At 63.3% G+C, this 56,967-nt stretch carries 54 protein-coding genes and 1 tRNA gene (2 of these 55 only partly in view); 29 read left to right on the top strand and 26 right to left on the bottom strand.

Annotation, left to right across the window (positions count from 1 at the left end; genetic code table 11):
- Positions 1–916: the 5' portion of a threonine aldolase family protein gene (locus tag GRI89_RS13745; RefSeq protein ID WP_159796713.1), read on the bottom strand. It extends 80 nt beyond the left edge of the window; 916 of the gene's 996 nt are visible here — the first part of the coding sequence; it begins with the start codon at positions 914–916; the stop codon falls past the left edge of the window.
- Between the two features lie 53 nt (positions 917–969).
- Here GRI89_RS13745 and GRI89_RS13740 point away from each other — a divergent pair, with 53 nt between their 5' ends.
- Complete coding sequence (locus GRI89_RS13740) at positions 970–1,272, top strand: GNAT family N-acetyltransferase (protein WP_159796710.1); 303 nt, start codon at positions 970–972, stop codon at positions 1,270–1,272.
- Positions 1,273–1,275: 3 nt separating this feature from the next.
- On the opposite strand, the gene GRI89_RS13735 is transcribed toward GRI89_RS13740, so the two are convergent.
- The 3 genes from GRI89_RS13735 to GRI89_RS13725 form a co-directional block, all read right to left on the bottom strand.
- Positions 1,276–2,826 (bottom strand): PH domain-containing protein, encoded by a 1,551-nt coding sequence (locus GRI89_RS13735; protein ID WP_328598264.1) that lies wholly within the window; start codon positions 2,824–2,826, stop codon positions 1,276–1,278.
- Positions 2,823–3,308 carry a PH domain-containing protein gene (locus tag GRI89_RS13730; RefSeq protein ID WP_159796707.1) on the bottom strand — a complete coding sequence of 162 codons (486 nt, stop codon included), beginning with the start codon at positions 3,306–3,308 and terminating at the stop codon, positions 2,823–2,825. The genes GRI89_RS13735 and GRI89_RS13730 overlap by 4 nt, the downstream gene beginning before the upstream one ends.
- A gap of 118 nt (positions 3,309–3,426) precedes the next feature.
- Positions 3,427–3,501: transfer RNA gene (locus tag GRI89_RS13725), tRNA-Thr, on the bottom strand.
- A gap of 78 nt (positions 3,502–3,579) precedes the next feature.
- Here GRI89_RS13725 and GRI89_RS17835 point away from each other — a divergent pair.
- The 9 genes from GRI89_RS17835 to GRI89_RS13685 all read left to right on the top strand — a co-directional run bounded on the left by GRI89_RS17835 (position 3,580) and on the right by GRI89_RS13685 (position 11,494).
- Positions 3,580–3,744 (top strand): hypothetical protein, encoded by a 165-nt coding sequence (locus tag GRI89_RS17835; RefSeq protein WP_201290933.1) that lies wholly within the window; start codon positions 3,580–3,582, stop codon positions 3,742–3,744.
- 40 nt (positions 3,745–3,784) lie between these two features.
- Complete coding sequence (gpmA, locus tag GRI89_RS13720) at positions 3,785–4,471, top strand: 2,3-diphosphoglycerate-dependent phosphoglycerate mutase (protein WP_159796704.1); 687 nt, start codon at positions 3,785–3,787, stop codon at positions 4,469–4,471.
- Position 4,472: 1 nt separating this feature from the next.
- A complete protein-coding gene (purE, locus tag GRI89_RS13715) occupies positions 4,473–4,955 on the top strand; it encodes a 5-(carboxyamino)imidazole ribonucleotide mutase (protein WP_159796701.1) in 483 nt (160 codons plus the stop codon).
- Positions 4,955–6,010: a 5-(carboxyamino)imidazole ribonucleotide synthase gene (locus tag GRI89_RS13710; protein WP_159796698.1), complete on the top strand. Its 1,056-nt coding sequence runs from the start codon at positions 4,955–4,957 to the stop codon at positions 6,008–6,010. The genes purE and GRI89_RS13710 overlap by 1 nt, the downstream gene beginning before the upstream one ends.
- A complete protein-coding gene (locus GRI89_RS13705) occupies positions 6,007–6,492 on the top strand; it encodes a dihydrofolate reductase (RefSeq protein WP_159796695.1) in 486 nt (161 codons plus the stop codon). Before GRI89_RS13710 ends, GRI89_RS13705 begins: the two co-directional genes overlap by 4 nt.
- Entirely contained in the window at positions 6,489–7,412 is a 924-nt protein-coding gene (locus tag GRI89_RS13700; RefSeq protein ID WP_159796692.1) for a bifunctional riboflavin kinase/FAD synthetase, read from the top strand. Before GRI89_RS13705 ends, GRI89_RS13700 begins: the two co-directional genes overlap by 4 nt.
- 178 nt (positions 7,413–7,590) lie before the next feature.
- Positions 7,591–10,527, top strand: a complete 2,937-nt coding sequence (gene ileS, locus GRI89_RS13695) for an isoleucine--tRNA ligase (RefSeq protein ID WP_159796689.1) — start codon at positions 7,591–7,593, stop codon at positions 10,525–10,527.
- A complete protein-coding gene (gene lspA / locus GRI89_RS13690) occupies positions 10,524–11,072 on the top strand; it encodes a signal peptidase II (protein ID WP_159796686.1) in 549 nt (182 codons plus the stop codon). Before ileS ends, lspA begins: the two co-directional genes overlap by 4 nt.
- On the top strand, positions 11,072–11,494 hold the full coding sequence (locus GRI89_RS13685; RefSeq protein WP_159796683.1) for a DUF3035 domain-containing protein: 423 nt from the start codon (positions 11,072–11,074) through the stop codon (positions 11,492–11,494). Before lspA ends, GRI89_RS13685 begins: the two co-directional genes overlap by 1 nt.
- 332 nt (positions 11,495–11,826) lie before the next feature.
- On the opposite strand, the gene GRI89_RS13680 is transcribed toward GRI89_RS13685, so the two are convergent.
- The gene (locus tag GRI89_RS13680) at positions 11,827–13,122 is read right to left on the bottom strand and encodes a hemolysin family protein (RefSeq protein ID WP_159796680.1); all 1,296 of its coding nucleotides are present in this window, start codon (positions 13,120–13,122) and stop codon (positions 11,827–11,829) included.
- A gap of 158 nt (positions 13,123–13,280) precedes the next feature.
- Between GRI89_RS13680 and GRI89_RS13675 the strand changes: the two genes are divergently transcribed.
- Positions 13,281–13,967, top strand: coding sequence for an OmpA family protein (locus tag GRI89_RS13675; RefSeq protein WP_159796677.1), 687 nt, complete (start codon positions 13,281–13,283; stop codon positions 13,965–13,967).
- 52 nt (positions 13,968–14,019) lie between these two features.
- Here GRI89_RS13675 and GRI89_RS13670 read toward each other — a convergent pair whose 3' ends face one another.
- On the bottom strand, positions 14,020–14,808 hold the full coding sequence (locus GRI89_RS13670; protein WP_328598263.1) for a 3'(2'),5'-bisphosphate nucleotidase CysQ: 789 nt from the start codon (positions 14,806–14,808) through the stop codon (positions 14,020–14,022).
- Positions 14,809–14,913: 105 nt separating this feature from the next.
- Between GRI89_RS13670 and sucC the strand changes: the two genes are divergently transcribed.
- Positions 14,914–16,113, top strand: a complete 1,200-nt coding sequence (gene sucC / locus GRI89_RS13665) for an ADP-forming succinate--CoA ligase subunit beta (RefSeq protein WP_159796674.1) — start codon at positions 14,914–14,916, stop codon at positions 16,111–16,113.
- Positions 16,114–16,215: 102 nt separating this feature from the next.
- A complete protein-coding gene (locus GRI89_RS13660) occupies positions 16,216–17,136 on the top strand; it encodes a hypothetical protein (RefSeq protein WP_159796671.1) in 921 nt (306 codons plus the stop codon).
- Here GRI89_RS13660 and GRI89_RS13655 read toward each other — a convergent pair.
- From GRI89_RS13655 to GRI89_RS13625, 7 genes are all read right to left on the bottom strand, one after another.
- Entirely contained in the window at positions 17,133–17,660 is a 528-nt protein-coding gene (locus GRI89_RS13655; protein WP_328598262.1) for a GNAT family N-acetyltransferase, read from the bottom strand. The two genes, GRI89_RS13660 and GRI89_RS13655, sit on opposite strands and share 4 nt — an antisense overlap.
- A complete protein-coding gene (locus tag GRI89_RS13650; RefSeq protein WP_159796836.1) occupies positions 17,657–18,868 on the bottom strand; it encodes a DUF445 domain-containing protein in 1,212 nt (403 codons plus the stop codon). Before GRI89_RS13650 ends, GRI89_RS13655 begins: the two co-directional genes overlap by 4 nt.
- A 79-nt stretch (positions 18,869–18,947) precedes the next feature.
- Entirely contained in the window at positions 18,948–22,454 is a 3,507-nt protein-coding gene (locus GRI89_RS13645; RefSeq protein ID WP_159796668.1) for an efflux RND transporter permease subunit, read from the bottom strand.
- 12 nt (positions 22,455–22,466) lie between these two features.
- Positions 22,467–23,648, bottom strand: coding sequence for an efflux RND transporter periplasmic adaptor subunit (locus GRI89_RS13640; protein WP_159796665.1), 1,182 nt, complete (start codon positions 23,646–23,648; stop codon positions 22,467–22,469).
- 236 nt (positions 23,649–23,884) lie between these two features.
- Positions 23,885–24,151 (bottom strand): GlsB/YeaQ/YmgE family stress response membrane protein, encoded by a 267-nt coding sequence (locus GRI89_RS13635; protein ID WP_159796662.1) that lies wholly within the window; start codon positions 24,149–24,151, stop codon positions 23,885–23,887.
- A gap of 134 nt (positions 24,152–24,285) precedes the next feature.
- Positions 24,286–24,585, bottom strand: a complete 300-nt coding sequence (sciP, locus tag GRI89_RS13630; RefSeq protein ID WP_159796833.1) for a CtrA inhibitor SciP — start codon at positions 24,583–24,585, stop codon at positions 24,286–24,288.
- Positions 24,585–24,923 carry a hypothetical protein gene (locus GRI89_RS13625; protein ID WP_159796659.1) on the bottom strand — a complete coding sequence of 113 codons (339 nt, stop codon included), beginning with the start codon at positions 24,921–24,923 and terminating at the stop codon, positions 24,585–24,587. Before GRI89_RS13625 ends, sciP begins: the two co-directional genes overlap by 1 nt.
- A gap of 89 nt (positions 24,924–25,012) precedes the next feature.
- Between GRI89_RS13625 and mnmA the strand changes: the two genes are divergently transcribed.
- Positions 25,013–26,185 (top strand): tRNA 2-thiouridine(34) synthase MnmA, encoded by a 1,173-nt coding sequence (gene mnmA, locus GRI89_RS13620; RefSeq protein WP_328598261.1) that lies wholly within the window; start codon positions 25,013–25,015, stop codon positions 26,183–26,185.
- On the opposite strand, the gene GRI89_RS13615 is transcribed toward mnmA, so the two are convergent.
- Complete coding sequence (locus GRI89_RS13615) at positions 26,152–26,499, bottom strand: hypothetical protein (protein WP_235913364.1); 348 nt, start codon at positions 26,497–26,499, stop codon at positions 26,152–26,154. The genes mnmA and GRI89_RS13615 overlap by 34 nt on opposite strands.
- Before the next feature lie 32 nt (positions 26,500–26,531).
- Between GRI89_RS13615 and GRI89_RS13610 the strand changes: the two genes are divergently transcribed.
- Positions 26,532–27,665, top strand: a complete 1,134-nt coding sequence (locus GRI89_RS13610; RefSeq protein ID WP_159796653.1) for a serine hydrolase domain-containing protein — start codon at positions 26,532–26,534, stop codon at positions 27,663–27,665.
- On the opposite strand, the gene GRI89_RS13605 is transcribed toward GRI89_RS13610, so the two are convergent.
- From GRI89_RS13605 to pdxH, 3 genes are read right to left on the bottom strand one after another with little or no spacing between them, the layout of a single operon-like run.
- Positions 27,647–28,441 carry a PhzF family phenazine biosynthesis protein gene (locus GRI89_RS13605; protein WP_328598260.1) on the bottom strand — a complete coding sequence of 265 codons (795 nt, stop codon included), beginning with the start codon at positions 28,439–28,441 and terminating at the stop codon, positions 27,647–27,649. The two genes, GRI89_RS13610 and GRI89_RS13605, sit on opposite strands and share 19 nt — an antisense overlap.
- The gene (locus GRI89_RS13600; protein WP_159796650.1) at positions 28,438–29,379 is read right to left on the bottom strand and encodes a cation diffusion facilitator family transporter; all 942 of its coding nucleotides are present in this window, start codon (positions 29,377–29,379) and stop codon (positions 28,438–28,440) included. The genes GRI89_RS13605 and GRI89_RS13600 overlap by 4 nt, the downstream gene beginning before the upstream one ends.
- A 25-nt stretch (positions 29,380–29,404) precedes the next feature.
- Positions 29,405–30,010, bottom strand: coding sequence for a pyridoxamine 5'-phosphate oxidase (pdxH, locus tag GRI89_RS13595; protein WP_159796648.1), 606 nt, complete (start codon positions 30,008–30,010; stop codon positions 29,405–29,407).
- A gap of 78 nt (positions 30,011–30,088) precedes the next feature.
- Here pdxH and GRI89_RS13590 point away from each other — a divergent pair, with 78 nt between their 5' ends.
- From GRI89_RS13590 to GRI89_RS13545, 10 genes are all read left to right on the top strand, one after another.
- Positions 30,089–31,081 carry a DnaJ C-terminal domain-containing protein gene (locus GRI89_RS13590; RefSeq protein WP_159796646.1) on the top strand — a complete coding sequence of 331 codons (993 nt, stop codon included), beginning with the start codon at positions 30,089–30,091 and terminating at the stop codon, positions 31,079–31,081.
- Positions 31,082–31,155: 74 nt separating this feature from the next.
- On the top strand, positions 31,156–32,199 hold the full coding sequence (locus GRI89_RS13585) for a YihY/virulence factor BrkB family protein (protein ID WP_159796644.1): 1,044 nt from the start codon (positions 31,156–31,158) through the stop codon (positions 32,197–32,199).
- Positions 32,196–32,999: an enoyl-ACP reductase FabI gene (fabI, locus tag GRI89_RS13580; RefSeq protein ID WP_159796642.1), complete on the top strand. Its 804-nt coding sequence runs from the start codon at positions 32,196–32,198 to the stop codon at positions 32,997–32,999. Before GRI89_RS13585 ends, fabI begins: the two co-directional genes overlap by 4 nt.
- A 100-nt stretch (positions 33,000–33,099) precedes the next feature.
- Complete coding sequence (locus GRI89_RS13575; RefSeq protein ID WP_159796640.1) at positions 33,100–35,004, top strand: polysaccharide biosynthesis protein; 1,905 nt, start codon at positions 33,100–33,102, stop codon at positions 35,002–35,004.
- A gap of 26 nt (positions 35,005–35,030) precedes the next feature.
- The gene (locus GRI89_RS13570) at positions 35,031–36,470 is read left to right on the top strand and encodes an O-antigen ligase family protein (protein ID WP_235913362.1); all 1,440 of its coding nucleotides are present in this window, start codon (positions 35,031–35,033) and stop codon (positions 36,468–36,470) included.
- 130 nt (positions 36,471–36,600) lie between these two features.
- Positions 36,601–37,311, top strand: coding sequence for a polysaccharide biosynthesis/export family protein (locus GRI89_RS13565; RefSeq protein ID WP_159796636.1), 711 nt, complete (start codon positions 36,601–36,603; stop codon positions 37,309–37,311).
- A gap of 40 nt (positions 37,312–37,351) precedes the next feature.
- Positions 37,352–39,535 (top strand): GumC family protein, encoded by a 2,184-nt coding sequence (locus GRI89_RS13560; protein WP_159796634.1) that lies wholly within the window; start codon positions 37,352–37,354, stop codon positions 39,533–39,535.
- A gap of 2 nt (positions 39,536–39,537) precedes the next feature.
- Positions 39,538–40,755: a hypothetical protein gene (locus GRI89_RS13555; RefSeq protein WP_159796632.1), complete on the top strand. Its 1,218-nt coding sequence runs from the start codon at positions 39,538–39,540 to the stop codon at positions 40,753–40,755.
- Positions 40,756–40,765: 10 nt separating this feature from the next.
- Positions 40,766–41,353 carry a sugar transferase gene (locus GRI89_RS13550; protein ID WP_159796620.1) on the top strand — a complete coding sequence of 196 codons (588 nt, stop codon included), beginning with the start codon at positions 40,766–40,768 and terminating at the stop codon, positions 41,351–41,353.
- Positions 41,354–41,436: 83 nt separating this feature from the next.
- Entirely contained in the window at positions 41,437–42,093 is a 657-nt protein-coding gene (locus tag GRI89_RS13545; RefSeq protein WP_159796617.1) for an acetyltransferase, read from the top strand.
- On the opposite strand, the gene GRI89_RS13540 is transcribed toward GRI89_RS13545, so the two are convergent.
- Positions 42,090–43,253, bottom strand: coding sequence for a DegT/DnrJ/EryC1/StrS family aminotransferase (locus tag GRI89_RS13540; protein ID WP_235913361.1), 1,164 nt, complete (start codon positions 43,251–43,253; stop codon positions 42,090–42,092). The genes GRI89_RS13545 and GRI89_RS13540 overlap by 4 nt on opposite strands.
- A 120-nt stretch (positions 43,254–43,373) precedes the next feature.
- Between GRI89_RS13540 and GRI89_RS13535 the strand changes: the two genes are divergently transcribed.
- Together GRI89_RS13535 and GRI89_RS13530 are read left to right on the top strand one after the other, a co-directional pair.
- Positions 43,374–44,486, top strand: coding sequence for a glycosyltransferase family 4 protein (locus GRI89_RS13535; protein WP_159796611.1), 1,113 nt, complete (start codon positions 43,374–43,376; stop codon positions 44,484–44,486).
- A gap of 21 nt (positions 44,487–44,507) precedes the next feature.
- Positions 44,508–45,785, top strand: coding sequence for a nucleotide sugar dehydrogenase (locus tag GRI89_RS13530; protein WP_159796608.1), 1,278 nt, complete (start codon positions 44,508–44,510; stop codon positions 45,783–45,785).
- Here GRI89_RS13530 and murJ read toward each other — a convergent pair.
- Genes murJ through GRI89_RS13495 form a run of 7 tightly spaced genes read right to left on the bottom strand, consistent with a single transcriptional unit; the run spans position 45,727 to position 53,576 of the window.
- Positions 45,727–47,328: a murein biosynthesis integral membrane protein MurJ gene (gene murJ / locus GRI89_RS13525; RefSeq protein WP_159796605.1), complete on the bottom strand. Its 1,602-nt coding sequence runs from the start codon at positions 47,326–47,328 to the stop codon at positions 45,727–45,729. The genes GRI89_RS13530 and murJ overlap by 59 nt on opposite strands.
- Positions 47,325–48,638: a hypothetical protein gene (locus GRI89_RS13520; protein WP_159796602.1), complete on the bottom strand. Its 1,314-nt coding sequence runs from the start codon at positions 48,636–48,638 to the stop codon at positions 47,325–47,327. Before GRI89_RS13520 ends, murJ begins: the two co-directional genes overlap by 4 nt.
- Positions 48,635–49,177 carry an acyltransferase gene (locus tag GRI89_RS13515; RefSeq protein ID WP_201290931.1) on the bottom strand — a complete coding sequence of 181 codons (543 nt, stop codon included), beginning with the start codon at positions 49,175–49,177 and terminating at the stop codon, positions 48,635–48,637. Before GRI89_RS13515 ends, GRI89_RS13520 begins: the two co-directional genes overlap by 4 nt.
- A gap of 55 nt (positions 49,178–49,232) precedes the next feature.
- Positions 49,233–50,504 carry a glycosyltransferase gene (locus GRI89_RS13510; RefSeq protein ID WP_159796599.1) on the bottom strand — a complete coding sequence of 424 codons (1,272 nt, stop codon included), beginning with the start codon at positions 50,502–50,504 and terminating at the stop codon, positions 49,233–49,235.
- Entirely contained in the window at positions 50,491–51,639 is a 1,149-nt protein-coding gene (gene wecB, locus GRI89_RS13505; protein ID WP_159796596.1) for a non-hydrolyzing UDP-N-acetylglucosamine 2-epimerase, read from the bottom strand. Before wecB ends, GRI89_RS13510 begins: the two co-directional genes overlap by 14 nt.
- A 6-nt stretch (positions 51,640–51,645) precedes the next feature.
- Positions 51,646–52,530 carry a dTDP-4-dehydrorhamnose reductase family protein gene (locus GRI89_RS13500; RefSeq protein WP_328598267.1) on the bottom strand — a complete coding sequence of 295 codons (885 nt, stop codon included), beginning with the start codon at positions 52,528–52,530 and terminating at the stop codon, positions 51,646–51,648.
- Between the two features lie 14 nt (positions 52,531–52,544).
- Positions 52,545–53,576, bottom strand: coding sequence for a polysaccharide biosynthesis protein (locus GRI89_RS13495; protein ID WP_159796590.1), 1,032 nt, complete (start codon positions 53,574–53,576; stop codon positions 52,545–52,547).
- A 188-nt stretch (positions 53,577–53,764) separates the two neighbouring features.
- On the opposite strand from GRI89_RS13495, the gene GRI89_RS13490 reads away from it, so the two are divergent.
- The gene (locus tag GRI89_RS13490) at positions 53,765–54,778 is read left to right on the top strand and encodes an NAD-dependent epimerase/dehydratase family protein (RefSeq protein WP_159796587.1); all 1,014 of its coding nucleotides are present in this window, start codon (positions 53,765–53,767) and stop codon (positions 54,776–54,778) included.
- A 70-nt stretch (positions 54,779–54,848) separates the two neighbouring features.
- Positions 54,849–56,159, top strand: coding sequence for a UDP-glucose dehydrogenase family protein (locus GRI89_RS13485; protein ID WP_159796584.1), 1,311 nt, complete (start codon positions 54,849–54,851; stop codon positions 56,157–56,159).
- Between the two features lie 3 nt (positions 56,160–56,162).
- Here the strand turns inward: GRI89_RS13485 and wecC are convergent, their stop codons facing one another.
- Positions 56,163–56,967: the 3' portion of a UDP-N-acetyl-D-mannosamine dehydrogenase gene (wecC, locus tag GRI89_RS13480; protein WP_159796581.1), read on the bottom strand. The gene runs 500 nt beyond the window's last position; 805 of the gene's 1,305 nt are visible here — the last part of the coding sequence; its start codon lies beyond the right edge, outside the window; its stop codon occupies positions 56,163–56,165.

Genomic DNA, 56,967 nt, shown 5'->3' with positions numbered 1-56,967 from the left:
CTGGCCCCCAGTCGTAGAAGCCGAAGCCCTGACGGCGCAGCGCCTCGCGCTCGGCTGCTGTGCAACGCACGAAAACTTCGTTCGCCTCGACCGGATGGAGCAGCCGCCCCGCAGCCCCGTCACCGATGGCCCGTGCAGCGGCATTGGCGGCCTCGGCACTGTGCAGCCAGGTATCGCCTTCAAGCATCGCCATGATCTGTGCGGCGAGGAAGCGGCCCTTGCTCTGCAGGTGCCCGGCACGCTTGCGGCGATAGCGCACCACATCAGCGACGGTGGGATCGAAGAATACGATTGCTTCGGCGTTCATCGCCCCGTTCTTGACGAAGCCGAAGCTCAGCGCGTCGACCGGTCCGGCACATTCAGCAGGTGGTCGGCCAAGGTGGATCACGGCGTTGGCGAAGCGGGCGCCATCCATATGCAGCTTGAGGCCGCGCTCGCCGGCGAGGACGTCGATCTTCGCCAGCTCACCGGGAGTGTAGCAACAGCCGTATTCGCTCGCCTGTGTGATCGAGATGGCATGCGGCTGGACCTGGTGGACGTCTGGCCTGATGGCATCGAGTACCTCAGCAATGCTCCCCGCCGTCAGCTTGGCGTGATCGCCCTCGGCCAGGAGCAGTTTGGCGCCGTGCAGGTAGAAGCCCGGCGCGCCGCATTCGTCCATCTCGATATGCGCTTCGCGGTGGCACACTACCCCGCCATGCGGAGGGACGAAGGCGGAGAGGGCGAGGCAGTTGGCCGCCGTGCCGGTTGCAACCCACAGCACCGCAACCTCCCGCCCGAAAACCTGTGCGAAGCGGTCGTCGAGCTCGGCGGAAATGCGGTCGCTATCGTAGGGCGAATCAGCTTCGTCGGCGGCCCGCATCGCGGCCCAGACATTCGGATGGACGCTTGCCGCGTTGTCGGACAGGAACTGCATGCGGAACGCAATGGCCGCGCGGCCCGTTCGATTCAAGAAGGAGTCTGGCGACGATGCCCAGTATTGCTGTCAGACGCGAAGGCGATGCCCATCGCGGAGCCTACAAGGCCGTGGTTCCCGGCGGCGGGCGCGATGCCGAACTGACCTGGACCGCGCGCGGCGAGGCCCGCATCGCCAACCACACCTATGTCCCTCCAGACCTCCGCGGCCGGGGCATTGCAACGGCCCTGGTCGAAGCGCTGATCGCCGACGCCCGAGCCGAAGGATTCAAGATTGATCCGCAATGCAGTTACGTGGCCGCTGCCTTCCGACGCCATCCTGAATGGGCAGACCTGCTTGCCGAGCTGCCTTCCTGAGCCTCAGCGAGGGAGGGCGGAGAAATCGACCGCCGCAGCGCTGTCGATAACGGCCTGGCGAATTCCGCAAGCCTCTTCGAGCGGCACACCATGCATTTCGAGCGTGCCGCCGGCGAGACCGAATTTGATGCCGGCATAGCCGCGGTGCCGCGCGATCGGCCCTTGCACAATCTCGACCGACTGGATCTTCACCTGCGAGGCGATGTCCAGCCGTGGTGCGAGCCAGCCGTGTTGTACGAACAACTGTGGCCCGTCGAGCGCATGGCGAGTGTGGCGCCAGACAAACCAATGGCGGACCGCCAGCACGAAGCCAAGCAGGGCCAGGCCGATCGCGGTCGCTGAGGTCGAAACAGCATTCCCGCCGCTGAGCAGCAAAGCGATCCCGGCTGCGGCGGTCGCAGGCACCCCGAATGCGACGATCGACCGGATAACCGAGTCGATACGATACCGCCGGCTGGCGCGATGCCATGCCACGCCGTTGTCCGGCAGTTCGAAGCCCGCTGCCTCGACGACAGGAGCAATCTCATCCATCTGCGCAAATGGTACAACCGCGTGGTTGGCCGCCTTCGCATCCTGCGCCAGGCTGACAAAACTCAATCCATGCCAGCCGAACCGGCGTCGAAGCGCACCGGTGGCGATCTTGAGTGCCTGGACCCGGTGGACCGGCATGACCACGTCGGTCCGGGTGAACAGCCCACGGCGACGGCGGAAGCCCTTGGCTGTGCGCTCCAGCGTGAAGCCGTATTCTCGGGCAAAGGTCCGCGCGACGCCGGTCAGGACACCAGCCCCGGCAACTGCAAGAAACCCGAAAACCACTGCCAGGACCGCCCCAAACCGCCCGGTCGCGCCGAGCCAATCGAAGTCGTGGCGATGGCTGGTGGCGAACTCCGCCCAGCGCTCCCAGTTCCACGGGTCGAACGGCAGCAGGAAATCGAACTGCTGCGCGGCACCGAGTAGGACGGCGAAGATCACCAGCGAGAACTCGAACAGGCCGAAGGTCATTACACGCCGGTTATCCATCGCGAACAGGACAGGCGCCGCCGATCCGTCAGGAACTACACCCTCGGGAGCGACTTCCGGCGTTACGTCCAGGCTCTTGCGCTCCTTCACCAGTTCGCGCAGCCGGTCGGCTTCCTCGAGCGAGAGATAGGTCAGCGACAGTTCGTCCTTTCCTCCCGCCCCGGTCTCGAACTTGACCTCGGCCAGCCCGAAGAGGCGCGGCAGCAGTTTCTGCTCGAGGCCGACATCCTGGATGCGGTCGTAGGGAACGGCACGAGCATGGCGGCTGAGCAGCCCCCGTTCGACACGGATGCTGTCGTGCCCGGTGGTGTAGGTCAGGTGGCGCCACTTGAGCCAGGCCACGCCCATGCTGATCGACAGGAGCGCCGCCATCGCCGGCAGCAGCACGATCAGCCCCATGCCGATCGCCCCAGTCCCCACGAGCCCGGCGAAAGCCGGCAGGCCGCCGCGCAGCATGGCGGTGAGCGCCATGACCACGAATCCGCGTGGGTCCGTCCGTTTGGGCTCGTCGGCGGGGAGAAGCGCTTCGTTCACTGCGCCGCGCTGGCGATCTTTTCGCGAATCGCCTCGCGCATCGCCAGGGCCTCCTGCTCGCCGAGGCCGGGAAGGATGATCGAGGAATTGTGTGTGCCGGCAGTATGCAACACGAGCGTCGATAGGCCGTAATAACGTTCGATCGGCCCGCGGCTCACGTCGATGTGCTGGACGCGGCTGAACGGGACTACAGTGTCCGAACGGAACAGGATTCCGCGCACCACGCGCAGGCGGTCGGCGGCAATCTGGAAGCCGCGAGCGTAATGACGCCGGATTGGCATCCACACCACCAGCCAGGCGAGCAGGGCAAGTATCGGGACGATCACCGCGCCGGTCGGCAGCACGCCGACAACTTCCAACACAAACGCGGCAACGGCGAACGGCAAGGCGAATATCGCAGCCTGCAGGCGCAGGACCTTGACGTGATTGGGGTGCAGCGGCGTCAGCTCGCTCCCCGCGCGAACCTTGGATACCTCGTCCATAGGTGTCTTATATAAATAGTACGCCGCGCCGGGCAAGACACCTCCGCCCTCAAGTAGCTGCAAGCGATATGGGGAAACTCACGCCCTCAACCAGCGAAGCGGTAGGACGAAAAGGAACTGGTGCTGCTGGGGAGGATTGAACTCCCGGCCTCACCCTTACCAAGGGTGCGCTCTACCACTGAGCTACAGCAGCACTCGTCCGGAAGCCGCGCGCCTTAGCCGTGCCCGCGCTCTTGTCAAGCGCGCCGCGCTGCGGCAACCGCACCGCACGATGACCGAGCCCCGGGATAAGTCAACGCGCGAAGAGCGGCTGGCCGCCAAGCTCAGGGAAAACCTGCGCCGCCGCAAGGCCCAGTCGCGCGCATTGGATTCGCGCGCGCTCGACTCGCGTGACGACGGCGAAGACGGCCTTTCCAAAGAGGCCCGCGATAGCTAGGGCGTAGCGCTCCCTGATTTACGCCTGAGGAGCGATTTCCTTGCCGACCCTGATTCTCGTGCGCCACGGCCAGAGCCAGTGGAACCTGGAGAACCGTTTCACCGGCTGGTGGGACGTCGACCTGACCGAGAAGGGCGTCGCAGAAGCGACCGCGGCGGGCGAACTGCTGGCGAAGAAGGGCGTGCTACCGACCGTCGCCTTCACCAGCGTACAGACCCGCGCGATCAAGACGCTGCACCTCGCGCTCGAGGCCTGCGGGCGGCTGTGGATTCCCGAAACAAAGGACTGGCGGCTCAACGAGCGCCACTACGGCGGGCTCACCGGCCTCAACAAGGCCGAGACCGCCGAGAAGCACGGCGAGGAACAGGTCAAGATCTGGCGCCGCAGCTTCGACACCCCGCCGCCGCCGCTCGATGCCGGCAGCGAGTTCGATCTCGGCGCGGATGCGCGTTACGCGGGTATCCCGATCCCCAACACGGAAAGTCTCAAGCTCACCATCGAGCGGGTTCTGCCCTATTGGGAGAGCGATATACTGCCCGTGTTGGCGAGCGGCGAGACGGTAATGATTTCGGCCCACGGCAATTCGCTGCGCGCGCTGGTCAAGCACCTCTCGGGCATTGCCGATGCGGACATTACGGAGCTGGAGATTCCCACCGGCGAACCGATCGTCTACCAGTTCGACGACAGCATGACGCCGGGTGAACGGCGCTACCTGAAGGACACCTGAAATGGGCGCACAGGTCGCAATCGTAATGGGCAGCCAGTCCGACTGGCCGACGATGGAATGCGCCGCCAAGGTGCTCGACGATCTCGGCGTCGCCTACGAGGCGCGCATCGTCTCAGCCCACCGCACGCCGGATCGGATGTACGAATTCGGCAAGGGCGCGGCGGGCGAAGGCTTCAAGGTCGTGATTGCCGGTGCGGGCGGCGCGGCGCACTTGCCCGGCATGCTCAGCGCGCTAACCCACCTGCCGGTGCTCGGGGTACCGGTGCAGTCCAGGGCGCTGAGCGGCATGGATAGCCTGCTCTCGATCGTGCAGATGCCCGCGGGCGTGCCCACCGGCACGCTGGCCATCGGCGAGGCCGGGGCGACCAATGCCGGGCTGCTCGCCGCCGCGATCCTCGCACTCGGCGATCCGGCCTTGTCGCAGCGATTGCAGGACTGGCGCGCGGCGCGCACGGCATCGGTCGGCGAGGTGCCGCAAGGCTGATGATTCCGGCGGGAGGCACGATTGGTATCCTTGGCGGCGGCCAGCTTGGCCGCATGCTGGCGATGGCTGCCGCCCAGATCGGCTACAAGTGCCACGCCTACGATCCCAACGCCGACAGCGGCGCGGCCGACGTTTGCGCGGACTTCACCTGCGCCCCGTGGTCCGACCGCAACGCCATGACCCGCTTCGCCGGGCAGTGCGACGTCGTCACCTACGAGTTCGAGAACGTCCCCGTCGGCCCGCTCGCCACCATCCCGCCGGAAAAGCTGTTCCCTTCGGCTCGCGCGCTCGAAGTGGCGCAGGACCGGCTGCACGAGAAAGCCTTCGCCGAAGCCCAGGGCGGGCGCACCGCTCCCTATGCACAAGTCGATTCGATGGACGACCTTATCGCCGCGGTCGGCCGCCTCGGCACGCCCGGTATCCTCAAGACCCGCCGCGACGGCTACGACGGCAAGGGCCAGTGGCGGATCGAGAGCGCGCGCGAGGCCGAGGGGCTACGGCTCCCATCGGCGGGGCTGGTCTACGAGGGCTTCGTTCGTTTCGCCGCCGAATTCTCGGTCATCCTGGTGCGCGGTCGGGACGGCGAGGTGCGCTTCTGGGACAGCGCGCAGAACGTCCACAAGGACGGCATCCTCGCCACCTCCACGTTGCCTCCGGAACCGGTGATCGCCGCACAGGTCCCCGCCGCCCGTGAGCTGGCCGCGAAGATCGCCTCGGCACTCGGCTATGTCGGCGTGCTGAGCTGCGAGTTCTTCGCCACGGAAAACGGTCCTGTTTTCAACGAGATGGCACCCAGAGTCCACAACTCAGGCCACTGGACCATCGAGGGTGCGGTTACCTCGCAGTTCGAGAACCACGTGCGGGCGATCTGCGGGTTGCCGCTCGGAGATACTTCGCTGGTATTGCCCAATGTCGAGATGACCAATCTTGTCGGTCACGACATTGAAAAAGCAAATGAAATTCTTGCGGCGCCCGGACTGCACCTGCACCTCTACGGCAAGGGCGAGGCGCGGGCGGGGCGCAAGATGGGGCATGTTACCCGGGTCTGGGCATGAGCACGCGCGAGATCGTGTTCGTCGTGGCCCGCGCGGACGACGGGACAATTGCCCTCAACGGCCAGGTCCCGTGGAGAATTCGCGAGGATTTACAGCGGTTTGTCGCCCACACTAGGGGCACGCCCATGATCATGGGCCGCAAGACTTTCGACAGCCTTCCCAAGCTCCTGCCCGGCCGCCGCCACATCGTGCTGACCCGCGATACCGCCTGGTCGGCCGAGGGAGCGGAGGTCGCGCACAGTGTCGATGAAGCGCTCGATCTGGCCGGAAACGGCAATGTTTCGGTGATCGGCGGCGTCGAAATCTTCGACCTGTTCGAACCGCACGCCACGCGCTTCGAATTGACCGAGGTTCACGAGGACACCGGCGGCGACCTGTTCATGGACTACCCCGGCGAGAGCTGGACCGAAGTCGCCCGCGAAGAGCGCGAGGCCGACGGCACCTGGCCCGCGCACAGCTTCGTCACCTTGCACCGCCGATGATCCGCCTCGACCATCGCCAGCCGGTTCCGGCGGACCTGCGCGGCGCGGTCGTCGCGCTGGGCAATTTCGATGGCTTCCATCTCGGCCACCAGGCAGTGGTTCGCGAGGCGGTCGAGTGGGCGAAATCCGAAGGCCGCCCGGCGATCGTCGCCACCTTCGACCCGCACCCGGTGCGCCACTTCGCCCCGCACGTCCCGCCATTCCGCCTGACCACCCTCGACCAGCGGCAGGAGCTGTTCGCCGCCGCCGGGGCCGACGCCATGCTGGTGTTCCATTTCGACGACGCGCTGGCGGGCACGACCGCGGAAGACTTCGTGACGAAACTGCTCGGCGATCACATCGGCGCGGCGGGCGTGGTGACGGGCGAGGACTTCACCTTCGGCAAGGGCCGCGGCGGCAACATCGCGGTGCTGCGCGAAGTCGGCGCGGGCCTCGGCATCGGCGTGCGCGCGCTCGGCCCGGTGATGGACGGCGGCCGCGTCGTTTCGTCCAGCCGCATCCGCGACGCGCTCAAGGCCGGCGACTGCGCCGAGGCCACCCGCCTGCTGACCCGCCCCTTCGCCATCCGCGCCCCGGTGATCCACGGCGACAAGCGCGGCCGCGAGATCGGCTACCCTACCGCCAACATGGAACTCGGCACCTACCTGCGCCCGCGCTTCGGGATCTACGCAGTGACCGGCCGCCTCCCCGACGGCACCGAACTCAAGGGCGCGGCCAACGTCGGCGTGCGCCCGAGTTTCGATCCGCCGAAGGAGCTGCTCGAACCCTATTTCTTCGACTTTGCCGGCGACCTCTACGGGCAGGAGATCGAGGTGGCCTTCCACCACTTCCTGCGCCCGGAGATGAAGTTCGATGCGCTTGAACCACTCAAGGCGCAGATGGCCGAGGATTGCGAACGGGCCAGGAACCTTTTTGCCTAGGTCCTTCGAGACGGCCGCTCAGCCTTCGGCTTCGACAAGTCTCCTCAGGATGAGCGGGCTCGCCGGTTTTTCGCTCATCCTGAGGAGGGACTGAGCATGTCGAAGGCCCGTCTCGAAGGACCAGCAGGACAAAAACCGTTTTCCTACACGGCCCGATTTTTGTAGCGGGCCATCCGAAATGTCAGAACAACGCGACTACCGCCCGACGGTCTTCCTGCCGAAGACCGACTTCCCGATGAAGGCCGGCCTCCCCGAGAAGGAGCCGGGCATTGCCGCGCGCTGGGAGTCCGAGGGGATTTACAAGCAGGTCCGCGCTGCCCGCGCCAGGCGCGAGAAGTTCGTGCTGCACGACGGCCCGCCCTACGCCAACGGCGACATGCACATCGGCCACGCACTCAACCACGTGCTCAAGGACATGGTGGTGCGCACGCAGACCCTGCTCGGCAAGGATGCGCCCTACGTGCCCGGGTGGGACTGTCACGGCCTCCCGATCGAGTGGAAGGTCGAGGAGCAGTACCGCAAGAAGAAGCTCAACAAGGACGAGGTCCCGGCGAAGGAATTCCGCGCCGAATGCCGCGCCTATGCCCAGCACTGGGTCGATACCCAGCGCGAGCAGCTGAAGCGCCTCGGCATCGGCGGCGACTGGGACAATCCCTACCTGACGATGCAGTTCGAGAGCGAGGCGACGATCGTCTCGGAACTGCTCAAGTTCGCCGAGAGCGGCCAGCTCTACCGCGGCGCCAAGCCGGTGATGTGGAGCCCGGTCGAGAAGACCGCGCTGGCGGAAGCCGAGGTCGAATACGAGGACATCGTCTCGACCCAGGTCGACGTGGCGTTCGAGATCGTGGAGAGCCCCTTCTTCGCAGAGTGGGTTGGGGCCTATGCCGTCATTTGGACAACCACTCCGTGGACGATTCCTGTAAATCAGGCGCTCGCCTATGGGCCTGGAATCACTTACCGCTTGCTCGAAGTCATTGACAACAAGCTCGCAGTTCGACCTGAAGTCTCGCACCTCATGGGCAAACGCTTCTTGGTCGCGATGGATCTGGAAGACTCATTTCTGGCGAGGCTCGGACTTTCCAGGGATACGGTGACGACTCCGGGTGTCTACACGGCGCCCCAAGGATTTGAGGGCGTCAAGGCCCGCCACCCGATGCACCACCTCGGCGGGTTCTACGCCGAGCCGCGGCCGTTCCTCCCCGGCGACTTCGTCACCACCGAGAGCGGCACGGGCCTCGTCCACATGGCGCCCGACCATGGCGAGGACGACTTCGACCTGTGCAAGGCGCACGGCATCAACCCGGTCTTCGCGGTCGAGGGCGACGGGAAGTATCGCGCGGACTGGGCCTGGCTCGGCGGGCAGGGCTCGGTCATCAACCCCAAGTTCAACGCGCCTGACGGTCCGATATGTTCGGACCTGCGCGAGGCGGGCGCTCTCCTCAGCGCGTCCACAGATTATCAACACAGCTATCCCCACTCGTGGCGCTCGAAGGCCAAGGTGATCTTCCGCTGCACGCCGCAGTGGTTCGTGCCGATGGACAAGCCGATCCTCGAGCATATCGACAACCCGCGCGAGCAGCGCTGGGAGAACGAGGGCGGAGCGCAGGAACCCCGCGAGACGCTGCGCCAGCTCGCGCTCGAAGCCATCGAGCAGACCCGCTTCGTCCCGGCCAAGGGCCGCAACCGCATCGGCAGCATGGTCGAGGGGCGGCCCGACTGGGTGCTCAGCCGCCAGCGCGCCTGGGGCGTGCCGATCACGCTGTTCGTGGACCGCAAGACCGGCGAGTATCTCGTCGACAAGGAGGTCAACGCACGCATCGTCGCCGCGGTGCGCGCGCAGGGCGTCGATGCCTGGGACGAGGAGAGCGCGCAGGCGCTGCTCGGCAACGAATACGACCTCGCCGACTACGAGCGGGTCACTGACATCCTCGACGTGTGGTTCGATTCGGGTTCGACCCATGCCTTCGTGCTCGAAAGCGGCCGCTGGCCCGAGCTGAAGTGGCCCGCCGACCTCTACCTCGAAGGCTCCGACCAGCATCGCGGCTGGTTCCAGTCCTCGCTGCTCGAAAGCTGCGGCACCCGCGGCCGCGCGCCCTACGAGGCGGTGCTGACCCACGGCTTCACCATGGCGGGCGACGGCCGCAAGATGTCGAAGAGCCTCGGCAACACGGTCGATCCGATCAAGGTGATGGAGCAGTACGGCGCCGACATCATCCGCCTCTGGGCGCTGAGCGTCGATTACACCGAGGATCACCGGATCAGCGACGAGATCCTCAAGGGCGTCGCCGACCAGTACCGCAAGCTGCGCAACACCTTCCGCTACCTGCTCGGCGCGCTCGACGGGTTTTCGGAAGCCGAGCGGCTGGACGTGGCCGAAATGCCCGAGCTGGAGCGCTACGTCCTCGCGCTGCTCGCCGATCTCGACGCGACGCTGCGGCAGGCGGTGGCCGACTTCGACTTCAACACCTACGTCCGCGCGCTGATCGATTTCTGCAACGAGGACCTGTCGGCCTTCTACTTCGATATCCGCAAGGACAGCCTCTACTGCGATGCGCCCGACAGTACGAAGCGCCGCGCCTGCCGCACGGTCTTCGACACGCTGTTCCACGCGCTGGTCCGCTACGCCGCCCCGGTGCTGGTGTTCACCAGCGAAGAGGTGTGGGGCACGCGCTTCCCGGATGCGGGCAGCGTGCATCTGCTGGAGTGGCCGGGACTTCCAGACTCTCGTCATTCCCGCGAAGGCGGGAATCCAGGCGCGACGCCGGAGCTGGATCCCCGCCTTCGCGGGGATGACGATGAATGGAGCCGTTTGCGGACCCTGCGCGAACAGGTCACCGAGGCGATCGAGCCGCTGCGGCGCGAGAAGGTCGTGCGCTCGGGCCTCGAGGCGAGCGTTACGGTGCCGGCCTACGCCGTCCCGGCGGGCTTTTCCGACGAGGCGCTTGCGGAACTGTTCATCAGCGGTCCGGTATCGCGTGGTAGTGCGCTCTCCGTGACCCGCACCGACAACCACAAGTGCGGCCGCTGCTGGCGGCTGCTGCCCGAAGTGACCGAGGACGGTGCGCTCTGCGCGCGCTGCGACGAGGTCGTCGCAAGCATGGACGCCGCCGTATGACCCCGATCGTCAAGCGCCGCCTCGCCGGCTTCGCCATTGCCCTCGCGGTGTTCGCCCTCGACCAGTGGGTGAAGTGGTTCGTCGTCAAGCATTTCCACCTCGGAAGCGTCGGCGACAGCGTCGATCTGCTGCCGTTCTTCGCCCTGACCCGAACGCACAACTACGGCGTCTCGCTGGGCATGTTCACCGCGCATTCGACCGAAATGCAGCTCGCGCTGATCGGCATTACCGGGGCGATCGCGCTGGGCGTTGCGGTGTGGATCCTGCGCGAGCGCAAGATGGGCGACATCGTCGCGCTGTCGCTCGTGCTGGGCGGCGCGCTTGGCAACATCCTCGACCGCCTGACCAACAACTACGTGCTCGACTATGCCGACCTGCACTTCGGCGAGATTCGCCCCTTCCTGATCTTCAACGTCGCCGACGCGGCGATCACGATCGGGGTGTTGATAGTGCTTGCCCGCTCGCTGTTCATGCGCGAGAAACCCGCCCACGAGCAGAGCCCACCCGAGACTGAGACGGCGCCGGACGCCGCGGAGACCAATTGATGCGCATTTCCCCCCGTTTCGCCCTGATCGCCGGCCCGGTCACTGGTCTGGCCGCGCTGCTTTCCGGCTGCGGGGGCGGCGGCATTCTCGGTCGCGACCGGCCCGACGAATTCGCCGTGCAGCGCCAGGCTCCGCTGGTCATCCCGCCCGATTTCGCGCTGGTCCCGCCGCAACCGGGCGCCCCGCGTCCGGCCGAAGGCACCGCCTCGCAGCAGGCGCTCGAAGCCCTGTTCGGCGGGAGTGCCCCGCGCAGCGCGGTGGAAACCAGCGCGATCGATCGCGCCGGCGAATCCGCCCCCGGCATCCGCTCGTCGGTCGGCGACCCGACCACCTTCACCGTCGACAAGGGCACCACGACCCAATCGATCATCGGCGCGCCCGAGGGTGACGGCCAAGCGGCTTCGGCTGTCATCCCTTCCTGATTTTTGTTTCATGCCCGCCCATCCGGGCGGGCGTCCTCGCGGCCAATCCCTCCGTCCTGCGGACTGCGGGGCCGCTGCGGGCGCGCGTTCGCGCTAGGGCTGCCGCGGCCAGGAACAGGGAATAGCCCTCCAAATATGTGATAGAACGGCTCCCGAGCAGGGAGCCGCAAGGGCGCTTGGCTCAAGTAGCCGTCAGGCGATAGCCAGACGGAGGCGGCCGCCCGCAGGTGCCCCGCAGTGGAGCGAAGCGGAACGTAGGGAACAGCACCGAGGACGCACCCGCGGATGCGGGTGCATGAGACAAAAGGTTCGCCCGGATGCGAGCGTCTCCGCTAACTTTCCTCGCTGACCAACAATTTATCGATCTTGCGCCCGTCGAGATCCACGACCTCGAACCGCCACCCCTGGTCGTGGAAGTGCTCGCCCACTTCGGGCAAGCGCTTGAGCATGAACAGCACGTAGCCCGCAGCGGTGGCGAATTCGCGCGCCTGCGGGAGGTCGATGCCGAGCCGTTCGGCCAGAGCGTCGGCGCTCATCGCTCCCGCGACCAGCAGCGAACCGTCCTCGCGCTCGACCAGTTCGGGCTCGTCACCCTCGTCCTGGTGGCTCGCGAAGTTGCCGGCCATGGCGTTGAGCAGGTCGGCCGGGGTGACGATGCCGTCGAGGTGGCCGTATTCGTCGTGGACCATGGCCATGCCCAGGCCCGACGACTGCAGGATGCGCAACGCGTCCATCGCGTCGAGCTGGTCGGGAACCACCTCGGCCTTGCGCACCAGCCGGTCGAGGTAGACCGGGCGGCCGGCGACCAGTTCGGCGAGCACTTCGCGCACCTTTACCACGCCGACCACCTTGTCGACCGATCCGTCGGCGACCGGCAGCATCGAGTGCGGCGAGGCGGCGATCGTCTCCGAAATCTCCTTGCTGTCGGCATGGAGGTCGAGCCAGTCGATCTGGGTGCGCGGGGTCATCAGCTCGCGCACGGTGCGGTCGGTCAGGCGCATGATGCCCGAGAGGATCGCCCGCTCGCCCTCCTCGATCACGCCCGAGCGGGTCGCTTCGGCGAAGATCATGTGAATCTCCTCCGCGCTGAGCCCGTGTTCGCCGCGGTGGCGCACCCCGATCAGGCGCATGATCATGCTCGACGAGGTGTCGAGCAGCCACACGACCGGCGCAGCGGCGCGCGCCATCAGCGCCATCGGCGGGGCCATGACCAGCGCGATCGGCAGGGCCTTCCTGAGCGCCAGCTGCTTGGGCACCAGTTCGCCCACGACGAGGCTGAAATAGGTCGTCAGCGCGATGACGAGGGCGAAGCCGGCGGTTTGCGCGGTGTCGGGCTCGAGGCCGAGCAGTTCGAGCCGCTCGCCCATCGGTGCCCCGAGCGTGGCCCCGGAAAAGGCGCCGGCGATGATCCCGATCAGCGTGATGCCGACCTGGACCGTCGAGAGGAACTTGCCGGGATCGCCGGCCAGCGCGAGGACCGTACGGGCCGAGCGGCTGCCCTTGTCGGCCAACACCTTGAGCCGTGCGGTCCGCGCGGAAACGATCGCCAGTTCCGACATTGCGAAGATGCCGTTGAGGAGGATGAGACCGGCAAGTATTGCCAGATCGAACCAGGGGAAGGGTGCCATTGCCGAGAGGGCGCTAGCAGATTTGTTTGCCGACGCGAAGCACCGCTGAGGAACGCGTTTCGAGTCCCAGCGTTTTGCCCACCGTACCCGGCGCACACGATTTTCGGGAAGCGTGCGCTGTTCTCTGTGTTTTCTCCACCAGGAAGGATGCCAATACCATGCAGATCAAACGCATTCTCATTGCCGGCGCCGCCTCTGTCGCGCTGCTCGGAACTTCCGCCTGCGTCACCGACCCCAACACCGGCGAGCAGAAGATCTCGCGCACCGCGATCGGCGGCATCGGCGGCGCCCTCGGTGGCTACCTGCTGGGCGGCCTGATCGGCGGCAAGACCGCGCGCATCGCCGGCGCGGTCGCCGGCGGCGCGATCGGCGGCTACGTCGGCTACAACATGGACAAGCAGATCAAGGAGCTGAAGGAAAACACCGCCGGCAGCGGCGTCGACGTCACCGAAGTGGACAACGGCAACGCCTTCCTCGTCAACCTGCCCGACGTCACCTTCCCGACCGGAAGCTCGTCGATCAGCGCCTCGTTCCAGGCGACGCTCGACCAGGTCGCCGCGAACCTCGTGCAATATCCCAACAGCCTCGTCGACGTTTACGGCCACACCGACACCGTCGGCTCGTCGTCGTCCAACCAGGCGCTGTCCGAACGGCGCGCGCAGTCGGTCGCCAACTACCTGACCAGCCGCGGCGTCGCCGCGAGCCGCATCCGCTGGCAGGGCTTCGGCGAGACCCAGCTAAAGGTCCAGACCGGCGACAACGTCAACGAACCGCTCAACCGCCGCGTCGAAATCAAGGTGATCCCGTTCACCGAGGCCGAAGCGAAGGCCGCTGCAGGTCAGTAAATCCCGCCTCCGCAACAATCAGGGCCGGTCCCCTCTGCGGGGCCGGCCCGCATCATTTCCCGGTTCGGGAGAACTCCGCCGCCCGCTCCGCCAGCCGCTCAACCGCTGCGGCATGGATCGCCGGGGCGCTGACCAGCAGCCCGAAAGCACGCGGATCGCGCTTGTTGTAGGCGAGCTTGTGACCGAAAGCGTCGGACACCGCAGCGCCCGCCTCGCGCGCGATCAGCGCCGCGGCGGCAACATCCCACTCGTACCCCCAGCGCAGCGTCGCCACGAGATCCGCCGCGCCCGACGCGACCATCGCCACGCGCAGGGCGATCGAGTTGGGCTTGGTGACCATCATCAGGTCCTTGTCGGGGCCCGGCAGGTGATCGGCGGGGACGCGCGCGCCCGGCAGTTCGCGCCGGGTGCTCGCCTGCAGCCGCCTGCCGTTGCACGATGCGCCCTGCCCCGCCGTCGCGGTCCACGATTCGCCCCGCGCCGGGGCTTCGAGCAGGCCGATCAGCGGCCGTCCTTCGCTGACCAGCGCCACCGAAACCGCCCAGCCGCTGCGCCCGCGGATGAAATCGCGCGTGCCGTCGATCGGGTCGACCAACCAGCACAGGCCCTTTTCCAGCCGTTCCGGATGATCGACGGTTTCCTCGCTCAGCCAGCCGGCGGCGGGCAGCAGCACGCGCAGTTCGCGCTTCAGGAAGGCGTCGACCTCGATATCGGCGGCGCAGACCGGGCTTCCCGGGCTCTTTTCCCACGATTCGAGGGCATGTCCCGCCCCCGGCCATTGCCGCATGGCGATACGCCCGGCCTCGCGGCAAATTTCCTCCAATCGCGCCCGATCTATCACCCTTGCGCTGTGAAGCGCTGCGGCGGTCTTTTCAAGCGCGGCAATCCATGCTTAGGCGCGCCCGCGGATTCTCCTCCCCCATAGACGTCAGGACAGACCCCCTCGATGAACATCCACGAATACCAGGCCAAGGACCTGCTCGCGAAGTTCGGCATCGCGGTGCCGACCGGTTACCCGGCGATGAGCGTCGAGGAAGCAGTCGAGGCCGCTGGCAAGCTGCCCGGGCCGCTCTACGTGGTGAAGGCGCAGATCCACGCCGGCGGACGCGGCAAGGGCAAGTTCAAGGAACTCCGCCCCGACGCCAAGGGCGGCGTGCGGCTCGCCAAGAGCGTCGCCGACGTCGAGACGGACGCGAAAGAGATGCTCGGCAATACCCTCGTGACGGTGCAGACCGGCGAGGCGGGCAAGCAGGTCAACCGGCTCTACGTCACCGACGGGGTCGACATCGCGCACGAATACTACCTCGCGCTGCTCGTTGACCGGGCCAGCGGGCGCATTGCCATGGTCGTCTCGACCGAAGGCGGGATGAGCATCGAGGACGTGGCGCACGAGACGCCCGAAAAGATCACCACCATCACCATCGACCCGGCGACGGGCTTCATGCCGCACCACGGCCGCTCGGTGGCCTTCGCGCTCAAGCTCAAGGGCGAAACCGCCAAGGACGCGCAGAAGCTGGCGAAGAAGCTCTACGAGGCCTTCGTCGCGCTCGACTGCTCGATGCTCGAGATCAACCCGCTGGTCGAGACCACCGGCGGCGGTCTGCTGGTGCTCGACACCAAGATGAGCTTCGATTCGAACGCGCTGTTCCGCCACAAGGACGTCGAGGCGATGCGCGACGAGACTGAAGAAGACCCGATGGAAATCGAGGCCTCGAAGTACGACCTCGCCTACATCAAGCTCGACGGCGACATCGGCTGCATGGTCAACGGCGCGGGCCTCGCCATGGCGACGATGGACATCATCAAGCTCAACGGCGCCTTCCCGGCCAACTTCCTCGATGTCGGTGGCGGCGCTTCGAAGGAGAAGGTCTCGGCAGCCTTCAAGATCATCCTTTCCGACCCGGCGGTGAAAGGCATCCTCGTCAACATCTTCGGCGGTATCATGCGCTGCGACACGATCGCCGAGGGCATCGTCGCGGCGGCCAAGGAAGTCGAGCTCGACGTGCCGCTGGTGGTCCGTCTCGAAGGCACCAACGTCCAGCAGGGCAAGGACATCCTCGCCCACTCCGGCCTCGCCATCATCCCGGCGGACGACCTCGGCGATGCCGCCCGAAAGATCGTGTCCGAGGTCAAGCAGGCGGCCTGAGAACCGAGCCGCGTCAAAACGCGACCGTTTGCGACACAGTCACAGCTTGACCCGGCGCGCGCGGGCAATAGTCTCGCGCGCCGGGTAGAGGGAGATTTGCGCATGGGTTTCGGGCGCATTGCAACAGGTTCGATGATTTCGGCGGCACTGCTGGCGACCGCTCCGGCGGCATCCGCCGGCGAGACGCTGGTGTTCAAGCCGACGGGCCAGTGGGCGCTCGACTACGGCGACGACTATTGCCGCCTGTCGCGCAATTTCAGCGACGGCACCAATGAGATGGCGGTGGCATTCGAACGCATCCAGCCGGGGCCGACGATGCGCCTCATCCTGGTGGGCAAGGGCATGCGCACTTACCGCAGCGCCGACGAGCTGGGCTGGGACTTCACGCCCGCCACGAGCGGACGCAAGGCGCGTTTTACCCGCGCCGAAATGGTCGGCGGCAACGACTACTTCAACCTCGGTCCGGTGACGATCGCGGCCTTGGCGCCGCCGGCGCCCGGAGCGCCGCCGATGCCGCCCGCATACGACCGCAGCGAGGAGAAGGCGGCCGCCAAGCCGCTGACCGGCATCCTGCTTTCCAGCGGACTGGTCGATCCCGTCGAGATTGACACCGGCTCGCTCGGAGACGCGGTGGGCGCCTTGCAGGCCTGCGCCGACGACCTCGCCAAGACCTGGGGTCTCGACCCGGCGCGAATGGGCAAGGGCTCGACCCCGGCAATTCCCGACGGCGGGGGTGTCGGCTGGCTGCCGCAAGGCACGGTGCCCTTCACCGAATTCAGCAAGCTGGCTGGCGGCTCGAATCAGATCCGCCTGATGGTCGACGAGTCGGGCAAGGCAACCGAGTGCAAGCTTCACTGGGCGACGCTCGACACGGCGGTGAACGAGAAAATCTGCTCGATCCTGATGGACAAGGCGCACTTCGCACCGGCCAAGGATCCCGACGGCAAGGCGATGGCCGGAATGTGGATCGGCAGCCCGATGTTCCTCGGCCCAGCTTTTCCCGGCGGCGGGCGCGGACGCTAGGGCAGCCGCTCGAACAGCTGCACCGGCTCACCGTCGGCCGGCATTTCGGCCATGCGCGTCGGCACGAAGCCGAACTTTTCCGCCATGCGCAGCGAGGGCGGGTTGTCGGGCGAGACAATGCAGACGATGCGCCGAGGCCCGTGTTCGGCATCGAACCAATTGAGCACGGCGGTCATCGCTTCGCTGGCATAACCCTTGCCGACATGGTCGTGGGCCATGATCCATCCGGCCTCTGGATTCATGTCGAAGTCCTCGCCAAGCCCGCGGTTGCTGTGGAACACGCCGACGTTGCCGATCACCCTATCCTGCCCGCGCTCGCGGACGAGGAAGTTGCCGTAGCCGTGGAGGTACCAGCCGCCGGCATTGCGGTGGAAACGGGCGTAGTGGTCGACCCAGCTGAGCGGCGGCCCGAGGTGGGTCGCGGTCTCGGGATGCGTCACGACGTCGTAGACCGCGCGCATGTCCTCGAAGCGCGGTTTCCATAGCTCGAGCCGCTCGGTCGTCAGCAAGGGGCCTTCGCTCACACGAACTCCGAAATGAAGTGGATGATCACGCCGACGAGGCCGCCCACCAGAGTGCCGTTGAGGCGGATGAACTGAAGGTCGCGGCTGACCGCGCCTTCGATCCGGGCGGTTACCGTCTTGGCATCCCATCGGCGCACCGTTTCCGAGACGAGCTGGACGATTTGCCCGCCGTAGCGCGTGGCGACGCCTACCGCGGTGCGGCGCGCGAAGCGGTTGACCTGGTCCTGCAGCGCCGGATCGTCGCGCAGGGCTCGGCCGAGCTCGCCGATCATGCCGGAGAGCTGCCCGCCGAGCGCGCCCTCACCGGGATTGCGCGCCGAGCCGATGAGCGAGAGACGCAGGCGTTCCCACACCCCCATCCACCAGGCCGCCAGCGCCGGGTTGGCGAGCAGGTCGTTCTTCATCCCCTCGACCTTCGCGCGTATTTCCTCGTCGTGCTGCAGGTCCCGGGCGAGCGTTTCGAGCCCTTCCTCGATCTTGTTGCGCAAGGGATGGTCGGGATCGACCAGCACTTCGGCGAGCAGGCGGTAGAGTCCATCGATCACCGAATTGGCGAGCCGTTCGTCGAGGCCGGTCCAGCGGACTACCGAATTCGCCTTCTCGTGGATGATCTGGCGGACCATGTCCTCGTTATCCTCGAGCGTCAGCCCGGCCCAGCGGATCAGCGAATCGAGCAGCGGCAGGTGACGCTTGTCGGCGATCGCCCCGGACAGCATCTGCCCGAGCAGCGGCGAGACCTCGAGCTTTTCGAGCTGGTGCAGGAGCCCGGCGCGGACCTGCCCGCCGAGCCGTTCGGGATCGAGCGATTCGAGCACTTCGGCGAGGATGCCGCCGGCGCCGCTGCGTATGCGCGAGCCCTCGCCCTGCTTTGGACGAGAGAGGAATTCGCCCGCCGCCTTGGCCAGGTTCATTGCCCGCATGCGCCGGGCGACGACGACGGGCGTGAGGAAGTTGCTCCGCAGGAAGTTCGCCATGGTGTCGGCGATGCGGTCCTTGTTCTCCGGGATGATGGCAGTGTGCGGGATCGGCAGGCCGAGTGGGTGGCGGAAAAGCGCGGTGACCGCGAACCAGTCGGCCAGTCCACCCACCATCGCCGCTTCGGCGAAGGCCATGACGTAGCCCCAGGCCGGGTGTGTTTCGAGCATCGCCCTGGCCAGCGCGAACAGCCCCGCCATCGACACCAGCAAGCCCGTAGCGACGCGCCGCATGGTCCGCGCGCGGTCAGGAGGAAGCGCAGGTTTGCTCACAGCGGGATGGCTGCCCGCCTTGGCCGTGCCGGTCAAGCCGTCACTCAGCCGGAAGCGCTCCACGGTTCGGCGCCTCGCTGTCGGTTCGGTCGTCTCCCGGCTTGTAGGTCAGGATCCGGTCGCGCAGCCACGGTCCGAGTCGCTTCTCGAGCCCGTCGGCGAGGCTGAAGCCGGCCGGGACGATGAGAAGAGTCAGCAGCGTCGACAGCACCAGGCCGCCGATCACGACCGTGCCCATCGGCGCGCGCCAGGCCGAATCGCCAGACAACGACAAGGCGGTGGGAATCATGCCCGCAGTCATCGCGACCGTCGTCATCACGATCGGCTGGGCGCGCTTGTGCCCGGCCTCGATAATCGCGTCGCGCTTGCCCTTGCCGGCTGCCATCTCCTCGATCGCGAAGTCAATCAGCAGGATCGAGTTCTTGGCGACGATGCCGAACAGCATGAGGATGCCGATGAACACCGGCAGCGAAATCGGCTGGCCGAGCAGCAGCAGGAAAATCAGGCCTCCGAGCGGGGCGAGGAACAGCGAGCCCATGTTGACCAGCGGGGAAACCAGCCGGCGGTAGAGCAGCACGAGGACCGAGAACACCAGCAACACGGCGGCAAGCAGCGCCACGCCGAAGTTGTCGATCATTTCAGCTTGCCACTCGTCCTCGCCGACCGGCGCGTTGGAAACGCCGGAGGGAAGATTGCGCATGATCGGGAGGCGGTTGATCGCCGACTTGACGTCGCCGCTTGCCGCGTCGGGCGCGATATCGGCAGAGACGAATACGCGGCGGTTCTGGTTGTAGCGCTGGATGCTCGTCGGTCCCTGGCCGAAGCTGATGTCTGCGACGCGTTCGAGCGGCACCGATCCACCGTTCGAGGTCGGCACGGGCAGGTTGCGGATAACCGAGAAATCGCGCCGCTCGCTCTCACCCAGCCGGACGCGGATAGGAACCTGGCGGTCGGACAGCGAGAACTTGGCGGCATTCTGGTCGATGTCGCCAAGGGTCGCGATGCGGATCGCCTGGCTCAGCGCCTGCGTGCTGACGCCGAGGCTCTGTGCGAGGTCCTCCCGCGGTTTCACGATGAGTTCGGGCCGCTGCAGGTCGAGTTCCACGCGCGGGGCAACGGCGCCGCGCACGCCCTTCATCTGCTCTACAAGCGTGTTGGCCGCCGCATCGAGCTTGGTAGGGTCGGAACCCGACAGCATGATCGAAACGCCGCGACCGGTGCCGCCGCCGCCGCCCTGCTGGTTCTGGAAGCTGATCCGCGCGTCGGGGATCTGCTGCAGGACCGGGGTCATTTCTTCTTCGAACTTCTTGCTCGTACGATTGCGGTCCGGCTTGAGCACGAGGCGCACGGCGCCGCTTCCCTCGTTGACGATCCCAAGTGCGAGTTCGACCTCCTGCTCCTGCCGCATCCGCGTGGCGATCTGTTCGATCACCTCCTCGGTCTGCCCGAGCGTCGTACCAGGGACCATCGACACGCGGATCATCGAGAAATCGCTGTCGTTGTTGGGGAAGAACTGCGTCGGTATCGAAAGCAGCATCAGCACGGTCAGGCCCAGCGAGAACATCCCGACGAACATCATCCAGACCCGGTGATCGCCGCGGAAGCGCGCTGCATACCGGCCGTTGCGATAGGCATAGGCCTCCGCGAAATGCCGGCCGAGCATGTGCGAGGCCATAAGCATCAACACCGACATGAGCTTTGCCGCCAACCAGCCCAGGACCATCGACACGGCAAGTCCAACCAGCAAGGCGACCAGGGTAAGCAGCCCGGCGATCGGCGCCGCGACGGCATCGGGCAGGAACGAGAGCATATCGAGCCAGAAGCGCGATTCAGCCAGCGATCCCGCTACGAAATTGAGGCCATAGACCCCCGCCGCGAACCCGGCCACGGCCGTCGCCGCCACCACGATGCGCAAGATGATCGCCACGGGGAAATGCCACCAGTCGGACGCGATGGGCGTGAGACGGGCGCGCAAGGCTTCCGCCTTGCTGGTATCGAGCGACCACTTGAGCACGCCCATGTAGCGGTCCATCCAAGCGCCTTCGCCGTGCGACTGGTGACCCTTTGCCTTCAGGAAATAGGCGGCGACCATGGGCGTAATCATGCGCGCCACGAGAAGGCTCATCAGCACCGAGACGACCACGGTCAGGCCAAAGTTCTTGAAGAACTGGCCAGCAACCCCTGGCATCAGGCCGACTGGCAGGAACACGGCAACAATGGAGAACGTGGTCGCCACCACCGCCAGGCCGATTTCGTCCGCCGCGTCGATCGACGCCTGGTACGCGCTCTTGCCCATTCGCATGTGTCTGACGATGTTCTCGATCTCGACGATCGCGTCGTCCACCAAGACGCCGGCGACCAACCCCAGCGCCAGCAAAGACATCGTGTTGAGCGAGAATCCGAACCAGGTTTCGAGGAACCAGAAAGTCGGGATGGCCGAGAGCGGAATGGCCAGCGCGGCGATAATCGTGGCACGCCAGTCGCGCAGGAACAGGAACACCACCACGACGGCGAGGACGGCACCTTCGATCATCGCCGCCATCGAACTTTCGTACTGGGCCTTGGTGTAGTCGACTTCGGTAAACAGGCGCGTGAAGGTGATGCCGGGGTTTTCCGCCTCGAGCTGCTTCAGTTTCTCGACCACCCCGTCATAGACGGTCACGTCGGATTCGCCCCGCGCGCGTGTGACCGAGAAGGTCACGACCTGCTTGCCGTTCAGCTTGGCCAGGCTGGTCAGTTCGCCATAACTGTCGCGCACCGAGGCGATGTCGGCCAGCTTGACGGTCCGCCCTCCGCCGATCGACACGAGGGTCTGCGAAAGCTCGTAAGCGGAAGAAGCGTTGCCGAGGACACGGACCGACTGGCGAGAACCGGCGATTTCTGCCCGCCCGCCCGCAGCATTTACGTTAAGCGAGCGCAGCGTCTGGTTGACCTGGCTGGCGGTCACCCCGAGCGACTGCATCTTGGCCGGATCGAGAATGACCAGGATTTCGCGATCGACGCCGCCGTTGCGATTGACCTCGGCCAGCCCCTCGACGGTCAGCAGTCTCTTGGTCACCGTATCGTCGATGAACCATGAAAGCTGCTCGATCGTCATGTCCTGCGCGGCGACGCCGAAGTAGACGATGGGCTGCGAACTGGTGCGCTGCTTCGAGACGCGCGGCTCGAGAATTCCGTCGGGCAATTCACCGCGTATCTGGTCGACGGCGGCCTTCACCTCGTTCACCGAAGTATCGATGTCTGTGCCCAGCTCGAATTCGACCTGGGTGTTCGAACTGCCTTCCGAGGCAGTCGAGGAGATGTTGTTCACTCCGTCGAGCGTCTGCACCGCCGCTTCGACCCGTTGGGTAATCTGGTTCTCGATCTCGCTCGGCGCGGCGCCGGGCTGCGAGATGTTGACGTTTACCACCGGGAATTCGATGTCCGGACGGTCGTTTACGTCCATCTGGTTGAACGAGAACAGTCCGGCGAGCACGAGGCCGGCGAACACGACGAGCGGGACGATCGGATTCCGGATCGACCACGCGGAGATGTTGCGGAAGTTCATCGGCTTGCCGCCTCAGTTCTTGACGGCGGTTGGCTTAACCGTCTCGCCTTCGGTCAGGAAACCGCCGGCGCGGGCGACGATCTTCTCGTCGCCGGTGATGCCTTCGACCACGGCGATCCCGCGTGCGGTCACCTCCCCGGTCTTGATCGCGCGGCGGACCACCTTGTTGTCCTTGTCGACGATGAAGACATAGGCGCCCTTGGCATCCGACATGATCGCGCTTTCCGGCAGCATCGGCGCGACGATGGTGCCGCTTTTGATGACCGTCGTGGCGAATCCGCCCGGGTGGAGTTCCGGAGCGTAGGCGAGCGCAATCCGCGCCGTACCCTGGCGCGTCTGAAGGTCGATAACCGGAGCCTTCTGCCAGATCTGACCAGTGAACGACTTGCCAGTGCCTGCCGGGGTCACCTGGGCGGGCGAACCTACCGAAACGACGGCGAGATCGCTTTCGCCAAGGTTGGCGAGCAGCTCCATCTCCCCGCCCTTGGCGATCGAGAACAGCACACCCGATCCGGAGTTGACCGTCTGGCCCGGCTCGACATTACGTTCGAGCAGCAGGCCGGCCGCCGGGGCGACGATGTTGAGCTGGGCGTTGCGGGCCTGGCGTTCGCCAAGCGAAGCTTCGGCGACACGCACACGAGCGATGGCCGCATTGCGCGTCGCCGTCAGGCGGTCGATGTCGGCCTTCGAAATGAAACCGCGTTCGACAAGCTGGAGCGCGCGATCGAGATTGGACTGCGCCAATTCGGCGTCTGCCTTCGCGACCTGGAGCTGCGCGGCCTGGCCGGCGGTCTGCTGGACCTGGACCGAGCGGTCGATCACTGCGAGCACCTGACCCGCGCTCACCCATTGACCGGCATCGACAGGCACGGAAATGACCCGGCCGCCTTCACCGACGCTTCCGACCGGCAGTTCGCGGCGTGCCGCCAGTGTCCCGGTGGCGTTGATGATGCCTTCGATTGTCCCCTTGCCCGGGGAAATGACGCTAACCACCGGAACCTGCCCCGTGCGGGGCGCAAAATCGGCCTCTTCGCCCCCTGTGGCGAAGGCAAAGTAGGCGACAAGGGCCAGCACGGCACCGATTGCCGCGATAATCATCACCCTTTTCTTGCGGCGCGCCTCGGTCTCCGCCTCATCAAGCAAAACGGTCTGCCCGTCGGAGCCGTCGAGGTTGACTGTCGTTTCGTAGTTCATTCGCGCTTTCCAGCCTCACTGGCCGCCCAGGCAGGTATAACACAGTTAACCGCGGCTCGCACCACGGAGGGGCTGCCGCGTCGCCAGGGCGCATAAGGCGCGGCCGCAAGCCGCGCAATCCCCGTCTCTATAGACCGCCGTTCTGCTCCGACGAGTAATAAATTGTCGTAGGTGCGAAAGGGGCGGCACCACCGGAGTGAGCCGCCCCTCGTTCGTACGATATTTCAGTAGCTTGATTAGCGCATACGACCTCTCTGGACCATGTTCACGATAGCCAGGAGGACGATTGCGCCGAGGATCGAGATCACGAACGCACCCATGTCGAAAGTCTGGATGCTTCCGCCGAACCCGAGAAGCGGGGCGAGCAGCCAATTTCCGAGAAAGGCGCCGATCACGCCAACCACGACGTTGAGCAGGATGCCCATCGAGGCATCGCGCTTCATGACGATACTTGCCAGCCAGCCGGCGACGCCGCCGACGATAATTGCAATGATCATTCCCATGTCTTCGTCTCCTCCTGCTGCATGCAGTCATCTACCGGACGGGAGGAGAACGTAGCGACGGCACGACTGTTCCCCGCAGGCCGTGCAGCCTGTGGGATAAATCGTTGCCGGGCGGGTAAGTGCGCCGGTGGCGCTTAGTACTTGAGCTGGCGCTCGTAGAGGTCGCGGTAGTGCTGGATGCGCGTCACGCGCAGGCCTTGCATGCCCGAACGGTCGACCGCACGCTGCCACGAGGCAAATTCCTCGAGCGTGAGGTTGTAGCGTTCGAGAACCTCGTCGATCGTCAGCAAGCCGCCGTTGACGGCAGCCACGACCTCGGCCTTGCGCCGCACCACCCACCGCTTGGTTTCGGGTGCGGGAAGGTCCTTGATCGTGAGCGGCTCGCCGAGCGGACCGATCACTTGCGCAGGACGGATTTTCTGGTTCTCGATCATCACTTCTCTCGGACCTTGTCCGAACCTCGTTCTATTTGTGCGTGCGTCATGCCGTTTGGTGCTTTGCCATTGGCTAAAGCATCAAGGTTAACGTCGTGTTTGCCATCGCCGAGCGCAGCGATATGCCGGGCGCAGCTGCTGTCGAAACTGGCTTCGCTCGCACCGTCGTGCCCGTGCAAGGCATCGCGAAGATCGCGGGCCGCATCGAGCTTGGCGACGAGGTCCGACCAACGCACCGGACGCAGGTCGCCGGCCTTGCCATCGGCATGGTCGAACGGCAGCCCGACGTCCTGTCGGTGGAGTTTGGCTTGGAACATGGAATCGCCAATAACGTCCAAGCGTCAAGAACCGGTAAAGCGGACGTTTACCGTGCATTATCTCCTTGCCTTTGCCCCGCCGCCCCGGTGCGTGTAAGGGGCGCGCCATCGTGACCCCCACCGCATCCCTTACCGCCGACCCCGCGGCGCTGTTCGACCTGCCGCGCCCGGCCGGCGACTGCCGCATCGTCGTCGCCATGTCGGGTGGGGTCGACAGTTCGGTGGTCGCCGCGCTCGCCAGCCGTAGCGGGGCCGAGGTCATCGGCGTCACACTGCAGCTCTACGACTATGGCGCGGCCACCGGGCGAAAGGGCGCGTGCTGTGCGGGAGACGACATCCGCGACGCGCGCAGCGTCGCCGACCGGCTCGGCTTCGCGCACTACGTTTTCGACCACGAGAGCGCCTTCCGCGAGGAAGTGGTCGAGGCCTTCGCCGACGATTACCTCGCCGGACGTACGCCGATCCCGTGCATCCGCTGCAACATGGGCCCCAAGTTCACCGACCTGCTGAACATGGCGCGCGAGCTCGGTGCCGATTGCCTCGCGACCGGCCACTACGTGCGCCGGATGGTGGGGCCGGCAGGCGCGGAATTGCACCGCGCGCTCGATCCGGCACGCGACCAGTCGTACTTCCTCTACGGCACGACCGAGGAGCAGATCGACTACCTGCGATTCCCGCTCGGCGGGCTTCCCAAGGCCGAGGTGCGGCAGATCGCCGCCGAGTTCGGCCTCGCGGTCGCCGCCAAGCCCGACAGCCAGGACATCTGTTTTGTCCCCGACGGCGACTATGCGAAGATTGTCCGCTCGGTGCGTCCCGAAGGCGCACGGCCTGGGGCGATCGTCCACGCCGGGACCGGCGAGACGCTGGGCCGCCACGAGGGCGTGATCCACTTCACCGTCGGTCAGCGCCGCGGGCTCGAGATAGGCGGCCAGCCCGAGCCGCTCTATGTCATCGCGCTCGACGCGGAGAGCGCCGAGGTACGTGTCGGGCCCCGCGCAATGCTTGCCACAAGCGCCGCACAATTGATTGAAACGAACCGCGTCGGCCCGCTCCCCGACGCGCCGCTGACGGCCAAGGTTCGTTCGCTGGCCAAGCCGGTCCCGGTCGTGCTCGACGGCCAGCTCGGAAACGGGGCGGCGGCGACGATTCGATTCGCCCAGCCCGAATACGGAGTCGCTCCGGGCCAGGCTGCTGTGATCTATGCCGGCGACCGGGTCGTCGGAGGCGGATGGATCGATTCGACCGAAACTCAGTCCGACCAGGGTTCGAGCACGCAGCCATAGCCCTCGCGGTAGTGCGCGGTCTGGCTGGCGATGAGAGGGACGTAGGCGGTGACCGATTTGTCGTCGGCGTCGTCGCTCAGGAACACCAGCTTCATCCCCGGCTCGAAGTCCTTCTTGCAGTCCGACAAACCGCGGCCGGCGAGGTAGCGGCACGAGCACGCGACGTGAGCACCGTAGGACACTCCCGTCTCGGCGCGTCCGTAGATGGGCTCGCGGAAGAACCAGCCGGTAACGAGCCCGACGAAGGCCAGCGCGACCACGATCTTGAGCCAGACCGGTCGGGAACGCTGGGCTGAATTCTTTGCGGTTGCCATTGCGAAGCGCCTGAAGGATGGATGGCGCCCCGATGACGCCGCCTCGTTTCCCTAGCCTCGCCGCTGCCCTGCTTCCAGCCCTCATGCTTGCCGCTTGCGGCGATTCGGGCCCCCCGCCCGAACCGCCATTGCCACCCGGCGCGCTCGAGGCGGTGAGCGCCGATCCCGGCGTAGCCCGCGAGAAGCTGGCGCGTGCTGTCGATACCCTGTTCACCGACAAGGGCATCGGCGAAACCCGCGCCGTGCTGGTCCTGCACAACGGCGAGATCGCCGCGGAGCGCTATGCAGAGGGTTACGGCAAGCAGACCCCATTCATCGGCTGGTCGATGTCGAAAACCGTCACCGGCCTGCTGGTCGGGGCGCTGGTCGCCGAGGGACGGCTGCACCTCGACCGCTCGCCGCCGATCCCGGGGTGGCAGCGCACCGGCGACCCGCGCGGCGAGATCACGCTGCGCCAGCTCATGCAGATGCGCTCGGGCCTCCGGCACCAGGAAATGGCCGACCCGATCTACACCTCGGGCGAAGTGCGGATGATGTTCCTCGACGGACGCGACGACATGGCCGACTGGGCCGAGGCCGCACCGCTCGACCACGAGGCCGGGCGGCATTTCCAGTATTCGACCCCGACCGCGATGATCCTCTCGGACATTGCCGCGCGCATCCTCGCGCCCGACGGTTCCGCCGACGAAAGGCGACAGGCGGTCGACGATTTCATGGTCTCGCGCCTGTCCGGGCCGCTGCGCGCGCCCTCGCTGCGCGGGGAATACGACGCCTCGGGCACCATGCTCGGCGGTTCGATGATCTGGGCCACGGCGCGCGACTGGGCAAAGGTCGGCGAACTGATGCGGCACAAGGGTTCGGTGCGCGGCACGCAGCTGGTCCCGCGGAGCTGGGTCGAATTCATGACCCGCCCGAGTCCGCGCAAGGCCGACTACGGCGCGATGACCTGGCTCAACCGTACCTCGGACAGCGAAAAGGTCGTGCTATTCCCCGACCAGGGTCCGTCCGACGCCTTCTCGCTGGTCGGCCACCTCGGCCAGTACGTCATCGTGTCGCCGAGCCAGGGCCTGACGATCGTCCGGCTCGGCCATACCGAAGACAGCAAGCGCCGCCCGCTGGTCGACGACCTCGCCAAGATCGCCGCGCTCTACCCGGTAACGAAGTAGGTCCCTTCGACCACTGTCGCGCAGTGGCCGCCGAGCCATGCGCGATCGCCGTCGAGACGGCACACGAGATCGCCGCCGCGCTGCGAGGCCTGGTGCGCGGTGAAGCGCTTGCGACCGAGGCGCGCGGCCCAGAACGGCGTCAGCGCGGCGTGCGCCGAGCCGGTCACGCTGTCCTCGTCGACCCCGGCACCGGGGACGAAAACCCGGCTGACCACATCGCAGATGTCGCCCGGCGCAGTGCAGATGAACTGGTCGTCTCCGAGCGCGCCGAGGCCCTTGAAGTCGGGCGCCAAAGCGCGGACTTCGGTTTCGCTGCCGAACAGGTAGATTCCGTAGCGATCGGGGTTGAGCCACACTTCCTGCGGCTCGACGCCGAGCAACGGGGCGACTTCAGGCCGCGCGCACGGCTCGGTCGCGATGGCCGGGAGCGCCAGTTCGTAGCCGCCTTCGGCCAGACGCCGGACCTCGAGGATGCCTGCGCGCCGGGTGCGGAAGGTGACCCGGTCGCCGCCCTGCAGGAGCATGACATGGCCAGAAGCGAGCGTCGCGTGGCCGCACAGGCGGATCTCGCAGGCCGGGGTGAACCAGCGCAGCTCCCAGTCCGTCTCGCCGCTGGCGTCGGGCACAAGGAAGGCAGTCTCTGCGAACTTGTTCTCCTCGGCGATGGCCTGCAGCAGCTCGTCCGGGAGCCATTCGTCGAGCGGCATGACCCCGGCCTGATTGCCGGCGAAAGGCCGGTCGGAAAAGGCATCGACGTGCCAGTAGGGTCGTTTCACTTCACTTCGCTCCCGTCCTGCGGCAGCAGTTCTTCGGCTGCCGCGCCCGTTTCATTGACCAGCCCGATGGGGTCGGTGTGGATCAGAACTTCGACCCCGGGGAACTCGGCCGCCAGCTTGTCCTCGATCGCGTCCATCACATCGTGGGCTTGCGCGACCGTCATCTTCGGATCGACCGAGATATGGAACTGGGCAAAGTCGTGCGCACCGCTGGTTCGGGTGCGCAGGTCGTGCATGCCGTGAACCTCGGAAATCCGCGCCAGCACGGCGATGAACTCGTCGCGCTTCGCGTCGGGCCATTCCTTGTCCATCAGGTGGTCGAGCGCCTCGCTCGAGGCGCGCCAGGCGCCCCAGGCCAGCCACAGCGCGATGATCAGGCCGAAGGCCGGGTCGGCCCCGGCGATGCCGAGGAAGCGGTCCATGACCAGGGCGGCGATCACCGCGAGGTTGAGGAACAGGTCCGACTTGTAGTGGACGTTGTCGGTCTTGATGGCGATGCTGCCGGTCGAGCGGATGACATGGCGCTGCCAGGCGAGCAGTGCAAATGTCCCGAGAATCGCCAGCACCGAGACGACGATGCCCTCGTTGGCGGAATCGACTCGCTCGCCGGCGACGAGCTGGTTGATCGCGCGGAAGGCGATTCCGGCCGCCGAAATGGTGATCAGGACGACCTGGAAAAGCGCCGCGAGCGCTTCCGCTTTGCCGTGGCCAAAGCGGTGGTCCTCGTCCGCAGGACGCGCCGCGATCCACACGCCGATCAGCGTGGCGATGCTGGCGATAAGATCGAGCCCGGTATCGGCAAGGCTGCCGAGCATGGCGGTCGAATCGGTCTTCCACACCGCCCAGATCTTCATCGCCGCCAGAATGCTCGCCATCGTGATCGATGCGAAGGCGGCGCTGCGGGTCAGGCGGGCGCGCGCTACCTGCTCGTTCGTCATGCTCCCAACTCCGTTGCGACGTGTTTCATGGATAGAGCAACGTGCTCGTCCACCCGCCATCGGCGCGGCGGTTGAACTGGCGGCGTTCGTGCAGGCGATTCTCGCGATCGAGCCAGAACTCGATCCGCTCGGGCGTGCAGCGGAAGCCGGTCCAGTGTGGGGGGCGCGGGATTTCCTGCCCCTCGTAACGCGCCGCGAGTTCGTCCACGCGGTCGAGGTAGGTCTGCCGCCTGTCGAGCGGGCGCGACTGGTCGCTCGCTGCCGAACCGAGCTGCGAAAGCGGGTGGCGCGAATGGAAGTAGTCGTCCGCCTCCTGCGCGGTGACCTCGCTCAGGGGGCCCTCTATCCGCACCTGCCGGCGCAGGCTCTTCCAGTGGAACAGCAGCGCGGCCTGCGGATTGGCGCGGACTTCCCCACCCTTGCGGCTTTCGGCATTGGTGTAGAACACGAAGCCGTTGGGCCCGTGGCCCTTGAGCAGGACCATGCGCACCGAAGGAGCGGCTCCCGGCGTCGCGGTGGCCAGCGCCATGGCGTTGGCGTCGTTCGGCTCGCTTGCCCTGGCCTCGGCGAACCAGGCGTCGAACAGGGCAAACGGGTCCCCTTCGGGTATGGCGTCGCGTCCGCTTTCCATGCGCCAGCCCTAGCTTCGCCGTGGCGCGGTGGAAAGCGCCGCTTGCGTGCTTTCACTGTAGCACCTAGCTAACACGCCATGGCCGATCCCTATGCCACCCTTGGTATTTCCCGCAACGCGAGCGAGAAGGACATCAAGTCCGCCTACCGCAAGCTCGCCAAGGAACTGCATCCGGACCGGAACAAGGACAATCCGAAGGCGGCGGAGAAGTTCTCCGACGTCACCAGGGCCTACGACCTGCTCTCCGACAAGACCAAGCGCGGCCAGTTCGACCGCGGCGAGATCGATGCCGACGGCAATCCGGCGATGCCGTTCGGCATGGGCGGAGGCGGCGGCGGTAACCCGTTCGGCGGCGGTTTCCGTGGCCGCACGAGCAGCAGCGGCGGTTCGCAGGGCTTCGACCCGCGCGAATTCCAGGACATGGCCGGGATGGAGGGAATAGATCTCGGCGACATCTTCGACGGCCTGTTCGGCGGCGGTCGCGGCGGAAGTTCGGGCGGATTCGGCGGTTCGAGCGGCTTCAGCCGTCGACCGCCGCCTCCGCCGCCACGCAAGGGCGCCGACATCACCTACCGACTGCGCGTCCCCTTCACCGACGCCGCGACGCTCAAGGAGCAGCGCATCACGCTGGCCGACGGCAAGACCATCGATCTCAAGCTGCCGCAGGGCACCGAGGACGGCACGCAAATGCGCCTCAAGGGCAAGGGCGAGGCGGGGGCCGGCGGTCACGGCGACGGCATCGTAACCATCTCGCTCGAGCCGCATCGGTTCTTCCGCAAGGACGGTTACGATGTGCGCATGGGCCTGCCGATAACGCTGACCGAGGCGATCGCCGGGGCCAAGGTGCGCTGCCCGACGGTCGATGGCGCGGTCATGCTGACGATCAAACCGGGCACCAACGGCGGCACCGTCATGCGCCTCAAGGGCAAGGGCTTCACCAAGAAGAGCGGCGGGCGCGGCGACCAACTGGTGACGCTCGAAATCGACCTTCCCGACGACGTCGCGGCGCTCGCCGCCAAGCTCGAAGGATGGGAAGACACCCGCAACGTGCGCGCCGATCTCGGGGTTTGAGCGCGCTGCGGAGCCATCCGTTCGCCGGTTCGTTCGCTCGACAGACGATGGACAACTGGTAATACCCGCTGCCGATGGCGCCACCCGGCCTCTCCGACCCGGACAAGTACGGCCCCCCGGTCGATGACCTCTCGCCCGAGGCACGGCGGCGGCAGGCGCTCGCGCACAGCGCCGGGTTCGGCGACCAGGTGCGGTATCACGTGGGCCCCGGCAGCCGCGCCTTCGACGTGGTCAAGCGGGTCCTCGTCGGCACCTACAACGACGGCTTCATCCACGCCGGAAACCTCGCCTATATGGCGGTGCTGGCGATCTTTCCGTTCTTCATCACCGCCGCGGCGATCTTCTCGTTCTTCGGCGAGGAGACCGAGCGCGCGGCGACGATCAACGCCGTGCTCATCGCCCTGCCACCGGTGGTCGCCGACGTCATAGGGCCGGTGGCGCGCGACGTCGTCGCCCAGCGCAGCGGCTGGCTGCTTTGGGCCGGCGGGCTGATCGGGCTGTGGACGGTCGGCAGCCTGATCGAGACGATCCGCGACATCCTGCGCCGCGCCTACGGCACCGAGCCGACCGTGGCGTTCTGGAAATACCGCCTGTTTTCGACCGGGATCATCATCGCCTCGGTGATCCTGCTGATGTTCAGCCTGATCGCCCAGGTGCTGATCGGCGCCGCACAGGAGGTGATCGACGCCTATTTCCCGCAACTGGCCAACGTGTTGCACGAACTTTCGCTGTCGCGGCTCGTCCCGGCTTTCGTGCTGTTCGGCTCGCTCTACCTGCTGTTCTACACGCTCACGCCGCACGCTTACCGTATTCGGCGCTATCCCAAGTGGCCTGGCGCGCTGCTCGTCGCCGCCTGGTGGATTGGCGTCACCCTGACCCTGCCGCCACTGCTGCGCACCGTGTTCCGCTACAACCTGACTTACGGCTCGCTGGCGGGCATGATGATCGCACTTTTCTTTTTCTGGCTCGTGGGCCTAGGGATGGTAATGGGCGCCGAACTCAACGCCGCACTGGCCGAAACGCCGGAAGAAGAGCGCGATCACATCGGCCAGTCCGACGAGAAGCGGGCAAAGGCCAAGGACGCAAGACAAGAGACGCAGGAGGGACCAGACGAATGAGCGGTCTGATGAACGGCAAGCGCGGCCTGATCATGGGCCTGGCGAACGACAAGTCGCTCGCCTGGGGCATCGCCCAGAAGCTCGCCGAGCACGGGGCCGAGATGGCCTTTTCCTACCAGGGCGAGGCGCTGGCCAGGCGGGTCATCCCGCTGGCCGAACAGCTCGGCAGCGATTTCTGCTTCGATTGCGACGTTTCGGACATGGCCGCGCTCGACCGCGCCTTCGAAACGCTCAGGGCGCGCTGGGAAACGATCGACTTCGTGGTCCACGCGATCGGCTTTTCCGACAAGAACGAGCTGCGCGGGAAGTATGTCGACACCAGTCTCGACAATTTCCTGATGACGATGAACATCTCCGCCTACAGCCTTGTCGCGGTGACGAAACGGGCGCGCGAGATGATGCCTAACGGCGGCTCGATCCTTACGCTGACCTACTATGGCGCCGAAAAGGTCGTGCCGCACTACAACGTGATGGGCGTGGCCAAGGCGGCGCTCGAAACCAGCGTCCAGTATCTCGCAAACGACCTTGGTCCGGAGAACATTCGCGTCAACGCGATCAGCGCCGGGCCGATCAAGACGCTGGCGGCCAGCGGCATCGGCGACTTCCGCTATATCCTTAAGTGGAACGAACTCAACTCGCCGCTCCGGCGCAACGTCACGATCGAGGACGTCGGCGGATCGGGCCTCTACTTACTGTCCAACCTGTCATCGGGCGTGACCGGCGAAACCCATCACGTCGATGCGGGTTATCATATAGTCGGCATGAAACAGGAGGATGCGCCGGATATTGGGCTGGTGTGAAGATTGGGTATGCTACGGCAATTGGGTGGGTTCAAAAATCCTATATCCATTTGATAACGGGCCTTAATCGTGCGGTCGGGAGAGGAAGCAAGGAAACACTATGAATCTTGCAACTAACTTGGTTACTTCCGTTCTCGGAGTAATCGCTGCCCTCCCTCGCTGGCAAAAGCGTGCGGTTGTCTTCGTAATCGATCTTATACTGCTCATGTTTTCCATCTGGATTGCGTATTCCCTGCGCATGAATACGTGGACCTTTTGGAACGAACCGATCCGCAGGATTTCCCTTGGCGCCATCCTCCTTATGATCCCCAGCTTCGGGCTGAGCGGGGTTTACAAGTCGATCTTTCGCTATGCGGGAAGCGGAATGATGGCAATCTTGTTGCGCGCCTTCTTACTCTACACCTCATGCATGGTGTTCGTCTTCATGATAATCAGTTTTACAGGTGTGCCGCGCACACTTGGGTTGCTGCAGCCCCTAGTCTACTTCGTGCTAATCGCTGGATCACGAGTCACTTTTCGCTTCTTGATCATGGACGTGCTAATGCGTGGCAAATTCGGCGGTACGGTACGCCGGGTTTTGGTTTACGGCGCGGGTTCAGGCGGCCAACAACTGGTCAGCTCGATGAATTCTGATCCATCGCTCAAAGTCATCGGCTACGTCGACGACGACAGCCGGTTGAAGGGACAGAAACTCGACGGAAACCAAGTATATTTCAGCGCTGATCTTCCCCAAATCGTCGAGCGGCATCAAGTGACCGACATTCTCTTGGCCCTGCCCAACGCCTCACGCCAGCGACGGCGGGAAATCGTGAAGACGCTTTCCCCATTGCGGATCAATGTGAAGACACTGCCGCAAATGAAGGACATTGTCGGAGGGAAGGTTTCACTGACCGACCTGCGCCCCCTCGAGATCGAGGACCTGCTGGGTCGCGAACAAATCGCGCCGAACGATGTGGCATCCGGCCGCACCGTGGTTGGCAAAACTGTATTGGTGACTGGCGCCGGTGGTTCGATTGGTAGCGAGTTGTGCCGCCAGATCGCACGCATTGGCGCGCAGAAGTTGGTACTTTTCGACGTCAGCGAATATTCACTTTACGCCATCGAACTCGAACTGCGCTCGAGCCGCTCGGAAACCGAGATAGTCGCGATCCTCGGCTCGGTGACGGACCGAATACGGTTGGAAGAGGTGTTCACTGCCCACAAGCCGGATACTGTTTATCACGCCGCGGCATACAAGCATGTTCCGCTGGTTGAACAGAACCCGGTTGAAGGCATTCGCAACAACGTTCTCGGCACGTTCGAAACTGTGTATGCCGCTCATGTTGGCGAAGTCGCCGATTTCATTCTCGTCAGTACAGACAAGGCCGTGAGGCCAACAAATATCATGGGGGCAAGCAAGCGTGCGGCTGAACAGGTCGTGCAGAGCTTCGCCGAGCGCAACCACGGGACGCGCTATTCAATGGTTCGCTTCGGCAACGTCCTGGGCTCAAGCGGATCGGTCGTGCCGCTGTTCCGCCGGCAGATAGAAGCAGGAGGTCCGATTACCCTGACAGATTCACGTGTTATGCGATATTTTATGACCATCCCCGAGGCAGCGGGTTTGGTCATCCAGGCCGGTGACATGGCTTGCGGTGGCGAAGTTTTCGTGCTTGACATGGGCAGGCCAATCAAAATTTTAGACCTCGCCCGGACGATGGTTCAGCTGTCCGGCCTCTCGCTTCGCGACGACAAAAACCCCGACGGGGACATCGCCATTGTCGAAATCGGTCTCCGGCCCGGCGAAAAGCTGTTTGAAGAATTGTTGATCGGCGAAAATCCCCAAAAAACGAGGCATGCAAGAATTATGATGGCGCGAGAAGATTTCATGCCTTGGCCCGATCTCGCCGCGCTGCTGCAACAACTCAAAGGATGCCGCGACCCGGTCCGAGCCACAGCCTTATTAGGAAACCTTGTACCCGAATTCGCACATCGCCGCGACAACGGGCCGAGGCGTATCGCTTCTTGAAATTGAGCCCCGAGAAATCAACACCTATGACAATCAAGTTCAATGCGGTCGGCCGAGCGCCAACTCTCGGCAATTTTCAGCAAAGGCTCCGGAGCCCACTCTCTAGGCAGATTGCTGTGCTCGTGCTGGTTGCGGGAGCGTTCCTATTCGGCGGCGGATCACGCGGCGACATCGCGTCACTGATCATTCTGCGACCGCTTTCGATAATGCTGCTTGGTTATGGCCTGGCTTGCAGCCAAGTGGATCAGTTGCGCGAACTGGGGGCGCCTCTCAAGCTGCTCGTCGCGCTCGCTGTTCTGGTTGCCGCGCAGCTAATTCCTCTGCCGCCTATGGTCTGGCACGCGCTACCTGGCCGCGAGTTGATTGCCTCGATCGATCGAGATGTGCTCGGTTTGGCCCCGTGGCGCCCAATCAGCTTATCGCCTTCGAAGACCCTGAACACCTTCTTCGTCCTTGCGCTGCCACTCGCCGCGATGGTCAACTTCGCCATCCTGCCGACTGAGGTGAAGGACAGAATACCGGCACTACTTGTGGCTGCCGGAGTCGCCAGCTGTCTTCTTGGGCTTCTACAGGCAGTCGGGACTGCCAACAGCCCATTCTATATCTATCGCATCACCAACAACGGGATGGTCGTCGGGCTGTTTTCCAACCGAAACCACAATGCGATTTTCCTTGCATGCCTTGTGCCGCTTGCATTGTCGCTCGGTCTGTCCGCGCAAGGAAGACGTGCCGCGCTAACGCGTGTCGTCTCCTTTGGAGCTGCAGCATTATTTGTCCCGATGGTCTTTGCCACCGGTTCGCGTGCGGGTTCCGCTCTTCTCCTAGTTTCGCTCGTCGCCAGTGCAGCGCTCTGGCTCGCCGGACTGCCAAACGGGCGGATCAAAACATTTTTCAGAGAACGCAGTCTGCTCGCGACTGCAATAGCCCTTGGCTTAGTGGCAACCGTAGTCCTCACCATCTTACTTTTTTCCGGTTCCCAAGCCTTCGCGCGGATCTTCGAGCGTTCTCCGGCGGAAGAACTGCGTTGGCAAATCATGCCGCAACTTTGGCACCTGATCTCGACCTATTTCCCGGCGGGATCGGGTTTCGGAAGCTTCTACCTTGTGTACCAGATTCGCGAGCCGACGGCCCTGTTGATGCCCGCCTATTTGAACCAAGCGCATAATGACTTCATCGGCTTCCTGATCGAAGGCGGGATAGTGGCGGGAGTGTTGATGTTTCTAGCCAGCGGCTGGATGGTCCTGAGCGGCTGGCTGGCATTCGGAAGCGTCCGGCAGAATAGAGCATCCGGCTCGTTCACCTCGCAAAGCGCCTTTTCATGGCTTTCGCTAAGCATACTTCTGCTCGGCGGGCTCTTCGATTATCCTCTGCGCACGCCGTCACTGATGTGCACGGCCGCTCTCCTTGCTGCGAGCATCGAAGTTAAGCTCCGCGTCGGCGCTCGGCAGACCGTTCCCTTCCGCTAATGGTGAGCCCGAATGCCTTTACCTGCCAACACAATTTGCTAATGCCACCGTCACAGTCCGACGTCGTACAGGGCGCGCACAAATTTGGCGTGCTCGCTTCCCCGGCAATTTGAAACCTCTCTGGAATTCCATGCGAAAGCTCTTCCTTTTCCTGCCTTTCCTGCTGGCCGCCTGTGTGTCGGAGCCTTCCATTCGGGATGTCGGAAAGGTCCCGCTAGTCCAAGACCGCCCTCTTCCGGAGCCAACCCAAGCCGATCAACTGACCTTGACAAGGCCCTACTTGATAGGCCCGTTTGACAAGCTTTCTATCGACGTTTTCGGAGTTGAGGAGTTGTCTCGCGACGAAGTGCAAGTCGATGCCGGCGGTCGCGTTTCGCTTCCGCTTGCAGGTAACTTGGAGGCAGCTGGTCTTTCGCCGGGCGAGCTCGAAACGGCAATCAGACAGCGCCTTCGCAGGTACGTGCGCGATCCACAGGTCACGGTGAATCTGAAGGAAACGATCAGTCAAGTCGTCACCGTCGACGGCCAAGTGTCAAAGCCGGGGCCGTATCCGGTTATTGGAAAGATGACCTTGATCAAGGCCGTGGCGACAGCGGGCGGCACTTCCGAATTTGCCAAGCTCGATGACGTCGTCGTGTTTCGCACCGTGGGCGGACAACGGATGGCCGGACTGTACAACCTTGGTGCAATCCGTGCCGGTGCCTACGACGATCCCGAAATCTTCGCAAACGATATTGTTATCGTAGGTGATTCACAATCGCGTCGGCTGTTTTCAGAAGTGTTGAAGGCCGCCCCGCTGTTGACTACTCCGCTGCTCATACTTTTCAACAACAGAAACTGACGTCGGACACTGCAGCTGGGTGATAATCCAGAGAGAAATGATGGAAACCATATTTAGTCCTGACTTGATGGTGCAGGGCGAGCGACCCACAGTCGGGCAAAAGAGCAACTTCGACGTATCGCTGCCGGAGCAGTATTGGCGCGCGATCCGCCGACATAAGTGGGTGGTCGCTAGTATAGTGCTGGCCGCGCTCGTGGCCGGGGTTATTTTGACACTCGTCATGACTCCTATCTTTTCAGCTACTTCACGGCTTGAGATCAGTCGCGAGCAGGACAACGTCACCAACGTCCAAGGAGTCGAAAACGACGCCTCAGGGCAAAGTCTTGAATTCTATCAAACGCAATATGCGCTACTCAACAGCAGGACTCTCGCCGAGCGCGTGGCGCGAAGCTTGAATCTAGCTCAGGACAACTCGTTCCTAAGCAATTTCGAGTTGCTGCCGGATGACGTTGGCAGCGCTGCGTTGTCGGGCCGGGACCCGCTTGATGTCGATGTGGTCGATGCCCTGCGCGACAATATCTCCATCCAACCGGTGCGCGGATCGAGCCTGGTCGATGTCGTCTTTTCGAGCCCCGACCCCAGATTATCGGCTCGCATCGCAAATGCCTGGTCGGATCAGTTTATCCAGAGCGAACTCGACCGTCGCTTCGCCTCCACGGAAGATGCCCGCAAATACCTCGAAAAGCAGCTCGAATCATTGCGACAGAGACTCGAGCAATCCGAGGCCGAACTGGTGAATTATGCTTCTAAGAAGCGAATCATAGCCCTTCAGACGGAAGAAAGCCCAAGCGGCAACACGCGAACCGAACGTACTCTTGTGGCGAGTGACCTGGAGGCCCTGAACGGCGCGCTAACCCAGGCGACTGCGGCCCGCATCGCGGCGCAGAGCGCAGCGACGAATAACGGGCAAGTCGATTCAATTGTAATGAACAATCCGGCGATCAACGCATTGCGCCAGAAACGGGCAGAAGTTTCGGCAGACCATGCCAAGCTGCTCACTCAATTCGAACCTGACTATCCCCAAGTCCAAGCGCTGAAGAATCAGATGGATGCCCTCAGCAAAGAAATCGCAAATGAGGAAGACCGAATCAGGCTGAGCCAAACAACCGACTATCAGCAGGCCGCGGCACGCGAAGCTCAACTGCGCAATCGGGTCGAGAACTTGAAGCAAGAGGTCATAGGTCAACGCCGCGATTCGATACAGTATGCGATCTACCAACGCGAAGTGGACACCAACCGACAACTATACGACGCGCTGCTCCAGCGCTTCAAGGAAATCGGCGTCGCTGGTGTGGGCAGCAACAACGTTGCGGTAGTCGATCGCGCCGAACCTCCGCTCAAGCCGTCGAGGCCCTCGCTTGGTTTCAACCTCCTGATATTCCTTCTGCTCGGGCTGCTGGCTGCGGCAGGAGCGATCTTTGCGCTCGAAATCTGGAACCAAAGCCTCAAGGACCCGCAAGACGTCAATCGTAAGCTTGGCCTGCCACTCCTTGGAAGCATCCCGCTCATAAAAGATGGCGATGTCGTCGAAGCACTAGGAGACCGCAAGTCTATGACCAGCGAGGCCTACCTCTCGGTCAAGGCGAACCTTTCGTTCATGACTGATCATGGGATCCCGCGCAGTTTCATGCTGACCAGCACAGCTCCAAATGAAGGAAAGTCGACTTCCGCCGTTGGCCTGGCTCAGTCCATTGCTCGATCCGGTGCAAAGGTAGTAATTATCGATGGCGACATGCGCAGCCCGTCGATCGGCGAATTTCTCGGTCAACGCCATGAGCTGGGACTGTCAAACTATCTGTCAGGCAACAGCGATTGGCGCTCGATGCTTCACCCGACGTCGTTCGAAAATCTTTTGTTCATGGATTCCGGCCCGATTCCGCCCAATGCCGCCGAATTGTTGTCTGGCTCGCGAATGAAGCAGTTGCTGGAAGCGATGATCGAGGAATACGACCATGTAATAGTCGACAGCTCGCCCGTTCTTGGATTGGCCGACGCTCCATTACTCAGCTCTTCGGTCGAAGGCGTCGTCTTCACCATCGAGGCTAATCGCGAAAAGATGCGCGGCATCGATAGTTCGCTCAATCGCTTGCGGGCAACCAATGGCCGCCTTCTTGGGGCAGTCATCACCAAGTTGGGAGCCGAAGATGCCCATTATGGATATGGATATGGATATGGATATGGATATGGCCAACCGGGAAGCGACACTAGGGCGCTGGAAGCCTAGCCATGGCCTGGGTCAGGAACTCGATCGCGTTGCTTGCCTGCCTCGCGCTCGCAGTAGTCTCCGCGCTGGCGGCCGCGGCACAAGTCTTCGAGGTCCACCAGCCGCAACGCGCGCTGGCCGCCGGTGTAAGTGTTGGCTTTGCCCGAGCGAACGCGGCTGGACTGTTGCTTTCTGCCGGAGCAGTCAAAGACATCGCCCGCCCGATCGATGCCAGCAAAGTCGATAGTCAGACAATCACTGCGTTGGCACGGGCCAGCTACACAGCGGAACCCTTGAATGTAGCGGCAATTCGAACACTTGGCCTTCTTGCTGAAGCCAAAGGCGAAACCGGTCGGTCAGCTGACTTGATGCGAAATGCAGTAAAGTTAACGCGGCGCGACCTGCCTACCAACGTCTGGCTCATTCGCACCGACGGCGCAAATTCCGATGCACGCGGCATGCTATCCGCGTTCGACAACGCATTGCGCACGAGCCAACGGGCCCGAGCCTTGCTGATCCCGGGACTGTTCCAGTATCTCGACCGGCAGGACCTTGTGGCTCCAGTGCTGGGTATGTTGCGCCAAAACCCGAACTGGGAAACGGATTTCTGGAGCAATGCGCACACCAACCCGAAGGCGATGCACAACGTCGTTTCCATACGTATCGCCCGCGGGCAGGACGGATACCATCCTCCCGCCGGCTACGACCTGCGGATCATGCAGCAACTTGTACGCACCGCGCAGTTCGAGGACGCCAAACGGCTGAGCGATTACCTGGACCCCGGGCAGGATCGGACCGCGATTGTCCGCAATCCGGGCTTCGAACAGAAGCCAGGCATGGCGCCATTCGCCTGGGACCTGCAGTTCGCCGCCGACCTCTCGGCGCGCATAGAGCGGCCTCAAGGGCTCTTGGCATTCACCTCATATGGAGGTGGCGCGGCGCAAGTTGCCAGACAATTGGTCGCGCTTCCTGCCGGCCCACTGGTATTTAGCGCGAAGGCGGGCACAGCCGGCGCATCGAGCGACGTCCGCTTCAGACTTGTCTGCGCAGTTAGCACTGCGGGTCCGGTTATAGAACTGGGCGGCATCGGCGCGGGGCCGAAGCTGTTCCAGCGGCCGCCGGGCGCCTGCACCTACTACTGGTTGGAGATCGCGATGGCGGCATCCGACCGTCGCGAAGTGCGCGATGTCGCGATCGACAGAATTTCCATCGTGAAGGACAGCGCAGGTTCAAGGCGTTAGGGATCAGAAGATGAAGCGCGCATTCGATCTCTTGCTCGTTGTCTTATCTCTTCCCCTGACCCTGCCGGTGGGATTCTTCGTCGCGCTCCTCGTCCGGCTGTGGATGGGCAGCCCAGTCCTGTTCCGCCAGAACCGGCCGGGCCGCGGTGGCAAGCTGTTCACGATGATCAAGTTTCGTACGATGAGCGACGCGCGTACGCCCGAGGGGACACTTCTGCCCGACCGCGCACGTCTGACCCCAGTGGGCCGCTTCCTACGCGCCAGCAGCCTCGACGAACTGCCCGAATTGTGGAACGTATTGAAAGGCGACATGAGCCTGGTAGGTCCGCGACCGCTGATGGTCGAATACTTGCCGCTTTACTCGCCCGAACAGGCGCGCCGCCACGAAGTCCGCCCGGGAATCACCGGCTGGGCGCAGGTCAACGGCCGTAACGCACTGAGCTGGGATGAGAAATTCGCGCTCGACGTGTGGTACGTCGACAACCGTTCATTCTGGCTCGACTTAAGGATACTTGTCCAAACAGCGGTCAAGGTATTGCAGCGCAGCGACATCGACGAGCCAGACTGTGTCGGACAGTCAAGCTTTACCGGGAACTGACCAATGCAAACCAACCAGAACGCTTCCACCATCTTATCGCCAGCGTCGCGCCAAGGCCAACGCGTCAAAGCAACTCGTCCGGCATGAGCGTGGCTCGACTTCACGCGGTGTACGGCGCCTCCGGTGCAGGTCGGGGGATCATGCCTCTTCTGCGAGCGCAAAACGGCAATGCAGCGGACATAGAATGCTTATATGTTGACGATGCTGCGGATGGAACCTTGGTGAATAGTCAAAGGTGTCTAACACTTGAACAGTTCCTCAACGAGCCGGTTTCGGAAAGGAAGATTGTCTTGGCTGTCGCCGACGGAGCGATTAGGCGCCGCTTAGCTGAACGATGCCATGCAGAACGCATCGGCTTTCTTTCGGTTGTGGCCCAACAGCATGTCCGGATGGATGCTTCAATCATCGGCGAGGGTGCCGTGTTCTCGCCATTCACCACAGTGGCCAGCAATGTACAGATCGGAAAGCACTTCCATTGCAACATTAACAGTTATGTCGAACATGACTGTGTGATTGGGGACTTCGTGACTTTTGCCCCTTCCGTATGTTGCAACGGCAACATCCAGATACGCGACGGAGCATATATCGGCACCGGCGCGGTCATCCGCCAAGGGCGCCACGGCGCACCGCTGACGATCGGCGAAAATGCTGTAGTAGGCATGGGCGCAGTAGTACTCGGCGACGTGGCGCCGGGCGAAATCGTCGTTGGCAATCCCGCCCGAGTAATGCGACGTGTCTAGGCGACGGCGCGCCCGAACACCTCCTCCACACCAGCGGCGATCCGCCCCACATGTTCAACTTCAAGGGTAGGATGGACTAAGAACATGATGCTCGTCTCGCCAAGTTCGCGCGCTACGGGCAGCCGCTGCACAGGCTGCCACGGCGTCCCGTCGAACGCCTTCTCGAGATAGACCTCCGAACAGGTCCCGTGCATCACTGGGATCTCGAACTGCAGCAATTCATCAACTAGCCGATCGCGAGTCCAACCTGGAGCCAGCGCTTCAGTCCGGATATAAGCGTAGAGACGGTAGAACGCGTGCGTAAATCCCTTGTCCGGTAGCGGCAGGCGCACGATGTCCGGGTGGCGGCGTATTGCAGCAGCGATCGTCATGGCGTTCTCGGTCCGGCGCCGAGTCCAGTCGGCCATGCGCCGCAATTGAATCCGCCCGATCGCCGCCTGCATCTCGAGCATGCGCCAATTGGTGCCGAAGCTCTCGTGCACGAAGCGGTAGCCTGGCGGGTGAGCGCGATTGTAGACTGCGTCCCAGTCCTTGCCGTGGTCTTTGTAGGACCACATCTTGCGCCAGAGCTCTTCATTGTCAGTGGTGGCCATGCCGCCTTCGCCGCCGGTGGTCATGATCTTGTCCTGGCAGAAAGACCAGGCCCCGACATCGCCGATCGAGCCGACGCTGCGCGTACCGACACGGGCCCCGTGCGCCTGGGCGCAGTCCTCGATCACGGCAATCCCACGCGCACGCGCCAAATCCATGATCCCATCCATGTCGCACGGCCAGCCGCCCAGATGGACCGGAACGATCGCACGGGTCCGTTCGGTCAGTACGGGCGCAATGGTCGCCGGCGAGATGTTGCCGCTGTCGCGATCGACGTCGGCGAAAATCGGTGTCGCACCCGCATTCACCACACTAGAAACCGATGCGATGAAAGTCCGCGGAGTAACGACGACCTCGTCGCCTGCGCCGATCCCCAGAGCATTGAGAGCGAGATCGAGGGCCAACGTACCATTGGCCAGCGCCACGGCATAGCCCGAGCCGCTCCACTCGGCGAATTCGCGCTCGAAGGCGCGACCGATCTCGCCGCCCCAGTAGTTCACCTTGTTGGAAGCAATTACCGCCCGTACAGCGTCGGCCTCTTCACAGGTAAAGGAAGGCCACGAAGGCATTCGATTTATCATGAACTTAGAATCTCACCTTGAGTATCGTGCGGGTTGTTTTTCGAGTTGCTGGCCGTATACGGCCCGAGACCCCAAGATTGAACAGCAAACTGCACTCGCCCCGTCCGCATGCCGCAACGCATACTCCTGAACGGCTCGTTCGCGCCGTCCGTGGTCAATTTCCGCGGCCCGCTGATTGCCGATATGGTCGCCGCGGGACACGAAGTCCACGTGTCGGCACCCGGCAGCACGCCCTCACAACGCAGTGCAATCGAGGCTCTCGGCGCGACTCTGCATGAGGCCCCTCTCGAACGGGCGGGGACGCGGCCGGCGGCGGACTGGGCGTACTTTCGTTTCCAGCGCAGGCTGATCCGGTCGATCGGACCGGATCTTGTCCTCGGCTATACCATCAAGCCCAACATCTGGGGCAGCCTGGCCGCGGCCGCCGAGGGTGTCGACAGTGCGTCGATGGTGACTGGGCTCGGCTACACATTCATCCAGCACGACACCGTCAAGAAACGACTGATCGGAGCCGCCTCGCGCCTGCTCTACCGTCGCGCCACGGCGGTGAACCGAGTCGTCGTGTTCCAGAATGGCGACGATCGCGACGATTTCATTGCCGCCGGCTGCCTGACCGATCGCACGAAGGCCCAGTTGGTAAACGGGTCGGGTGTAGACACCACAGCCTTCACCCCGGCTCCACTTCCAGAGCAGCCGGTGTTCCTCATGATCGCGCGGCTGCTGGTGAGCAAGGGCGTGCGTGAATATGCCGCAGCGGCCATGGCCGTGCTCGCGCGCCGCAGCGATTGCCGGTTCCTCCTGGCGGGTAACCTCGATGCCTCGCCTGATTGCATCGACGCGACCGAGCTCGAGGGCTGGCAGAGCGCCGGTATCGAATACCTCGGCTGGGTCGACGACGTGCACGGGCCGCTCGAACGAGCGAGCGTGTATGTCTTGCCTTCGTACCGGGAGGGTACTCCGCGTACGGTCCTCGAGGCCTCGGCGATGGGCCGCCCGACCATCACCAGCGACGCGCCCGGCTGTCGGGAAACGGTCCTGCATAAACAGACAGGCTTGCTCGTCCCGGTGCGGGATGCCGCCGCGCTCTCCGCAGCAATGGAGCGCCTTGCCGACGACGAAGCCATGCGCGCGCGCATGGGAGGGGCGGCTCGCCGATTTTGCGAGGAAAAGTTCGCGGTCGGCCAAGTCAACCGCGCATTGATGACGCACCTTGGCCTTTAGAGCTACAGACGGATGAGAAGAATGAACGAGAGCATAGCAGTAGTCGGACTGGGTTACGTCGGCTTGCCGATTGCCGTTGCGCTGGCTGAGAAGTTCGACCACGTCGTTGGCTTCGATATCTCGACCCGGCGCGTCGTGGCGCTGCAGAACGGTTCCGACTGGACTGGCGAGGTTTCCGACGACCGCCTGGCAGCTTCGGGGCTTGTCGTGTCCGACGATCCAACCTCTCTTGCCGATCGCAGTTTCGTCATCGTTACCGTTCCCACGCCGATCGACGTCGAACGCCGGCCCGACCTCGAGCCGATCCGGTCGAGCTGTCGTTTGCTCGCCCCGCAACTGGCGAAGGGCGCCGTCGTCGTGTTCGAATCGACCGTCTATCCCGGCGTCACCGACGAACTCTGTGGTCCGCTGCTCGAGCAGCTTTCCGGTCTCGAACGAGGCAAGGACTTCTTCCTCGGCTACAGCCCCGAGCGGATCAATCCGGGCGACAAGGTCCGTCGACTGGAAACGATAACCAAGATCATCTCGGCCGAAAGTCCCGCTGTGCTCGACCGTCTGCGAGCCGTCTACGGGGCGATCGTCGAAGCGGGATTGCACGAAGCGCCGACGATCAAGGTGGCAGAGGCCGCGAAGGTGATCGAAAATACCCAGCGCGATCTCAACATAGCTCTCATGAACGAAATTTCGCTTATTTTCGACCGGATGAACATCCGAACGAAGGACGTCCTCGCTGCTGCCGGCACAAAATGGAACTTCCTGCCGTTTACGCCGGGTCTCGTCGGAGGACACTGTATCGGCGTTGATCCCTATTATCTAACAGCGGCGGCGGAACGGCTGGGCTACCGGCCCGAAGTGATTCTGGCCGGACGCCGGATCAACGATTCGATGGGATCGGTCGTTGCCGCAAAAGCGGTCAAACTGATGATCGCGCACGGCCGCCCGATCAAGGGTGCGCGGGTCGGCGTGCTCGGACTGACCTTCAAGGAAGACGTGCCCGACATCCGCAACAGCAAAGTGCCCGACATTCTGGCCGAACTGCGCGAATATGGCATCGAGGCGCTGATCGCCGATCCATATGCGGAGCCGCACGAGGTCGGAATGGAATACGGCCTGGAGCTGGTCGCGGCGGACGAATTGCGCGAACTCGATGTGCTCATCGTTGCGGTCAATCACAGCCCGTATGTCGAAGAGGGCGCAAGGCTCGCCGATCGGCTGGTCGAAAACGGCGTGCTGATCGATGTCAAATCGTTTCTGGATCCAGCGGCACTGCGGCATGATCTGACCTATTGGAGTCTTTGACGCGCAGCATGGAAGCGACGATCCCGAGCGAGAATAAGCGGTCGGCGAGCCAAACTGTACCAATGTAGGTGAGCCCAACGATCGCCGAGCCGGAGAGCAGGCGAGCGAGGAAGAACCATTCGGCGGCAATCCGAGCGACGACCACGCCCGCAACGGTGCCGGCAATCCCTGCCGCGAATAACGCAACGACGTGGCGCATCGCCGCACGATCGATCAGCTCGGGTTTCCAGCGCGCGATGACCGTCACTTGCAGGACGACGAATACGGTCGCCGAAATGGTCGTGCCCATGGCGATGCCAGGCAATCCGAAACGAGCCGAAAGGGCAACGCCCGCCAAGAGGTTGATTCCCGCGGCAAGCGCCCCGATAGCCATCGGCACGCTTGTACGCTGATAGGAGAAGAAGGCCCGGTTGAGTATTTCGCGCACCCCCATGAACACGGTCCCGAAGACGTGCGGCACAAAGACCGCGGCAGTCGCCACGACCGATGCCTCGACGAAGGCGCCGCGACCATAGACCAGCCGAATGATATCTGTCCCGTAGACCACCGCGACGCCGAGCAGCGGGACGGTAAGTCCAACGATCAATGTCACGCCCAGCCCCAGCGTCTTGCCGGCATCCTTATCGCACTTTCGCGCCGCGCTCGCGGCGATGCGCGGAAACAGGAAGTAGGCGACAAGCCAGGAAACGAGATTGCCGATGAACAGGGTGAGCCGGCTTGAATAGCTGATGTAGCTGACGGCGCCCTCGCCGAAACGGCTGGCGATCGCCACGCCGATGTAGATGTTCGCCTGATCGAGGACGATGCCGACCATCACCGGCCACGACAGCAACGAGATGCGTCGCAGCGTCTTGAGCCGCACCCCGAAACCGAAGGCGCGCGGATAGAACCGGCGCGTTTGCCAGCGCTGTAGGGGCGCCTGCACGAGCCAGCCCAGGGTCGCACCGCCGACGGCTATGGCAATATTGTCGAACCGCGCGGCGATGAGGATGGCAAAGATGGTCAGACCGTTGTTGATCACTGGTACGGTGAGCGGCCAGAGATAGGCGCCGTTCGCCTGCTGCAGTGCATTTTGCACTCCAACATAACCGGTCACTGCGAACGAGAGCGTCATGATGAAGATCAGCCGGACGGCCAGGATGCGCACTTCGGGCGCTGCATCGGGCGCCGTGATCGCGACGATCGGCTCGGCGAGGACCCAGGTGGCGAGCATCACGACAAGCCCGGAGAAAGTGTAGATGCGAACGGCTTCGATCGCGATGCGCTGTCCGTGCAATGCGCTGTTCTCGCGCTCTGAAAGATAGATCGGCAGGAAGACGGCCACGATCGTCGCATAGAACGCCGCCCAAGCCAGGCCGGGCACGATATTGGCGACAAAGTAGGCGTCTGTCGCAGTCCCCGCTCCGAAACCGGTTGCCAACACCACGTCCCTGAATAGGGCGCCGAGTTTCCCGGCGAGCGTCAGCAGAATGCTGCCGCCGACCATAACCAACACCGAGCTGCGCCCGGTCCCTGGCCCCGTCACCTTTTTGCTGTTTTTCACGACCGTGCCGGTCGTCTGACCACATTGAAACGCCAGTGGAACAGCAGGTACAGCACCACGACGACGATGACATTGGCCAGGCTGCCCGGCGAAATGAACAACTGGTTGTTTGCCGGGATGAAGAAGGCACCGAAGGTCATGAGAGTGAACAGCAGGATGGCGAAGGGATTTTCGAAATCGACGCTCTCGCGCCACGCCCGTGCCATCACGAAAGCGAAGAAGCCGAACAGGATCACAGTCCCGGGAAAGGTGAAATCGGAGGCCCAGCTAGCAAAGGTCGAGTGCCACTTCGATTCGGCCCAGCCCGTCTCCCGGCCGACGATGTAGGGGTAGGTCCGGTCGATGACCCAAGGCAGGTCGAACACGCGATTGGCTATAACAGTGAGCGAATAGGAGAAACCGATCATGTAGGACCAGGTCCAACCTGAATGGAGCGCCAGCGACAGTCCGAAATATCCCTGTGAAAGGTAGCCCGCCAGCATCGACATGCCAAAGCCCGCATCGTATCCGAACAGTTTGAACACCGGATGGTCGAGATTGTACGACTGCAGGTAGTTTGCCTTGACGTTGATATTCAGCGCGTCAACCGACATCGCGCTGTAGCGCTGGCTGAGGATGTAGATGAAGGCATAGAGCACGAACGGCGTGAGCACGACCGAGGGCAGCAACAGCTTGATGTTCACCGCGCGGCCGCTGCGCGCATACCATATGCTTCCGATCGCAATCAGGTAGATGATCGTGTCGCCGAGCTGTTTCTGCTTGCCCGATCCGATGACATAGAAGGCCAGATTGCCAAGCACCAGGGCGACGACTGCGAGCCGCGCAACGAACGACAGGTCCTTGTAGTAAAACAGGCCCCAGACTGTTGCGATGAACGACGGCGCCAGTGTCAGAGAATATATTACGAATGTCAGGCTATAATCGCCAGAATTTCGGTCATAATCTTGATACGTGTCGATGTAGGACTGGCCGATTTCGCTCGGCGAAAGGTTCAACGTGTTGGTTAGCATAGCCTGGGCCACAGATGCCCCAAGGCCGAGCAAGGCCAGGCCCAGGCAAACATAGAATAACGGCACAATGTTGAACGGCTTCCCGCTGGCCAGCCGCCGACTTCTAGCCCTCATGTCATAGCTGGCGTTGCCGATCATGTACCCGACGGCAATCGAAATCATTATCGCGAACAGGAACAATCCCGTCAAGAACGGATCAAAGCCGTAGTAGGTGATCGGGCCGAACACTATCAGAGCGAAGGTGAATCCGACGTAGCAGAGCACCGAGTAGAGCGGCCCATTGCGCATTGGTGAATTCACGTCGTCTTCCCTACACCGAAAATTCGCTTGTATTCCCTGTGTTTCTTTTCGCCATGGAGATGACCGATTTCAAGTGACCGCAGGCGAGCCGATTCGAGCCATTCTGCGGTAGTTTTGATGATCTTCGCTGGGTTTCCGGCAACGATATGACCGGATGGAACGTCCTTCGTCACGACGCTGTTGGCTCCGACAATGCAATCGTTACCGATCGCCACCCCCTTGAGGATCAACGCCCCTGCGCCGATGAACACATTGTCGCCCACAATTATCGGAGCGGCGATGTCGAGGCTCGGGTAATGCTTGCGGAATGGCAGTGTGCTGCCGTCGTGGCAGACGAAGCGAACCCCTACACTGATAAACACGTTGTTCCCCAACGTCACCATGTAAGGTTCCGCGCTGAACATGTTCAGAGCGCTGCCATAGATTGTCACATCGCCTTTCAAGTTGACGCCGATCACCTTTGCATACCGCACCGGAAAAACTCGCGCCAGAACGAGCCTCCATGGCAGGCTGAGCATGCGTCCAAGGCGATAAAGCATTCTTACCACAACCCAATTGCGACAGGACGCCAAGGCCCCCAGTTCGCGGTTCCCCTTACACGGTTTTCATGGGGCGACAATTCGCACTCGCCCTTCGCCGGGCGGCATCAAGGCCAAGCTCGGCGAGCCAGTCAGCGACCGGCTCGACAAAGGTGGCATAGTCGAACTGCGATGATCGGGCGCAGGCCTGCTTCATCGCCGCGACTTCGCCCGCCGGCATCGACAATATTTCGGTCAGATGTCGCGCTGCCGCGCCCGGATCAGACGGGTCAACCGTGAACCCCGTCTCGCCCTCGATCAAATAGTTCGTCAGGCTGGGCATCGGATTGGTGATCGCCGGCGTGCCGTATGCCACCGACTCGGAGAATTTCGTCGGGAATCCGGCTAGAGTTACACGGGTCGTCTGCCGCATGAAAATCGAGAAGTCCGCCCTCCTAAGAGTGTCGAGCAGGTCCGCGTGTGGCACGCGGCCACGGAACCGCAGGGCGTCGCCCAGTCCTGCAATCAAATCGGCGTGCTCCGGAACTATGGCAAGATAGTTCTCGCGTGTCACACCAAATAGGTCCATTTCGAAAACCGCACCCAGCTTCGCCGCGGCAAATAGCAGCTCGAGGACCCAGTCGAGCCTGTCCTTGAGCCCTTCCCGGCCCTGAGTGACAAGAGCCGGGTCGAAACCCGAACCGGCGAAGAACAGTTTCTTTGCTGCGCTGCCGGTCGATGCGCGAGGCGGTCCAGGATCGCCCCTCTGGAGCGTCGGAATCTCGACGATCGGTAGGCCGGTCGGCTGGTAATAATCGCTCATGAAGGAACTGGTCGTGATCAGGCCCTCCATTGCCGGATTGACTAAGTACATCCGCAGCAGCGTATCGATGTTCTTGACCAAGCAGGCCGGCGACCTACCGGGAACGCGGCCGTACCATTCAGTTACGTCGGCTACGGCCTTCGCGCCGAGCCGACGCGCTGCGTGGGCGATGCGAAGTTGAGCGACGGCCGGATAATTATAGCATATGACGAGCGCAAGCCGGCTGATATCTGCTCTCTCGACGACTTCTATCAAGGGGCGAATCGAAGTGATTCGGCGCATCCACTCGCCGGTACCCGACGGATAGGCCATCGCCCAAGCTTCAATCCCTTGGTCCCCGCTTTCGCAGGAGGAGGAGGAGAGGTCTTCTCCGGCAGTATCGCGGGAAACCCCGACCAGAACCACGCGATACCCGAGGTCGCGAAAGATTCGCGCATTGCCGCGGACGCGAAGTGCCGCAGCGTTGCGATCTGGAAGTTCAAAATTGCCGAGATAAACGACGGTCGGCAGTTCAGACGTGGTCATGCGTCCGAATTCCGTCCCACTGGTTCGAAAGCCTTGCCGTCCCAAGGATAAGCTTGACCACACGCTCGGCAGAGTTGGGCATGTCATAAGCCTCCGGCATAGGTGAGGGCAGTCCGAAGTCCTTGCGCTCCCGATGGATCGCCACGACTGCCTCGATCGATTCGACGATGGCGTCGCGATCGAGCCCGGTGAAGACGATATTGCCGGTGTCGATCGCCTCAGGACGCTCAATCGCGTCGCGCGGCGACACGGCCGGGAAATCGAGCATTGCGCTTTCTTCGGCGATCGTGCCGCTGTCGGAGAGAGCGCAATAGGCGTTCATCTGCAGCTTGTTGTAGTCGTAGTAACCGAACGGCTTCATGTCGCGAACGCGACGATCGAGCTCGACGCCGCCCATTTTGTCGAGGCGATTGCGTGTGCGCGGGTGGGTCGAGACGATAATCGGCATGTCGTAGTGACTGGCAAGGTGATTGAGCGTTGAGATGAGCGACCTCAAGCGCTCGTTGCTGTCGACGTTCTCCTCACGGTGAAGCGACACGATGAAGTACTTGCCGGATTCGAGTTCCAGTCGCTCGAGTACATCCGAGCCCTCGATCTTGTCGCGGAATTTCGCGATTAGTTCGGCCAAAGGGGATCCGGTGATGTAGAGGCGACGGGGATGGATACCTTCGTCGAGCAGGTTGCGCCGGGCATGCTCGGTATAAGGCAAGTTGAAATCGGAAATGTGATCGACCATCCGGCGATTGGTTTCCTCCGGCACGTTGCGGTCGAAGCTGCGGTTGCCCGCTTCCATGTGGTAAATCGGGATCTTCATGCGCTTGGCCATGATCGCCGATAGCGCGCTGTTGGTGTCGCCGAGCAGGACGAGAGCGTCGGGACGCACCTCGCGGAAGACCTTCTCGGACTCGATGATGACGTTGCCGATGACAGTGCCGAGCGAACTTGTGTCGATGCCCAGGAAGATGTCTGGCTTGCGCACGCCGAGTTCCTCGAAAAACACCTCGTTGAGCTCGTAATCATAATTCTGACCGGTGTGGACTAACGTGTGATCGGTATACTTGTCGAGCAGTTCGATCGTCGTTGCGAGGCGAATGATCTCGGGGCGGGTGCCGACAATGGTAACGACCTTGAGCATGAAAATTTATCCTCTTTGGCAAGAAGTTGCGGCGCTCTCTGGATAGGAGGGAGCGAAATCAACGATCTGGGCGACCATGTCTTCCCAGCTTGGCGCGGCATAACCAGTCTTTGAGCTGAATTTCGAACCGTCAAGCGAGCGGTCGATTGCCAGCTCGTCGTCGGAAACGATCTCGACCGTGCTTCCGAAGGCCTCCTTGAACAACGTCAAGAGCTCGAACTTGGATATCTTCGGACCGGCGACATGGTAGAGGCCGCAGAGCGATTGATCGGTGAGCACGTATCGCTCGATGGCCCGGCCCAATTCGGGTGTGGCAAGGCCGCTGAAATAGGCGCGCGTGAAACCCTTTAGCTTTCCCTGCTGGGCCAGGAACCAGCCCAGAAGTCCGCGCGCGCTAGATAGCTCGAAACCGACAGTCGAGGTGCGTATCGTCAACGCATCGTCAGCATCGGCGATTTCACCCAGAACCTTGCTCCGTCCGTACAGCCCCGGCGCGTCCGGCTCGTCGCCCTCGGAATAGTGACCTCGGTCACCCTTGTAGACGCAATCGGTCGTGATATGAATCAAGCGGGCGCCAATGCGCCGCGCTGCAGCGTGGAGCCTGTGGGGAAGAACCGCGTTAGCCGGGATCGCAACGAGCGGGTCCATCCCTTGCTCGGTATGGAACGTCACACCAGCACAGTTCACGACCACGTCGGGGCTGGTCGCCGCGAATAGCGCGTCGATCTCACCGTCGGTGGCGAGGTGGCCACTAATGTAGAGCAGGCCGTCGCCGAACCGGCGGAAGGCGGCTGCATCCCTTGTACTGCGCGCACTCGCAACGGCCTCGTGAACACCCGAGGCGCGGAAATAGGACCAGAGACCGAACCCGATCATTCCATCGCCCCCCACGACGAGGATCCGACTCACGGGCGGGCGCCCCTCCAGACAGCCAGTTCTGCCTGTATTTCCGGAAGCGAAAGCAGAAGCGCCTTCGTGGCCGCCACGTCCAGCAACCTTGCGTTGTGCGAGTGGAAGTCGTCGTCGAGCCGGTGCTCCGTATCGCCCTCGATAAAATAAGCGCTGTAGTTGAGATCTCGCTCGTCGAGCTGGAGTCGCCAGTATTCGCCCATGTCCTCGGCCGTCGCCAGTTCCTGCTTGGTAGCGAGCGTCTCGTATAACTTCTCCGCGTGACGCCAGCCGATGACCTTCACCTCGTGGCCGGGCACTTCGAAAAGTTCGAGCAACGCGGTGACGAGGTCGGCGATGGTCGAAGCCGGCGCCTTGCGGATGAACAGGTCGCCCTGTCGCGCGTGGTCAAAGGCGAAGCGGACAAGTGACACGCTGTCGCGCAGCGGCATCAGGAACCGAGTCATTTTCGGCTCTGTGACGGTGATCGGCAGGCCTTCCTTAATCTGCTTCACGAACAGCGGGATCACGCTGCCGCGCGAGTACATCACGTTGCCATAGCGGACACAAGAAATGGTGGTCCGTCCACTCTGGCCGATCTCCCGCGCCGCGGCCTGAGCGTGTTTTTCCATCATCGCTTTGGACATTCCCATGGCGTTGATTGCATGCACCGCCTTGTCCGTGGAGAGGCAAACGAGACTTCGAACCCCGGCATCAATAGCTGATCGTATTACGTTCTCCGAACCGAGAATGTTGGTTCGCACGGCTTCAACCGGGAAGAATTCGCACGACGGAACCTGCTTAAGCGCCGCGGCATGAAATACCGCCTCGTTCCCTGCCATCGCACGATCAACGCTGCTACGATCGCGAACATCGCCGATGTAATACTTGACCCTCGGATCTCGCAACTCGTTTCGCAATGCGTCTTGCTTCTCCTCGTCACGGCTTAGGATGCGAATCTCGGGCACACCATCAGCGAGCAAAGCTCTTAACATCGTTTTGCCGAATGATCCGGTACCCCCGGTGATAAGAACGGATTGAAGTGGCATTAATTTCTCGGCTGCTGATCGCCGATCGGCGAAATGTGCAGTCGGTTAAATCGAAATCCAAACAATGTCCAACAGATGCAGCTTGGGCTTTCCGCGGGCAACTTCAGATATCGGCCAAAATGGACCTTGCTTCGATTGCATAGGTCTCATAGGCCGCCGCCATCCCTTTAAACTCCGTCGGAAACATCATGCAGAAAGTTCTCGTGACTGGTAGCGCCGGCTTCATCGGCTTTCATCTCTCGCACTTGCTGCTCGAAGAGGGATTCGAAGTTGTCGGTTATGACGGGATGACGGACTACTATGACGTGCGGCTCAAGGAGCGGCGCCACCAGATTCTGCTGCAGAACCAGCGCTTTTCAGCACATGTCGGCATGCTTGAGGATTTCGATCGAATACACGATCTGATGCTGGACGAACAACCCGACATCATTATCCACCTCGCCGCACAGGCCGGCGTCCGATACAGTCTCGAAAACCCGCGCGCTTATCTGGATGCAAATATCGTCGGAACTTTCAATGTTTTAGAATGCGCCCGTGAACTCGCTGTTCGTCATTTGCTCATTGCATCGACCAGTTCGGTATACGGAGCAAACGAGGCCTTGCCGTTTGAAGAACGCGATAAGGCCGATACGCCGCTCACTTTCTATGCGGCCACAAAGAAGGCCAACGAAGCAATGGGGCATAGCTATGCTCACCTGTGGAAACTGCCAACAACCATGTTTCGTTTCTTCACGGTCTACGGACCGTGGGGCCGACCCGACATGGCCCTATTCAAGTTCACCAAGGGCATCCTCAACGGCGAACCGATTGATGTTTACAACAACGGTGAAATGTACCGCGACTTTACTTATGTTAGTGACTTGGTGCGCGGTATCCGGCTTCTCATAGACGCGGTCCCACAATGTCCTCCGGAAAGTGAAGCGCCAATGCCTAAAGACAGCCTGTCACCGGTGGCGCCATTTCGCATCGTCAACATCGGCAACAATAACAAGGTCAAGCTGGCCAAATTCATTGACTGCATCGAGGCCGAGTGTGGTCGCAAGGCTGTGCGTAATTACTTGGGTATGCAGAAAGGTGACGTGCCGGCCACATGGGCTGACGCGACACTGCTGGAGAACCTGACCGGATATCGCCCGAAAACAAGTGTGCAAGAAGGCATCCATCATTTCGTAACCTGGTACCGCGACTATTACAGGACATGAGTGGGGCCGACAGTGTTGCGATTTACCCCTGTTCTTTCCATAGCCTAGGGGGGCTAACGACGAGGGCTAGATGAAGATTGCGATGGTTGGTTCGGGTTACGTCGGTCTCGTTTCAGGGGCCTGCTTCGCCGACTTCGGGCATGATGTCGTGTGCATCGACAAGGACCAGTCGAAAATCGACCGCCTGCGCGACGGGGTGATCCCGATCTACGAGCCTGGACTCGACGCGCTGGTCGAGGCCAACGTCAAGGCCAGACGCCTGTCTTTCACCACCAGTCTTGCAGAGGGAATTCGCGGTGCGGGTGCCATTTTCATTGCGGTCGGCACACCGAGCCGCCGCGGCGACGGCCACGCCGACCTCTCGTTCGTCTATGCGGTGGCTAAGGAAGTGGGCCAGACGCTGGAAAATGACGCCGTCGTCGTCACCAAGTCGACCGTGCCGGTCGGCACCGGCGACGAGGTCGAGCGGATCATCGCCGCCTCGGGCTGCAAGCATAAGGTCTCGGTCGTCTCGAACCCCGAATTCCTTCGCGAAGGCGCGGCAATCGGCGACTTCAAGCGTCCCGACCGCATCGTCATCGGCGCCGAAGACGAATTCGGCCGCGAGACGATGCGCGAAGTCTATCGACCGCTGTTCCTCAACGAATCGCCGATCCTCTTCGTCAGCCGCCGCAGTTCGGAACTGATCAAGTACGCCGCCAACGCCTTCCTCGCGACCAAGATCACCTTCATCAACGAGATGGCCGACCTGTGCGAAAAGGTCGGCGCCAACGTGCAGGACGTCAGCCGCGGCATCGGCATGGATAACCGCATCGGCTCAAAGTTCCTCCATGCCGGGCCGGGCTATGGCGGCTCGTGCTTCCCCAAGGACACTCTAGCCCTGCTCAAGACCGCCGAGGATTATGACAGTCCGGTCCGCATCGTCGAGGCGGTGGTGAAGGTCAACGAGAGCCGCAAGCGGGCGATGGGCCGCAAGGTCATCGACGCGCTTGGCGGGATGGACGCGGCGCGGGGCAAGCAGGTCGCCCTGCTCGGCCTGACCTTCAAGCCGAACACCGACGACATGCGCGATTCGCCGGCCATCGCCGTGGCGCAGACGCTGGCCGATGCCGGCGTTACGGTGAAGGCCTACGACCCCGAGGGCATGGAGCTGGCCGCGCCGCTGATGCCCGACGTGCAGATGACGACCAGCAGCTACGAGGCGATCGAAGGTGCCGACGCTGTCGTCATCGTCACCGAATGGGATGCCTTCCGCGCGCTCGACCTCAAGCGGGTAAAGGAATTGGCGAAGGCCCCGCTGTTGGTCGACCTGCGCAACATCTACCGCTCCGAGGATGTGCGCGCCGCCGGGTTCACCTACGTCAGCGTGGGGCGCGACTGAGGATCAGCCGGCGCGGCGCAGTTCCGCCGGCTCGTCTTCAGCCTGAGGCTGGTCAGGCCAGATTCCGCGCGTGTCGTAGACCGCCTTGCCGATGCGTTCGGCCAGCGGCACCGACTTGAAAACGTCGTGGTCGACCAAGACGATCATCACCTCGCACTCCTCAAGCGCGGTATCGATATCGACCTGCTTGGCGCCCGTGCCCGCGAATTCGCGCGGCAGTTCGGCGGCATAGGGCTCGACGATGGCTATGCGCTCGCCGAAGCGGCGCGCCAGCGTGGCGGCGACCAGTCGGGCCGGGCTCTCGCGGAAGTCGTCGATGTTGGCCTTGAAAGCGAGCCCGAGGCAGGCGGCCTTGGCCTCCGGATGCGCCTCAACCAGCGCGGCGGCGCGGGCGATCACGTGGTGAATCTTGCCATCGTTGACCCCACGCGCGGTGCGGATAAGCGGGGTCTCCGATGGCGCGCCGTGGACGATGAACCACGGATCGACCGCAATGCAGTGCCCGCCCACGCCGGGTCCCGGAGTGAGGATGTTCACGCGCGGATGGCGGTTCGCGAGCTTGATGACTTCCCACACATCGAGGCCCATCGCGTCGGAGACGATCGACAGCTCGTTGGCGAAAGCGATGTTGACGTCCCGGTAGGCGTTCTCGACCAGCTTGGTCATTTCCGCGCTCTTCGCGTCGGTGGTGACGCAGGTACCGCGAACGAAGCGCTTGTAGAACGCCAGCGCCTTGCGAGCGCAGCGCGGGGTGATGCCGCCGATCGAGCGGTCGTTCTCGATCAACTCCTTGAGGATGTGCCCGGGC

Origin of the sequence: Croceibacterium salegens (genome assembly GCF_009827435.1) — a bacterium.
Classification (GTDB): domain Bacteria; phylum Pseudomonadota; class Alphaproteobacteria; order Sphingomonadales; family Sphingomonadaceae; genus Croceibacterium_B; species Croceibacterium_B salegens.
The sequence above is the reverse complement of the archived record's forward strand: the minus strand, read 5'-3'. Positions and strand labels throughout refer to the sequence as shown.

Coding starts and splice junctions, on each gene's coding strand:
- GRI89_RS13545 (WP_159796617.1), top strand. CDS start 41,437: ATGAGCGTGGCTCGACTTCACGCGGTGTACGGCGCCTCCGGTGCAGGT.
- GRI89_RS13680 (WP_159796680.1), bottom strand. CDS start 13,122: ATGGCACCCTTCCCCTGGTTCGATCTGGCAATACTTGCCGGTCTCATC.
- GRI89_RS13645 (WP_159796668.1), bottom strand. CDS start 22,454: ATGAACTTCCGCAACATCTCCGCGTGGTCGATCCGGAATCCGATCGTC.
- GRI89_RS13640 (WP_159796665.1), bottom strand. CDS start 23,648: ATGAACTACGAAACGACAGTCAACCTCGACGGCTCCGACGGGCAGACC.
- sucC (WP_159796674.1), top strand. CDS start 14,914: ATGAACATCCACGAATACCAGGCCAAGGACCTGCTCGCGAAGTTCGGC.
- GRI89_RS13650 (WP_159796836.1), bottom strand. CDS start 18,868: ATGCGGCGCGTCGCTACGGGCTTGCTGGTGTCGATGGCGGGGCTGTTC.
- sciP (WP_159796833.1), bottom strand. CDS start 24,585: ATGATCGAGAACCAGAAAATCCGTCCTGCGCAAGTGATCGGTCCGCTC.
- GRI89_RS13740 (WP_159796710.1), top strand. CDS start 970: ATGCCCAGTATTGCTGTCAGACGCGAAGGCGATGCCCATCGCGGAGCC.
- GRI89_RS13635 (WP_159796662.1), bottom strand. CDS start 24,151: ATGGGAATGATCATTGCAATTATCGTCGGCGGCGTCGCCGGCTGGCTG.
- ileS (WP_159796689.1), top strand. CDS start 7,591: ATGTCAGAACAACGCGACTACCGCCCGACGGTCTTCCTGCCGAAGACC.
- GRI89_RS13535 (WP_159796611.1), top strand. CDS start 43,374: ATGCCGCAACGCATACTCCTGAACGGCTCGTTCGCGCCGTCCGTGGTC.
- purE (WP_159796701.1), top strand. CDS start 4,473: ATGGGCGCACAGGTCGCAATCGTAATGGGCAGCCAGTCCGACTGGCCG.
- GRI89_RS13705 (WP_159796695.1), top strand. CDS start 6,007: ATGAGCACGCGCGAGATCGTGTTCGTCGTGGCCCGCGCGGACGACGGG.
- GRI89_RS13585 (WP_159796644.1), top strand. CDS start 31,156: ATGGCGCCACCCGGCCTCTCCGACCCGGACAAGTACGGCCCCCCGGTC.
- GRI89_RS13485 (WP_159796584.1), top strand. CDS start 54,849: ATGAAGATTGCGATGGTTGGTTCGGGTTACGTCGGTCTCGTTTCAGGG.
- GRI89_RS13555 (WP_159796632.1), top strand. CDS start 39,538: ATGGCCTGGGTCAGGAACTCGATCGCGTTGCTTGCCTGCCTCGCGCTC.
- GRI89_RS13660 (WP_159796671.1), top strand. CDS start 16,216: ATGGGTTTCGGGCGCATTGCAACAGGTTCGATGATTTCGGCGGCACTG.
- GRI89_RS13495 (WP_159796590.1), bottom strand. CDS start 53,576: ATGCCACTTCAATCCGTTCTTATCACCGGGGGTACCGGATCATTCGGC.
- GRI89_RS13565 (WP_159796636.1), top strand. CDS start 36,601: ATGCGAAAGCTCTTCCTTTTCCTGCCTTTCCTGCTGGCCGCCTGTGTG.
- GRI89_RS13490 (WP_159796587.1), top strand. CDS start 53,765: ATGCAGAAAGTTCTCGTGACTGGTAGCGCCGGCTTCATCGGCTTTCAT.
- pdxH (WP_159796648.1), bottom strand. CDS start 30,010: ATGGAAAGCGGACGCGACGCCATACCCGAAGGGGACCCGTTTGCCCTG.
- GRI89_RS13675 (WP_159796677.1), top strand. CDS start 13,281: ATGCAGATCAAACGCATTCTCATTGCCGGCGCCGCCTCTGTCGCGCTG.
- GRI89_RS13590 (WP_159796646.1), top strand. CDS start 30,089: ATGGCCGATCCCTATGCCACCCTTGGTATTTCCCGCAACGCGAGCGAG.
- GRI89_RS13710 (WP_159796698.1), top strand. CDS start 4,955: ATGATTCCGGCGGGAGGCACGATTGGTATCCTTGGCGGCGGCCAGCTT.
- GRI89_RS13560 (WP_159796634.1), top strand. CDS start 37,352: ATGGAAACCATATTTAGTCCTGACTTGATGGTGCAGGGCGAGCGACCC.
- GRI89_RS13510 (WP_159796599.1), bottom strand. CDS start 50,504: ATGACCACGTCTGAACTGCCGACCGTCGTTTATCTCGGCAATTTTGAA.
- GRI89_RS13700 (WP_159796692.1), top strand. CDS start 6,489: ATGATCCGCCTCGACCATCGCCAGCCGGTTCCGGCGGACCTGCGCGGC.
- GRI89_RS13540 (WP_235913361.1), bottom strand. CDS start 43,253: ATGCCTTCGTGGCCTTCCTTTACCTGTGAAGAGGCCGACGCTGTACGG.
- GRI89_RS13575 (WP_159796640.1), top strand. CDS start 33,100: ATGAATCTTGCAACTAACTTGGTTACTTCCGTTCTCGGAGTAATCGCT.
- GRI89_RS13615 (WP_235913364.1), bottom strand. CDS start 26,499: ATGGCAACCGCAAAGAATTCAGCCCAGCGTTCCCGACCGGTCTGGCTC.
- wecB (WP_159796596.1), bottom strand. CDS start 51,639: ATGCTCAAGGTCGTTACCATTGTCGGCACCCGCCCCGAGATCATTCGC.
- lspA (WP_159796686.1), top strand. CDS start 10,524: ATGACCCCGATCGTCAAGCGCCGCCTCGCCGGCTTCGCCATTGCCCTC.
- GRI89_RS13600 (WP_159796650.1), bottom strand. CDS start 29,379: ATGACGAACGAGCAGGTAGCGCGCGCCCGCCTGACCCGCAGCGCCGCC.
- GRI89_RS13685 (WP_159796683.1), top strand. CDS start 11,072: ATGCGCATTTCCCCCCGTTTCGCCCTGATCGCCGGCCCGGTCACTGGT.
- GRI89_RS13530 (WP_159796608.1), top strand. CDS start 44,508: ATGAACGAGAGCATAGCAGTAGTCGGACTGGGTTACGTCGGCTTGCCG.
- GRI89_RS13570 (WP_235913362.1), top strand. CDS start 35,031: ATGACAATCAAGTTCAATGCGGTCGGCCGAGCGCCAACTCTCGGCAAT.
- GRI89_RS13730 (WP_159796707.1), bottom strand. CDS start 3,308: ATGGACGAGGTATCCAAGGTTCGCGCGGGGAGCGAGCTGACGCCGCTG.
- GRI89_RS13515 (WP_201290931.1), bottom strand. CDS start 49,177: ATGCTTTATCGCCTTGGACGCATGCTCAGCCTGCCATGGAGGCTCGTT.
- GRI89_RS13550 (WP_159796620.1), top strand. CDS start 40,766: ATGAAGCGCGCATTCGATCTCTTGCTCGTTGTCTTATCTCTTCCCCTG.
- GRI89_RS17835 (WP_201290933.1), top strand. CDS start 3,580: ATGACCGAGCCCCGGGATAAGTCAACGCGCGAAGAGCGGCTGGCCGCC.
- GRI89_RS13610 (WP_159796653.1), top strand. CDS start 26,532: ATGACGCCGCCTCGTTTCCCTAGCCTCGCCGCTGCCCTGCTTCCAGCC.
- fabI (WP_159796642.1), top strand. CDS start 32,196: ATGAGCGGTCTGATGAACGGCAAGCGCGGCCTGATCATGGGCCTGGCG.